The 53,877-nt window shown below is 62.2% G+C and carries 60 protein-coding genes and 1 riboswitch (2 of these 61 only partly in view); of the genes, 30 read left to right on the top strand and 30 right to left on the bottom strand.

The window, feature by feature from the left end:
- The 10 genes from GNP00_RS17710 to GNP00_RS17665 form a co-directional block, all read left to right on the top strand.
- Positions 1-820: the end of a primosomal protein N' gene (locus GNP00_RS17710; protein ID WP_011582526.1), read on the top strand. It extends 1,361 nt beyond the left edge of the window; the window shows 820 of its 2,181 coding nt (coding positions 1,362-2,181); the start codon falls outside the window, past its left edge; it ends in the stop codon at positions 818-820.
- A 90-nt stretch (positions 821-910) separates the two neighbouring features.
- A complete protein-coding gene (locus tag GNP00_RS17705) occupies positions 911-1,273 on the top strand; it encodes a hypothetical protein (RefSeq protein WP_011582527.1) in 363 nt (120 codons plus the stop codon).
- A 274-nt stretch (positions 1,274-1,547) separates the two neighbouring features.
- Positions 1,548-2,090 (top strand): F0F1 ATP synthase subunit delta, encoded by a 543-nt coding sequence (locus tag GNP00_RS17700; protein WP_011582528.1) that lies wholly within the window; start codon positions 1,548-1,550, stop codon positions 2,088-2,090.
- A complete protein-coding gene (atpA, locus tag GNP00_RS17695) occupies positions 2,090-3,619 on the top strand; it encodes a F0F1 ATP synthase subunit alpha (protein ID WP_011582529.1) in 1,530 nt (509 codons plus the stop codon). The genes GNP00_RS17700 and atpA overlap by 1 nt, the downstream gene beginning before the upstream one ends.
- A 12-nt stretch (positions 3,620-3,631) precedes the next feature.
- Positions 3,632-4,504 carry a F0F1 ATP synthase subunit gamma gene (locus GNP00_RS17690; RefSeq protein WP_011582530.1) on the top strand — a complete coding sequence of 291 codons (873 nt, stop codon included), beginning with the start codon at positions 3,632-3,634 and terminating at the stop codon, positions 4,502-4,504.
- Positions 4,505-4,525: 21 nt separating this feature from the next.
- Positions 4,526-6,085, top strand: coding sequence for a F0F1 ATP synthase subunit beta (gene atpD / locus GNP00_RS17685; RefSeq protein ID WP_011582531.1), 1,560 nt, complete (start codon positions 4,526-4,528; stop codon positions 6,083-6,085).
- A 98-nt stretch (positions 6,086-6,183) separates the two neighbouring features.
- The gene (locus GNP00_RS17680) at positions 6,184-6,591 is read left to right on the top strand and encodes a F0F1 ATP synthase subunit epsilon (RefSeq protein ID WP_011582532.1); all 408 of its coding nucleotides are present in this window, start codon (positions 6,184-6,186) and stop codon (positions 6,589-6,591) included.
- Positions 6,592-6,867: 276 nt separating this feature from the next.
- Positions 6,868-7,389, top strand: a complete 522-nt coding sequence (locus GNP00_RS17675) for a superoxide dismutase family protein (protein WP_011582533.1) — start codon at positions 6,868-6,870, stop codon at positions 7,387-7,389.
- Positions 7,390-7,526: 137 nt separating this feature from the next.
- Positions 7,527-7,988, top strand: a complete 462-nt coding sequence (locus tag GNP00_RS17670; protein ID WP_011582534.1) for a MarR family transcriptional regulator — start codon at positions 7,527-7,529, stop codon at positions 7,986-7,988.
- Complete coding sequence (locus GNP00_RS17665) at positions 7,989-9,242, top strand: multidrug effflux MFS transporter (protein WP_011582535.1); 1,254 nt, start codon at positions 7,989-7,991, stop codon at positions 9,240-9,242.
- Here the strand turns inward: GNP00_RS17665 and GNP00_RS17660 are convergent.
- Genes GNP00_RS17660 through GNP00_RS17650 form a run of 3 tightly spaced genes read right to left on the bottom strand, consistent with a single transcriptional unit; the run spans position 9,234 to position 11,073 of the window.
- Complete coding sequence (locus GNP00_RS17660) at positions 9,234-9,878, bottom strand: carbonic anhydrase (protein ID WP_011582536.1); 645 nt, start codon at positions 9,876-9,878, stop codon at positions 9,234-9,236. The genes GNP00_RS17665 and GNP00_RS17660 overlap by 9 nt on opposite strands.
- A gap of 44 nt (positions 9,879-9,922) precedes the next feature.
- On the bottom strand, positions 9,923-10,825 hold the full coding sequence (gene pdxY, locus GNP00_RS17655; RefSeq protein ID WP_011582537.1) for a pyridoxal kinase PdxY: 903 nt from the start codon (positions 10,823-10,825) through the stop codon (positions 9,923-9,925).
- Positions 10,822-11,073 carry a hypothetical protein gene (locus GNP00_RS17650; protein WP_041545623.1) on the bottom strand — a complete coding sequence of 84 codons (252 nt, stop codon included), beginning with the start codon at positions 11,071-11,073 and terminating at the stop codon, positions 10,822-10,824. Before GNP00_RS17650 ends, pdxY begins: the two co-directional genes overlap by 4 nt.
- A gap of 86 nt (positions 11,074-11,159) precedes the next feature.
- On the opposite strand from GNP00_RS17650, the gene GNP00_RS17645 reads away from it, so the two are divergent.
- The 5 genes from GNP00_RS17645 (at position 11,160) to ppa (ending at position 14,490) form a co-directional block, all read left to right on the top strand.
- Positions 11,160-11,786: a LemA family protein gene (locus tag GNP00_RS17645; RefSeq protein WP_011582539.1), complete on the top strand. Its 627-nt coding sequence runs from the start codon at positions 11,160-11,162 to the stop codon at positions 11,784-11,786.
- Positions 11,787-11,807: 21 nt separating this feature from the next.
- Entirely contained in the window at positions 11,808-12,626 is an 819-nt protein-coding gene (locus GNP00_RS17640; protein WP_041544842.1) for a TPM domain-containing protein, read from the top strand.
- A complete protein-coding gene (locus GNP00_RS17635; RefSeq protein ID WP_011582541.1) occupies positions 12,626-13,267 on the top strand; it encodes a TPM domain-containing protein in 642 nt (213 codons plus the stop codon). The genes GNP00_RS17640 and GNP00_RS17635 overlap by 1 nt, the downstream gene beginning before the upstream one ends.
- Positions 13,268-13,341: 74 nt before the next feature.
- Positions 13,342-13,848 carry a GNAT family N-acetyltransferase gene (locus GNP00_RS17630; protein WP_011582542.1) on the top strand — a complete coding sequence of 169 codons (507 nt, stop codon included), beginning with the start codon at positions 13,342-13,344 and terminating at the stop codon, positions 13,846-13,848.
- Between the two features lie 105 nt (positions 13,849-13,953).
- Positions 13,954-14,490 carry an inorganic diphosphatase gene (gene ppa, locus GNP00_RS17625; protein ID WP_011582543.1) on the top strand — a complete coding sequence of 179 codons (537 nt, stop codon included), beginning with the start codon at positions 13,954-13,956 and terminating at the stop codon, positions 14,488-14,490.
- An 86-nt stretch (positions 14,491-14,576) separates the two neighbouring features.
- On the opposite strand, the gene GNP00_RS17620 is transcribed toward ppa, so the two are convergent.
- The 8 genes from GNP00_RS17620 to tesB form a co-directional block, all read right to left on the bottom strand.
- Positions 14,577-15,194, bottom strand: a complete 618-nt coding sequence (locus GNP00_RS17620) for a hypothetical protein (RefSeq protein ID WP_011582544.1) — start codon at positions 15,192-15,194, stop codon at positions 14,577-14,579.
- 2 nt (positions 15,195-15,196) lie between these two features.
- Complete coding sequence (locus tag GNP00_RS17615) at positions 15,197-15,547, bottom strand: DUF167 family protein (RefSeq protein WP_011582545.1); 351 nt, start codon at positions 15,545-15,547, stop codon at positions 15,197-15,199.
- A gap of 8 nt (positions 15,548-15,555) precedes the next feature.
- Positions 15,556-16,356 (bottom strand): exodeoxyribonuclease III, encoded by an 801-nt coding sequence (locus tag GNP00_RS17610; RefSeq protein ID WP_041545624.1) that lies wholly within the window; start codon positions 16,354-16,356, stop codon positions 15,556-15,558.
- A 104-nt stretch (positions 16,357-16,460) separates the two neighbouring features.
- Positions 16,461-17,111 carry an outer membrane lipoprotein carrier protein LolA gene (locus GNP00_RS17605; RefSeq protein WP_011582547.1) on the bottom strand — a complete coding sequence of 217 codons (651 nt, stop codon included), beginning with the start codon at positions 17,109-17,111 and terminating at the stop codon, positions 16,461-16,463.
- A gap of 87 nt (positions 17,112-17,198) precedes the next feature.
- Positions 17,199-19,721: a DNA translocase FtsK gene (locus GNP00_RS17600; RefSeq protein ID WP_011582548.1), complete on the bottom strand. Its 2,523-nt coding sequence runs from the start codon at positions 19,719-19,721 to the stop codon at positions 17,199-17,201.
- Positions 19,722-19,960: 239 nt separating this feature from the next.
- Entirely contained in the window at positions 19,961-21,325 is a 1,365-nt protein-coding gene (locus tag GNP00_RS17595) for an ammonium transporter (protein WP_011582549.1), read from the bottom strand.
- Positions 21,326-21,356: 31 nt separating this feature from the next.
- Entirely contained in the window at positions 21,357-21,695 is a 339-nt protein-coding gene (locus tag GNP00_RS17590) for a P-II family nitrogen regulator (protein WP_011582550.1), read from the bottom strand.
- Positions 21,696-21,913: 218 nt separating this feature from the next.
- Complete coding sequence (gene tesB / locus GNP00_RS17585) at positions 21,914-22,780, bottom strand: acyl-CoA thioesterase II (protein WP_011582551.1); 867 nt, start codon at positions 22,778-22,780, stop codon at positions 21,914-21,916.
- 86 nt (positions 22,781-22,866) lie between these two features.
- Between tesB and GNP00_RS17580 the strand changes: the two genes are divergently transcribed.
- The 3 genes from GNP00_RS17580 to GNP00_RS17570 all read left to right on the top strand — a co-directional run bounded on the left by GNP00_RS17580 (position 22,867) and on the right by GNP00_RS17570 (position 25,831).
- Positions 22,867-24,114, top strand: coding sequence for a ubiquinone biosynthesis hydroxylase (locus GNP00_RS17580; protein ID WP_011582552.1), 1,248 nt, complete (start codon positions 22,867-22,869; stop codon positions 24,112-24,114).
- A 27-nt stretch (positions 24,115-24,141) separates the two neighbouring features.
- Positions 24,142-24,582, top strand: coding sequence for an OsmC family protein (locus tag GNP00_RS17575; protein ID WP_011582553.1), 441 nt, complete (start codon positions 24,142-24,144; stop codon positions 24,580-24,582).
- 136 nt (positions 24,583-24,718) lie between these two features.
- Positions 24,719-25,831 carry a Glu/Leu/Phe/Val family dehydrogenase gene (locus GNP00_RS17570; RefSeq protein WP_011582554.1) on the top strand — a complete coding sequence of 371 codons (1,113 nt, stop codon included), beginning with the start codon at positions 24,719-24,721 and terminating at the stop codon, positions 25,829-25,831.
- A gap of 6 nt (positions 25,832-25,837) precedes the next feature.
- On the opposite strand, the gene msrA is transcribed toward GNP00_RS17570, so the two are convergent.
- The 7 genes from msrA to GNP00_RS17535 all read right to left on the bottom strand — a co-directional run bounded on the left by msrA (position 25,838) and on the right by GNP00_RS17535 (position 31,177).
- On the bottom strand, positions 25,838-26,479 hold the full coding sequence (gene msrA / locus GNP00_RS17565) for a peptide-methionine (S)-S-oxide reductase MsrA (protein ID WP_011582555.1): 642 nt from the start codon (positions 26,477-26,479) through the stop codon (positions 25,838-25,840).
- Positions 26,480-26,611: 132 nt separating this feature from the next.
- A complete protein-coding gene (locus tag GNP00_RS17560; protein ID WP_011582556.1) occupies positions 26,612-27,391 on the bottom strand; it encodes a succinate dehydrogenase iron-sulfur subunit in 780 nt (259 codons plus the stop codon).
- 13 nt (positions 27,392-27,404) lie between these two features.
- The gene (gene sdhA, locus GNP00_RS17555) at positions 27,405-29,240 is read right to left on the bottom strand and encodes a succinate dehydrogenase flavoprotein subunit (protein WP_011582557.1); all 1,836 of its coding nucleotides are present in this window, start codon (positions 29,238-29,240) and stop codon (positions 27,405-27,407) included.
- 7 nt (positions 29,241-29,247) lie between these two features.
- Positions 29,248-29,631: a succinate dehydrogenase, hydrophobic membrane anchor protein gene (gene sdhD, locus GNP00_RS17550; RefSeq protein WP_011582558.1), complete on the bottom strand. Its 384-nt coding sequence runs from the start codon at positions 29,629-29,631 to the stop codon at positions 29,248-29,250.
- 1 nt (position 29,632) lies between these two features.
- On the bottom strand, positions 29,633-30,037 hold the full coding sequence (sdhC, locus tag GNP00_RS17545) for a succinate dehydrogenase, cytochrome b556 subunit (protein WP_011582559.1): 405 nt from the start codon (positions 30,035-30,037) through the stop codon (positions 29,633-29,635).
- Between the two features lie 169 nt (positions 30,038-30,206).
- Entirely contained in the window at positions 30,207-30,620 is a 414-nt protein-coding gene (locus GNP00_RS17540; RefSeq protein WP_011582560.1) for a DoxX family protein, read from the bottom strand.
- A gap of 95 nt (positions 30,621-30,715) precedes the next feature.
- Positions 30,716-31,177: a GNAT family N-acetyltransferase gene (locus tag GNP00_RS17535; RefSeq protein ID WP_011582561.1), complete on the bottom strand. Its 462-nt coding sequence runs from the start codon at positions 31,175-31,177 to the stop codon at positions 30,716-30,718.
- 194 nt (positions 31,178-31,371) lie between these two features.
- On the opposite strand from GNP00_RS17535, the gene GNP00_RS17530 reads away from it, so the two are divergent.
- From GNP00_RS17530 to GNP00_RS17515, 4 genes are all read left to right on the top strand, one after another.
- Positions 31,372-31,680, top strand: coding sequence for a hypothetical protein (locus GNP00_RS17530; RefSeq protein ID WP_246259117.1), 309 nt, complete (start codon positions 31,372-31,374; stop codon positions 31,678-31,680).
- 51 nt (positions 31,681-31,731) lie between these two features.
- Positions 31,732-33,027, top strand: coding sequence for a hypothetical protein (locus tag GNP00_RS17525; RefSeq protein WP_011582563.1), 1,296 nt, complete (start codon positions 31,732-31,734; stop codon positions 33,025-33,027).
- Complete coding sequence (locus GNP00_RS17520) at positions 33,024-33,860, top strand: COG3904 family protein (protein WP_011582564.1); 837 nt, start codon at positions 33,024-33,026, stop codon at positions 33,858-33,860. The genes GNP00_RS17525 and GNP00_RS17520 overlap by 4 nt, the downstream gene beginning before the upstream one ends.
- A 69-nt stretch (positions 33,861-33,929) precedes the next feature.
- Positions 33,930-34,235, top strand: a complete 306-nt coding sequence (locus GNP00_RS17515; protein ID WP_011582565.1) for a hypothetical protein — start codon at positions 33,930-33,932, stop codon at positions 34,233-34,235.
- A 20-nt stretch (positions 34,236-34,255) separates the two neighbouring features.
- Here GNP00_RS17515 and GNP00_RS17510 read toward each other — a convergent pair whose 3' ends face one another.
- Positions 34,256-34,540: a DUF1244 domain-containing protein gene (locus GNP00_RS17510; protein ID WP_011582566.1), complete on the bottom strand. Its 285-nt coding sequence runs from the start codon at positions 34,538-34,540 to the stop codon at positions 34,256-34,258.
- Between the two features lie 9 nt (positions 34,541-34,549).
- Entirely contained in the window at positions 34,550-35,347 is a 798-nt protein-coding gene (locus tag GNP00_RS17505) for an N-formylglutamate amidohydrolase (protein ID WP_011582567.1), read from the bottom strand.
- Positions 35,348-35,502: 155 nt separating this feature from the next.
- On the opposite strand from GNP00_RS17505, the gene GNP00_RS17500 reads away from it, so the two are divergent.
- Complete coding sequence (locus GNP00_RS17500) at positions 35,503-35,979, top strand: DUF1036 domain-containing protein (RefSeq protein WP_011582568.1); 477 nt, start codon at positions 35,503-35,505, stop codon at positions 35,977-35,979.
- On the top strand, positions 35,976-37,412 hold the full coding sequence (gene pyk / locus GNP00_RS17495; protein WP_011582569.1) for a pyruvate kinase: 1,437 nt from the start codon (positions 35,976-35,978) through the stop codon (positions 37,410-37,412). Before GNP00_RS17500 ends, pyk begins: the two co-directional genes overlap by 4 nt.
- Positions 37,413-37,509: 97 nt before the next feature.
- Here the strand turns inward: pyk and GNP00_RS17490 are convergent, their stop codons facing one another.
- Positions 37,510-38,094, bottom strand: coding sequence for a tetratricopeptide repeat protein (locus GNP00_RS17490; RefSeq protein WP_011582570.1), 585 nt, complete (start codon positions 38,092-38,094; stop codon positions 37,510-37,512).
- A gap of 74 nt (positions 38,095-38,168) precedes the next feature.
- On the bottom strand, positions 38,169-38,294 hold the full coding sequence (ykgO, locus tag GNP00_RS17485) for a type B 50S ribosomal protein L36 (RefSeq protein WP_011582571.1): 126 nt from the start codon (positions 38,292-38,294) through the stop codon (positions 38,169-38,171).
- A 235-nt stretch (positions 38,295-38,529) separates the two neighbouring features.
- A riboswitch (TPP riboswitch) is annotated at positions 38,530-38,632 on the top strand.
- A 34-nt stretch (positions 38,633-38,666) separates the two neighbouring features.
- Here ykgO and thiB point away from each other — a divergent pair.
- The 4 genes from thiB (at position 38,667) to GNP00_RS17465 (ending at position 43,681) form a co-directional block, all read left to right on the top strand.
- Positions 38,667-39,665, top strand: coding sequence for a thiamine ABC transporter substrate binding subunit (gene thiB / locus GNP00_RS17480; protein WP_011582572.1), 999 nt, complete (start codon positions 38,667-38,669; stop codon positions 39,663-39,665).
- Positions 39,641-41,278, top strand: a complete 1,638-nt coding sequence (gene thiP, locus GNP00_RS17475) for a thiamine/thiamine pyrophosphate ABC transporter permease (RefSeq protein ID WP_011582573.1) — start codon at positions 39,641-39,643, stop codon at positions 41,276-41,278. Before thiB ends, thiP begins: the two co-directional genes overlap by 25 nt.
- Positions 41,278-42,015, top strand: a complete 738-nt coding sequence (thiQ, locus tag GNP00_RS17470) for a thiamine ABC transporter ATP-binding protein (RefSeq protein WP_041544845.1) — start codon at positions 41,278-41,280, stop codon at positions 42,013-42,015. The genes thiP and thiQ overlap by 1 nt, the downstream gene beginning before the upstream one ends.
- A gap of 193 nt (positions 42,016-42,208) precedes the next feature.
- Positions 42,209-43,681, top strand: coding sequence for a M48 family metalloprotease (locus tag GNP00_RS17465; protein WP_425482918.1), 1,473 nt, complete (start codon positions 42,209-42,211; stop codon positions 43,679-43,681).
- Positions 43,682-43,745: 64 nt separating this feature from the next.
- Here GNP00_RS17465 and GNP00_RS17460 read toward each other — a convergent pair whose 3' ends face one another.
- The 3 genes from GNP00_RS17460 to GNP00_RS23435 are packed head-to-tail and all read right to left on the bottom strand — an operon-like array spanning position 43,746 to position 49,544.
- Positions 43,746-47,126: an error-prone DNA polymerase gene (locus GNP00_RS17460; protein ID WP_166016182.1), complete on the bottom strand. Its 3,381-nt coding sequence runs from the start codon at positions 47,124-47,126 to the stop codon at positions 43,746-43,748.
- Positions 47,123-48,556 carry a DUF6504 family protein gene (locus GNP00_RS17455; RefSeq protein ID WP_011582577.1) on the bottom strand — a complete coding sequence of 478 codons (1,434 nt, stop codon included), beginning with the start codon at positions 48,554-48,556 and terminating at the stop codon, positions 47,123-47,125. Before GNP00_RS17455 ends, GNP00_RS17460 begins: the two co-directional genes overlap by 4 nt.
- 13 nt (positions 48,557-48,569) lie before the next feature.
- The gene (locus GNP00_RS23435) at positions 48,570-49,544 is read right to left on the bottom strand and encodes an ImuA family protein (RefSeq protein WP_085953097.1); all 975 of its coding nucleotides are present in this window, start codon (positions 49,542-49,544) and stop codon (positions 48,570-48,572) included.
- A gap of 172 nt (positions 49,545-49,716) precedes the next feature.
- On the opposite strand from GNP00_RS23435, the gene GNP00_RS17445 reads away from it, so the two are divergent.
- Positions 49,717-50,160, top strand: a complete 444-nt coding sequence (locus GNP00_RS17445; protein ID WP_041545628.1) for a metallopeptidase family protein — start codon at positions 49,717-49,719, stop codon at positions 50,158-50,160.
- A gap of 20 nt (positions 50,161-50,180) precedes the next feature.
- On the opposite strand, the gene GNP00_RS17440 is transcribed toward GNP00_RS17445, so the two are convergent.
- A complete protein-coding gene (locus GNP00_RS17440) occupies positions 50,181-50,387 on the bottom strand; it encodes a DUF1737 domain-containing protein (RefSeq protein WP_011582580.1) in 207 nt (68 codons plus the stop codon).
- On the bottom strand, positions 50,384-51,265 hold the full coding sequence (locus tag GNP00_RS17435) for an HpcH/HpaI aldolase/citrate lyase family protein (RefSeq protein WP_041544846.1): 882 nt from the start codon (positions 51,263-51,265) through the stop codon (positions 50,384-50,386). Before GNP00_RS17435 ends, GNP00_RS17440 begins: the two co-directional genes overlap by 4 nt.
- Before the next feature lie 105 nt (positions 51,266-51,370).
- Here GNP00_RS17435 and leuD point away from each other — a divergent pair, with 105 nt between their 5' ends.
- Positions 51,371-51,976: a 3-isopropylmalate dehydratase small subunit gene (gene leuD / locus GNP00_RS17430; protein WP_041544847.1), complete on the top strand. Its 606-nt coding sequence runs from the start codon at positions 51,371-51,373 to the stop codon at positions 51,974-51,976.
- Positions 51,977-52,008: 32 nt separating this feature from the next.
- Here leuD and GNP00_RS17425 read toward each other — a convergent pair whose 3' ends face one another.
- The 3 genes from GNP00_RS17425 to trxA form a co-directional block, all read right to left on the bottom strand.
- Positions 52,009-52,224: a Trm112 family protein gene (locus GNP00_RS17425; protein WP_011582583.1), complete on the bottom strand. Its 216-nt coding sequence runs from the start codon at positions 52,222-52,224 to the stop codon at positions 52,009-52,011.
- A 35-nt stretch (positions 52,225-52,259) separates the two neighbouring features.
- A complete protein-coding gene (locus GNP00_RS17420) occupies positions 52,260-52,931 on the bottom strand; it encodes an LON peptidase substrate-binding domain-containing protein (protein WP_011582584.1) in 672 nt (223 codons plus the stop codon).
- A gap of 68 nt (positions 52,932-52,999) precedes the next feature.
- On the bottom strand, positions 53,000-53,877 hold the 3' portion of the coding sequence (gene trxA / locus GNP00_RS17415) for a thioredoxin (RefSeq protein ID WP_011582585.1). The gene runs 103 nt beyond the window's last position; 878 of the gene's 981 nt are visible here — the last part of the coding sequence; the start codon falls outside the window, past its right edge; it ends in the stop codon at positions 53,000-53,002.

Here is a 53,877-nt window from a genome sequence, read left to right as displayed (position 1 = left end):
CCGCTTCCGGCGCCAGCTCCTCTGCCACCACTGCGGCCATAACGAACCTTCGCCTGAGGCTTGCCCCGAATGCGGCACGCTCGACCACCTCGTGCCCTGCGGTCCTGGCGTGGAGCGCATAGCGGAAGAGGTCGACCGGCATTTCCCCGAAGCGCGCACGATCGTCCTCTCCTCGGATCTTATGGGCGTCAAGCGGTTGCGGCTGGAACTGGAGGCGATTGCGGCGGGGGAGGCTGACATCGTCGTCGGCACACAGCTTGTCGCCAAGGGACACAACTTCCCCTCGATGACGCTGGTCGGCGTGGTCGATGCCGATCTCGGCCTTGCCAATGGCGACCCGCGCGCCGCCGAGCGCACTTTCCAGCTCCTGTCCCAGGTGACCGGCCGGGCCGGGCGATCCGGCAAGAAGAGCACGGGCCTCCTGCAGACCTACCAACCGGAACACCCTGTCATGCGGGCGCTCATTTCCGGCGATGCGGAAACCTTTTACGAGCGGGAGATCGCGGAACGGGAGCGCGCGGGCCTGCCGCCATTTGGGCGGCTGGCCTCCATCATTGTCAGCGCGGCTACAAGGCAGGAAGCGGAGGGTTACGCCCGCGCGCTCCGCCGCGCCGCCCCCGCCGCAACTGAGATCGATATTTTCGGTCCGGCTGAAGCGCCGCTGGCGCTTGTCGCGGGCCGCCACAGGTTCCGCCTGCTCGTGCAGGGCACACGCCGCGCGGACATCCAGACCTATTTTAAGCGCCTCTTGGAAAGAGCCGAAAAGCCGCGCGGCTCCGTGCGCGTGCAGGTCGATATCGACCCGCAAAGCTTCCTCTGAGCGGGAGGTCAGCGATTTCCCCGGAACCTCCTGCACCGCGGTCTTCGAATCGGCTATAGCGCTGGACGACTCGTCGACAGGAGTGACGATATGGATTTCGTGTTTCCCTGGCCCTATAGCCTCGGCGAGTGGCTGGCCTGGACGGGCGCAGTGCTCACGGTGCTTTTGGGCCTCCTGCACCTGATTGCGCCGGGGATTGCCGGTGTCGCTCCTTCCGCGCACAGCGCTCGCGCCTTGGGAGGCTTTTATGCCGGGATCGGGCTTTCGGCCATAGTTTTCGCCCAGCCACTGATATACCTTGCAATGGGCATAGGCTGGGCGCTGGCGGCGCTGGGGCAACTTCTCTCACTGGTGTTCGACAAGGGCAGCGTCGCGGGCAAACTGATATGGCTTGCCGCAACACTTCTTATGGCCGCATTGCCGCTGGCCTTTGTGCTCGGTCTTGTCGACTGAGCGGGAACGGCGCGTTCGCAGGACAAGCGGGCCGGATCGGGCCCACATGCGACAAAAAGGGGCGTAAATCCTTGAGCCTCGCTGTGTTGCGAGTCCCGTAAGCCTGTGCTAGACGGCATTCCGGCTTTCGGCCGGGGGGATGGCTGCGCTCCTACTCCCCGCGTTGAACTTATCAACAAGGTCAGAGATTTAGCCCGAGTCATCGGCTTTTGCCAAATCTCGCGACCTCCAAGCTTGTGAGAAGAGACCTGATCCCGTGGCACAATCTGGCTCGATGATCTCCGGGGTAGCTGGGCGTTATGCACGCTCGCTGTTCGAATTGGCGCAGGAAACAGGCGCCGTCTCGGTTGTGGAAGGAGATCTCGTCCGATTCGAGGAGATGCTCGAAGGCAGCGAAGATCTCAAGCGCCTGATCAAAAGCCCGGTTTTTTCCGCCGATGAGCAGTTGAAGGCTCTCGGCGCGGTGCTCGACCGCGCTCGGATCAGCGGCCTTGTCGGTAATTTCCTGCGCTTGGTCGCGCGCAACCGCCGGCTCTTCGCGGTGCCGCAAATGATCCGGGCCTTCCGCGAAATTGCTGCGGAGGCACGCGGCGAAACCGCCGCTGAGGTCACCTCTGCTCACGCGCTTTCGGCAGAACAGGAGCGCGAGCTCAAGGCTGCACTGAAATCTGTTGTCGGGAAGGATGTGACGGTGAAGGTCACGGTCGATCCGTCCCTCCTCGCAGGCCTGATCGTCAAGGTCGGCTCGCGCCAGATCGATACGTCACTCAAGACTAAACTCAATTCGCTCAAGCTTGCACTGAAAGAGGTCGGCTGATGGACATCCGCGCTGCGGAAATTTCCGCAATTCTCAAGGACCAGATCAAGAATTTCGGCAAGGAAGCCGAAGTCTCAGAAGTCGGCCAGGTGCTTTCCGTCGGTGACGGTATCGCCCGCGTCTACGGTCTGGACAACGTCCAGGCCGGTGAGATGGTCGAGTTCCCCGGCGGCATCCGCGGTATGGCGCTGAATCTCGAGGTTGACAATGTCGGCGTCGTGATTTTCGGCGCTGACCGCGACATCAAGGAAGGCGACACGGTGAAGCGCACGGGCGCCATCGTGGAAGTGCCGGTCGGTCCCGGCCTTCTCGGCCGCGTGGTCGACGCGCTGGGCAATCCGATCGATGGGAAGGGCCCGATTCAGGCCACCGAGCGCCGCCGCGTCGACGTGAAGGCGCCGGGCATCATTCCGCGCAAATCGGTGCATGAGCCGATGTCGACCGGCCTCAAGGCGATCGATGCGCTGATCCCCATCGGCCGCGGCCAGCGCGAGCTGATCATCGGCGACCGCCAGACCGGCAAGACCGCCATCATTCTCGACACCTTCCTGAACCAGAAGCCGCTCAACGATGGCGACGACGAGAGCCAGAAGCTTTACTGCATCTATGTCGCCGTCGGTCAGAAGCGCTCCACGGTGGCGCAGTTCGTCAAGGTGCTGGAGGAGCGCGGCGCGCTTGAATATTCCATCGTGGTCGCCGCCACGGCATCCGACCCGGCGCCGATGCAGTTCCTGGCGCCGTTCGCCGGCTGCGCCATGGGCGAATATTTCCGCGACAACGGCAAGCATGCCGTGATCGCCTATGACGACCTGTCGAAGCAGGCTGTCGCCTACAGGCAGATGTCGCTGCTGCTGCGCCGTCCGCCCGGCCGCGAAGCCTATCCGGGTGACGTGTTCTACCTTCACTCGCGCCTTCTTGAGCGCGCGGCGAAGATGAACGACGACAACGGCTCCGGCTCGCTAACCGCGCTGCCCGTCATCGAGACACAGGCCAACGACGTGTCGGCCTACATCCCGACCAACGTGATCTCGATCACCGACGGCCAGATCTTCCTGGAGACCAACCTGTTCTTCCAAGGCGTTCGCCCGGCGGTGAACGTGGGCCTCTCGGTGTCGCGCGTTGGTTCGGCGGCCCAGGTCAAGGCCATGAAGCAGGTTGCCGGCTCGATCAAGGGCGAACTGGCCCAGTATCGCGAAATGGCGGCCTTCGCCCAGTTCGGCTCGGATCTCGACGCAGCCACGCAGCGCTTGCTTAACCGCGGTGCGCGCCTGACTGAACTGCTCAAGCAGCCGCAGTTCTCTCCGCTGAAGACGGAAGAGCAGGTTGTGGTGATCTTCGCCGGCGTGAACGGCTATCTCGACGCGCTGGCGCTCAGGGATGTGGGGCGCTTCGAGCAGGGCCTGCTGACCCATATGCGCAGCGAGGGCAAAGAGATTCTCGACGCGATCCGTGTGGAGAAGGCTCTGTCGGACGACCTTCGCGCCAAGCTCAAGGCCGAGATCGACGCTTACGCCAAGAACTTCAGCTAAGGTTGAGCGCTCATGCCTTCGCTGAAAGACCTTCGCAACCGGATCGCCTCCGTTAAGGCGACGCAGAAAATCACCAAGGCGATGCAGATGGTCGCCGCGGCGAAGCTGCGTCGCGCCCAGGAGGCAGCGGAAGCGGCGCGCCCCTATGCGGAACGCATGGACGCGGTGCTTGCCAATGTGTCTGCATCCATTTCCGGAGCCGACGCGCCGCCGCTGATGGCCGGCACCGGCAAGGATGACGTGCATCTGGTCGTTGTCTGCACAGCCGACCGTGGCCTGGCCGGAAGCTTCAACAGCCAGATCGCAAGGCTGGCGCGCGAGCATATCCGCAAGCTTCAGGCCAACGGCAGGCAGGTGAAGATCATTACCGTCGGTAAGAAGGGTTATGATCTGCTGCGGCGCGATTTCGGCAAGCTTGTGATCGACCGGATCGAGCTGCGCGAGGTCAAGCAGATCGGTTTCGCGAATGCCGACGCGATCGCAAAAAAGGTCATCGGGCTTTTCGAGGCCGGCGAGTTCGACGTCTGCACCCTGATCTATTCGCGCTTCAAGTCGGTCATCAGCCAGATTCCGACGGAGCAGCAGATCATTCCGGCTGCCGTTCCGCAGGCGGAGGGTGAGAGCACTGGCGCCATCTATGAATATGAGCCGGATGCCGGTGCAATTCTTGCAGATCTCATTCCGCGCAACATCGCGGTGCAGATCTTCCGGGCGCTGCTCGAAAATGCTGCGGGCGAAATGGGCGCCAAGATGACCGCCATGGACAACGCGACGCGCAATGCGGGCGAGATGATCAACAAGCTGACGATCACCTACAACCGCCAGCGCCAGGCGCAGATCACCAAAGAACTGATCGAAATCATTTCGGGCGCGGAAGCGCTCTAACGGACCGAAGAGGTAGTAACAATGGCTAAAGCAGCGACCCCCAAGAGGGCCCCGGCACGAGCGGCCGCCATCCCGGCGGCGGCCACGCCAGCCGCAAAACCCGCGAAGCGCGCCTCCACCCGTTCGGCCGCGGCGAGGTCGCCGATTGCCGCCGCCACCGCTTCCGGCAAGATCGGCAGCGTCCGCCAAGTGATCGGCGCCGTTGTCGACGTCCAGTTCCAGGAGAACCTGCCGGCGATCCTGAACGCACTGGAGACCGATAACCAGGGCAACCGCTTGGTCCTCGAGGTGGCTCAGCACCTCGGTGAAAATACCGTGCGCTGCATCGCCATGGATTCCACCGACGGCTTGGTCCGCGGACAGGAAGTGCGCGACACCGGCGCCCCCATCTCCGTGCCGGTGGGCCCGGAGATGCTCGGCCGCATCATCAATGTCATCGGCGAGCCGGTGGACGAGGCCGGCCCGATCACGGCCACCGAGTTCCGCGGCATTCACCAGCCCGCGCCCGAATATGTAGAGCAGTCGACCGAAGCGCAGATCCTGGTAACGGGCATCAAGGTTCTCGATCTTCTTGCTCCCTATGCAAGGGGCGGCAAGATCGGCCTCTTCGGCGGCGCCGGCGTGGGCAAGACCGTGCTCATCCAGGAGCTGATCAACAACGTCGCGAAAGCCCACGGCGGCTACTCCGTGTTCGCCGGCGTCGGTGAGCGCACGCGCGAGGGCAACGACCTCTATCACGAGTTCATCGAATCGGGCGTAAACAAGAAGGGCGGCGGCGAAGGCTCCAAGGCCGCGCTCGTCTACGGGCAGATGAACGAGCCGCCCGGAGCCCGCGCCCGCGTGGGCCTCACGGGCCTCACCGTCGCTGAATATTTCCGCGACCAGGGCCAGGACGTGCTCTTCTTCGTGGACAATATCTTCCGCTTCACCCAGGCGGGTTCCGAGGTGTCGGCGCTTCTCGGCCGCATCCCCTCCGCGGTGGGATATCAGCCGACGCTCGCCACCGACATGGGCGCGCTGCAGGAGCGCATCACCACTACGACGAAGGGTTCGATCACCTCGGTGCAGGCGATCTACGTGCCGGCCGACGACCTGACCGACCCGGCGCCGGCCACGTCCTTTGCCCACCTGGACGCCACGACCGTGCTGTCGCGTGCGATCTCGGAAAAGGGCATCTACCCGGCCGTGGACCCGCTCGACTCCACCTCACGCATGCTCGACCCGCAGATCGTCGGCGAGGAGCATTACCAGGTGGCGCGCGCCGTGCAGCAGACGCTGCAGCGCTACAAGTCGCTTCAGGACATCATCGCCATTCTCGGCATGGACGAGCTTTCCGAAGAGGACAAGCTGACGGTGGCCCGCGCCCGCAAGATCGAGCGCTTCCTGTCCCAGCCATTCTTCGTGGCCGAGGTCTTCACCGGCTCGCCGGGCAAGCTCGTCGATCTTCAGGACACGATCAAGGGCTTCAAGGGCCTGGTCGAAGGCGAATACGACCATTTGCCGGAGGCCGCATTCTACATGGTGGGAACCATCGAGGACGCGATCGAAAAGGCCGAACGGCTTGCTGCGGAAGCGGCGTAAGAAGCGAATAGCGAATAGGGAGTAGCGAATAGGGGATTGGCGAACCGCAGAGTAAGAAAACGACTCGCTGTTTGCTGTTCCCTACTCGCTGATGATCCATGGCAAAAACCTTCACATTCGAGCTCGTTTCTCCCGAGAGGCTTCTTCTTTCAGAGGAAGTGGAGCAGGTCGTCATCCCCGGAACGGAAGGGGAAATGACGGTCATGGCGGAACACGCGCCGGTCATGACCGGCATAAAGCCCGGCGTCATCACGGTCGTTAGGGCCGGGTCGGAGCGAGAGCAGTTCGTTGTCTTCGGCGGCTTCGCGGACATCACACCGGACGGTTGCCGGTTGCTTGCCGAATCCGCCACGCGGGTAAAGGAACTCGACCGCGCGGACCTTGCCCGACGCATCGAGGAGGTTCGGGCGGAGGTGCAGGGCGCGAGAGACCACGAGACCCGTACAAAGGCCGAGGAATTTCTGGGTCAGCTCACCACGCTGGAAGGCGCTCTTCTGCCTGCCTGATCAGCATCAGCGCATCAAACCAAATCCTGAAGCCGGCGGAAACGCCGGCTTTTTTGTCGCCCATATTCCAGTTCCGGATGAAACAAAATTTCCGTTTCCCTGTTCACCCATTGATCCGTGCCCCGGCAACAATCGGTTAAACAGGACTTCCACACAGAGTTGACGCTGATTGAGTAGCGTCCCGCATCAGGTGTGAAATGGTTCAAGAGGCATTTTCAATGCCGGGCGTCTCGGCAACGATGCTGGACTAGCGTCTTCATATTAGGAGAGATTGCAATGCGAGTAACTGCCACGGCGACACTCATAGCCATGCTGCCACTATCCTTTGCCTACGCCCAGGATAAGCAGGCTACGGCAAACATGATGGATGCAAATGGCAAGGAGGTCGGGACGGTAATCTTCACGCAACTGCCCTCCGGCGTCGTCAACATGCTGGTGGAAATGACCGACCTGCCCCCCGGCGAGCATGGCTTCCACATTCATGAAACGGGCGACTGCAACCCGCAGGATGGCTTCAGGTCCGCAGGCGGTCACCTCGCAGGCGATTCCCAGCACGGGATCAATAGCCCGGAGGGACCGCATCCGGGCGATCTGCCAAACGTCCATGTCGGCCAGAACGGCACGCTCAAGGTCGAGTTCTTTCTCCACGACGTTTCGCTCTCCGAGAGCGACGACAATCCTCTTCTCGACGGCGACGGTTCCGCAGTCGTGCTGCACGCCCAACCGGACGACTATGAGAGCCAACCCGCAGGGAATTCTGGCGACCGCATCGCCTGCGGCGTTGTCGAATCCAATTGATAAGGGGTGGATGCGAGAGAGCTCACATAGTATGAGGTGTGGTCGAATAGGCTCGCGACGGACGTGCCAGACTTGACTTCATCGCAATAACCGTTAAACCAAATAGTAAGTAAATCTTACAATTCCCTTGGGGCCGCGTGAGCATCACGATCGACACGAACACCTTTGGTTTTCTGCTCACCGATCTCGCGCGGCTGATAAGGGCCGATCTTGACCAGCGCATCGTCGATGAAGGTATAGGCCTGACCCCGGGGGAGGCACGTACCCTGCTCCATGCGGCGCGCGCCGGCGAGGTCCGCCAGAACGTGCTTGCCGATCGCATGGGGTTGGAGGCGATGACGCTGAGCACCTACGTGGACCGGCTCGAAGACAGAGGCTTGGTTCAGCGGGTGTCCGATCCGTCCGATCGCCGCGCGAAACTTGTCCGGCTCACGCCGGCGGCCGACGAAGCGCTTCAGGCGATCATGAGGGCAACGGCGGCGGTGCGCGGGCGCGCGCGGGAGGGACTGAGCGAGGAAGAATGGGAAACGCTCAGACAGCTTCTGCAGAAGGTGCGCTTGAATTTTTCGCCGGCTGCTGAAGAAAGCGGCCGTGAATAAATGCTGAAGTCGGTGGACCGCAATCAGCCCGCTCCCCTCATGAGCGAGCGGCGCGTAAGCGTGCTCGGCGCCATGCTGGTGGCCATCGGACCGACCTCGATGGCTCTCTATACGCCGGCCATGCCGGAGATCGTCTCGGCATTCGGCACGACAGAAGCGGCGGTCAAGATGACGCTGTCGCTCTATTTTGCCGGCTTTGCGTTCGCGCAGCTTTTCTGCGGGCCCCTGTCCGACGGTTTGGGGCGAAAGCCCGTGACCACTTGCTTCATTGCCATCTATGCCTTGGCAAGCCTGATCGCCTTGTCGGCGCCCAGCGTGGAAATGCTAATGGCGGCTCGTTTCCTGCAGGGGGTGGGAGCGGCCGCTGGCATTGCAATCTCGCGCGCTGTGGTGCGCGATCTGTTCACGCACGAGCAGTCGGCTCGGATCATGAACCTGATCGGTCTGATCCTCGCCGCGGCGCCGGCACTGGCCCCAACAATCGGCGGCCTCATCATGGAGTTTTTCGGCTGGCATGCCATATTCCTGGCAATGTTCGCGCTCGGCGCGGCAATCGTCGTCGTGGTGCATTTTTTTCTGCGGGAAACCGTCACGCGTGATCTCTCACGCATCAGCCCGCGGGGACTTGCAAGTGCCTATACGACTCTGCTGCGGAGCCCCTATTTCCTTTCCTCCAGCCTGATCATAGCCGGCAGTATCGGCGCCGTGTATTCACAGGCAACCATACTGCCGTTCGTACTCATGGGCCGGGTCGGCCTTACGCCTTCGCAGTTCGGGGTGGGCATGCTAATGCAATCCGGCATGTTTTTTGCCGGCTCGCTCTGCGTCCGCTTTCTCCTGGGCCGCTTCCGCGCGCCCCAGCTCGTGCCCGCCGGTCTCTGCTTTATCGCGATTGGAAGCACGCTGCTCGCGGTTTCCCTCAACGCCGCTTCACCAACCTTCCTGCGAGTGATGGTGCCTGTCGGCTTTTTTTCCTATGGCATTGCCTTCATTATGCCGGCCATGATGACGGCCTCCCTTGCCCCATTCCCGCATATTGCGGGTGCGGCCTCTTCGCTCGCCGGCTTCATGCAGATGGGCGCGGGACTTCTGGGCGGTTCCGTTGCCGCCCTCATCGGTGATCCGGTGCTCGCAATGGGCCTTGTGATCCCGTCGATGGGCGCCATTGCCATCCTGGCATGGCTCTTTTGGCGGCGGCTGCCGGAGCCGGCAATGGCATCGGTGATAATCGAGACCAGCGAGATCTCAGCCTAGATCAGGGCGGGCGAAGTCCCCGGTATTCGGATCCATCACCCAGAGTTCGCCGCTCGATATATCGAACCAGGCGCCATGGAGAGTCAGCTTCCCTTTCTGCTCCAGAATCCGCACACAGGGAAAGCTACGCAGATTCTCGACCTGAAACCGGATAGAAATGCGCTCAAGCGCAGTCTGCCGCTCGGCGGGCGTGAGCAGTTTGTTACCCGCGACGGCCTCAGCCGCGGGAGCAACAAGGCTCATCCATCTGCCAATAAAATCGCCGGGGGAAAGCGGCTCGGCGGAAGGGTTCAGCGCAGCCCCGATACCGCCGCAGCGCCCGTGGCCCATGACCACGATGTTTTTCACCTTGAGGCTCTGCACGGCAAATTCGAGTGCCGCGGAGGTGCCGTGGTGGTACTCATCCGGCGCATAGGGCGGCACGAGATTGGCAACGTTGCGGACGACGAAGAGCTCGCCGGGGCCGGAATCGAAGATGGTCTCGGGAGCGGCGCGGGAATCGCAGCAGGCGATCACCATAGTCTCCGGCGACTGCCCCTCACGGGCCAAGGATCGATAGCGAGCACTCTCGGCGCTATAGCGCCCGGCCATGAAGTTACGATATCCGGCCAAAAGCCGTTCAGGAAGATGCACCATGCCATTGCGAATAACCGGGATTAAACGGCTGGGCAAGCGTCAGGTTAAAGGCCTCGCTCCGGAAAATTATTCCCTGGCAGCGCCAGCTTGCGAAGTTCCACCGCGGCGGCCGGCTCCGAGAGGCTCGAAGCATCCGTCTCCAGCATCAATTCGTCGGCGCCGCGTCTGCCCGCCCGAGCCAATGCTTCGAGAACCGATGCCGTTGCTCGTTGCAAAGCCTCGCCAGGCGCCAGCCCTTTCAGGAGCCAAGCCGTGTAGAGCGCGGCCATGAGGTCACCCGGCCCTTTGGTCGGATTCTCGATGGCTTGGTGCTCCGCCAGATATGCATTTTGAGGCGTAAGCAGCAGGTTAGCGATGCGATCCGGAGCGGAAGCGGGGGAGGATGTGACCAGCATTTCCGAAGGACCCGCCCTTGCCGCCGCCGCCATGGCATCCTCGAGGGTATCGAGATCACGGCCCGCGATCCAGGCAAGCTCATAGAGATTCGGCGTCGCTACATCCGCAATCGGCAGCAGCACATCCCGGATGGCAGCGGCCGTCGCCTCCGGTACGTAAAGCCCTCCCTTATCTCCCATGATGGGATCGCAGACATAGAAGGCCTTTGGATTTCTCTTCTTTACCGCGCGCACCAGTGAAGCGACGGCATCAGCCTGTGATGCCTCTCCCAGATAACCGGTGAGCACCGCCGCAACCTCCCCGAGCCATGCGGCATTTTCCAGATCGCGCATCAGAGCCGCAAAATCCGCAGCAGGCGGCACAATGCGCGTCGCCCGCCCATGGCCGGGATGCCACGGCAGAATAACGGTCGGGACGGCCCAGACCGGATGCCCAAGAGCCTCCAGCGCAAAGACGGAAGCCCGGTTGCCGACGGACCCCCTTGCCACGTGGCTCGACACGACAATAACGGCGCGCGCGCCGCCGGCATTTCTCCCAATTTCGCCCGTCATGGCCCGTTGCCCCAGAGGAGAAGAATAAGCCAGCCGATCAAGATTATGACAGCCACGAGGGCGAGCACGCGCGCAATGCGCCGGCCCCAGATCTCGGTCCAGTCTTCGCCCGCGGCATCGCGAGCAACAAAGTAATCGCGAACGCGGACGCTAGAGCGAGAGAGCGGCGACTGGCTGTCACGCTCGACGCGCTCCAGTATATGGCGGGATTCCGCCTGCCGCTCCTCATCGCTCTGCCGTTCGCTCATCCCGCTCCGTGCCGCCCGGCCGGTCATTCCCTTGTCAGGCGAATAGCACTATTCTTCCGGCCGGTCGAACATCTCGGGAAATTTTCATGCGCCCCCTTTCAATGCCTTTTTCTCCAGTCAGCTTCCGTGCCCTTTTCTTCATCCTCATCGCACTTCCGCTCCTTTCCGGCTGCGGCTTCAATACAATTCCGACCCAGGAGGAGCAGGCAAAGGCCGCCTGGAGCGAAGTCTTGAACCAGTATCAGCGCCGCGCCGACCTGATCCCCAATCTGGTGGAGACGGTGAAAGGCTACGCGTCTCATGAGCGGGAGGTTCTTGAAGGCGTCGTGGAGGCGCGCGCCAAGGCAACGCAGGTGCAGATCTCACCGGAGATGCTGACGAATCCGGATGCCTTCCGCGCCTTTCAGGAAAGCCAGGCGCAGCTCACCGGGGCGCTATCGCGGCTGCTCGCCGTGGTCGAGAATTACCCCGACCTGAAAGCCAACCAGAACTTCCTCGCATTGCAGGCACAGCTCGAAGGCACGGAAAACCGCATTGCCGTCGCCCGGCGCGACTATATCGAGGCGGTGCGCCAGTATAACACCTCGCTCAGGATCTTTCCGACGATTCTCTGGGCAAGGTTCTGGTACACGGATGCCCAGCCCATGCAGACCTTCACCATAGCGGAAGAGAATATGCAGGCGCCGCAGGTGAATTTCGGCAACGGCGGTTGAGGCTCAGTGCGGATCCAAACCATGCCTGCCTTCCGGCACGGCCTTGTCATTTCCTTGTGCGCGCTGTTTCTCGGCGTGGCTTTCGCCGTTGCGGCAGAGATTCCCGCGCTCACGGGCCGGGTGGTCGACAATGCCGGACTGCTTGACGCCGCGGCGGAAACACAGCTCACCGAGAAGCTCGCCGCGTTCGAGAGGAAATCTTCCGACCAGATCGTGGTGGCCACGATCAGGAGCCTCGACGGCGAGGCTATCGAACCCTATGCCAACCGGCTCTTTCGCGCCTGGGGACTCGGGCAGGCGGGGGAGGACAATGGCGTCCTGCTTTTGGTGGCGCTCGATGACCGCAAGATGCGCATCGAGGTGGGCTACGGCCTTGAGGGCACACTGACCGACCTTCACTCCAAGCTCATCATCGAGAACACGATGGTCCCGGCCTTCCGCGACGGCGATTTCGCCGGAGGCATAAGCCGGGCCGTGGACGACATGATCGCGGTGCTTGAAGGCAATGCAGCCGAGCTCGAAGCCCGGGCACGCCGCAATCAGGAACAGGCCAGTGATGTGGACTGGTTCGGCGTTCTGTTCCTTGCCATTTGGGCGACGCTCTTCTTCGGCGGCTTCGCCTTCGCATTCCTGCCTCCCATATTCGGCCGCAAGATCGGTCCCAACCGCTATCGCTGGCTCGGAATGAACATAGACTACGGCAGGAAGGGCGGCCGCCGGCGCGGCAACAGCAGCTGGTCTCCAGGCGGATGGTCGTCCGGCGGCTGGTCCTCAGGCGGCGGTGGGTTTTCAGGCGGAGGTGGATCGTCGGGCGGCGGCGGCGCCTCGGGGGGATGGTGATGGCGAACGGCAATATCCTGACCGAAGAGGAGCGCGCCCGCGTCATCGGGGCGATCCGAACCGCGGAGGAAAAGACGGCCGGCGAAATCTATTGCGTGCTCGCGCGCGCCAGCGACAGCTATTTCTTTCCCGCCGCCTTCTTCGTGGCGCTCTCAATCCTTGTCGTCAGCCTGCCGGCAGCATTGTTCCTGCACTACCGGTGGATATCGGTGAACCCTCAATGGTTCGTGGCGGCCCAGCTCGCCGCGCTAGCCATGGCGCTGCTTGTGCTGAAATTCCTGCCGGAACTGCGCATATATCTGGTTCCCCGTGCGCTGCTTTATCGCCGCGCCCATGATCACGCGCTGCGACAGTTTCTCAGCCATAACATCCATCTGACCCGCGAGCGGACAGGCGCGCTGATTTTCGTATCGCTCTCGGAGCGCTATGCCGAGGTGGCGGCGGACGCCGGCATAAATGCCCGCGTGCCGCAGGAGCGGTGGAACACCGCCGTGGAAAAGCTCACGGCCCATGCGGCGGCGGGAAATCTGGCCGACGGGTTTGTCGAAGCCATCCAACTCGTCGGCGCTGAACTCGCCGCCCATTTTCCTCCAGACGCAGCAAATCCGGATGAGATCGACAACCATCTGGCGGAAATCTAAATCAGAATAGGGTTGTCTGTAGCGCGCGAGCCTGCTTGCCATAGACCGGGCGACGCAGTTATGGTTAACCCATTATGAAGACGCTATCGATCGACATCAGGCGGGCCGACCCACAGGACGCGGAGGCGATTGCCGCGGTGCATGACAGGTCGTGGCGCGGCGCTTATGCCGGGATCATCCCGCATCGTGCGCTCAATGCCATGATCAATCGGCGTGGACCGCGCTGGTGGGCAAACGCGATACGCCGTTCGGCCACCGTGCTCGTCCTGGAGATCGGCGGCGAGATCGCCGGCTATGCCACGCTTGGACGCAATCGCGCTCGCGAGCTCAAGCAGGCTGGCGAAATCTATGAGCTTTACCTGAGCCCCGAATACCAGGGCATCGGCCTTGGCCGGCGTCTTTTCCAGACAGCGCGGGAAATGCTATCCGCGCATGGGATGAAGGGCATGGTCGTCTGGGCGCTCGAGGAAAATCTCGGCGCCATCAACTTTTACAGAGGCGCGGGCGGCCGCGACATGGCTGAGGGCGTCGAGGTGTTCGACAGCAAGGCCTTGCGCAAAATCGCCTTCGTCTGGGATTGACCCTGCTTTAGAGCAGACGGCCGGATCGTGAGCCGATCCGCCGCATTGCCGCTACGCCCGAAAGACGCTAGGCCCCCGGCCGAAGCAATCCAAATCGGAGCGACCATGCGCATCGACGCCATTTCTATCGGTAACAACCCGCCTGAGGACGTGAACGTCATCATTGAAGTCCCCGTGGGCGGGCAGCCGATCAAATACGAGATGGACAAGGAAGCGGGCACTCTTTTCGTCGACCGCTTCCTCTATACGCCAATGACCTATCCCGGGAATTACGGCTTCGTCCCGCACACGCTTTCCGACGACGGCGATCCCATCGACGTGCTGGTCTGCAACACGCGCCAGCTCATCCCGGGCTGCGTCATCAATGTGCGGCCGATCGGCGTCCTCGTCATGGAAGACAACAGCGGCCAGGACGAAAAGGTCATCGCGGTGCCCTCTCCTCACCTCACGCGCCGCTATGAGGATGTTCACAGCCATACGGATCTTCCCGAGATCACGCTGCAGCAGATCCAGCACTTCTTCGAGCATTACAAGGATCTGGAGCCCGGCAAGTGGGTGAAGATCGGTGACTGGATGGATGCCGCCGCCGCCCGCCGCTTGATTTCCGAAGCCATAGAGCGCGCGAAGGCATCTGCCAAATAGGCCTGCGCATCGGCCGAAAGCCGGGACCGGCTTTCGGAAGCATGATTTTCTGATTTTGAAAGATTTACAGCGCCCCTTGCGCGTCCTCATGGACGCGGGGCGCTGTCGCCGCCGCGTGTTACTTCCGGCAACGGCACGCTGCCGGATTCGACGGCAGGCTGGTCGGTTCCACAGGTGAACGCGCGGGCGCGCTCGTCTGCGATGCGCCGCGCTTTTTCGTTCGCATCCGGATTGGACGTGGCGACGACATAGCCCACGACACATCCCTGCTGGCCGTCGTGCGTTCCAACCCTGCTCACGACGAGCACCTCTGTTTGCACATCAGGTTTTTCCGGATCGGCCGAGACGAAACGGCGATGGATCGTGGCGAAGGGCAATTCCCGGTCGCCGTTCGTCTCGATGCGCCATTCGACAGTCGGGCCTGCGCTGTTGAAGGCGGCGAAGGATTCCCAGTCCCGCTGCCCATTTTGCGGTGGAAAGCCATAAAAGAGCGATTCGCGAGCGTCATCATAGCTAAGGAAAACCGGAAAGCCCTTGTAGCCGGAACAGACGAGCTCGGCCCAGTCGCCGTCCCCCTTCTCGGCCCTGTCAAGCACGGCACAATGCTGGTCCGAATCGAGCTGCGTATAGGCGCTTGAAATCTCCTGGGCCCGGGAGGAGCCGGCGAGCAGAAGAAAAACCGCAACGGCAATGAAACAACGCATCCCTATGTCTCCGCGCTTGCGCCCCCGCCTTGTCTTTTTTCCGCGATAGTATCCAAACTTGCAATGAGGGGGGCTGCGTCTCCGGTAATGGAAACAGTCTTACGCCGCGATGCCGCCCCGGAGCTTACGGCGACATCTCGCCGGGGTACCCCAAGAGCGCTGGCCAGAAGCCTTTCCAACGCCTCGTTGGCTTTGCCCGCTTCAGGGATGGCGCGCACGCGCGCCTTCAGGAACGCCTGCCCGTCCGGCCCCTCCGTCACCCCTTCAATGGCGTCCGAGGAGGATTTCGGCGTGAGCCGCACGAAGATTTCGATACCGTTCTTGCTCCGGCGAGACCAGGAAGACGGCGGCATGGGCGGGATCAGCCGAATGCGGCGATCACGGGCACATGATCGGAAGGACGGTCCCAACCGCGCGCATCCCGCAGCACGTCTACCCGGCTGAGGGCCGGCGCAAGGTCATCGGACGACCAGACATGGTCGAGCCGACGGCCGCGATTGGAAAGGCTCCAATCCTTCGCTCGGTAGCTCCACCAGGTGAAGAGCTTTTCCTCGGGCGGGATGTGCCGGCGCATCAGATCCACCCATCCGCCTCCCTTGCGCACGGACTCCAGGCCTTCGGTCTCGACGGGCGTGTGGCTCACCACATTCAGCATCTGCTTATGCGACCAGACATCGGTCTCAAGCGGAGCCACATTAAGATCGCCGACGAGGATCGAGCCCGTATTCGCATCCAGGGTGGGTATGATGTCCCGCATTTCCTGCAGGAAGTCCAGCTTGTGGCGAAATTTCGGATTGATTTCGGGGTCGGGCTCGTCCCCGCCTGCCGGCACATAGAAATTGTGCAGCAGGACCCGCCGTCCGTCCACATTCGTCAGCGTCGAGAGGTGGCGGCAATCGGTAAGGCCGCAAAAGCTGCGGCGCTCCACCACCTCCAGCGGCAGGCGCGAGATCGTCGCCACGCCGTGATATCCCTTTTGGCCATGGATTTCGACGTGGCCATAGCCGACCTTGCGGAAGGCGGCCGTGGGGAACTGGTCGTCAGGGCACTTCGTCTCCTGCAGGCACAGCACGTCGGGCTGGTATTGCTCAAGAAAGCGCAGGACGAGCGGAAGGCGGAGGCGGACGGAGTTTATGTTCCAGGTGGCGACTTTGAAGGGCATCGAAAGTTCCGGTTTTTCAGGACCGGAATAAACCTTTGCGAGCGCTGATGACAAGCGCCCGCAAGGAAAGATTTGCCGTTAAGGGCGAAGCTGAAATTTCGGCCTTATCTTTCGCCGCGCGCCATCGCGTTCACGCGCCGATGATCGATGTAAAACACGCTGGGATCGAAGGTCACGCCCTGCTTCACATTGAAGATCATGACCGTGGTGTCCCGCCCTTGGGCGTCGGTAACAGTCCATTGGCGCAGGTCATAGGTCTTCGAATCGAACATCATGGTAATGGTGGCGTTGTTGCCCAGCTTTCGATCCGCAATCGTCACGGTCGTCAGGTCCGGGTCCTCTTTGACCTGCCGCACATTGTCGGCCGAAAGATCGATTCGCTCGCCAAGGAGCAGCCGCAGCGGCGTATCCGAAAGCCGATAGATATCGACCGTGTTCATCTTCTTGTTTTCAAGCACCACCGTGGAGCCGTCCGACATGACACGGAACTGGGCCGGAGGCTCGTAGTCGAAACGGATCTTGCCCGGTCGTTCGATATAAAATTTCCCGCCTGTTTGTTCGCCGCGCGGGCCGAACTGAACAAATTCGCCCGTCATCGTGCGCACATTCGAGAAGTGCTGGGCAATGCGCTGCGCGGCCTGCGAGGCGGCATTGGCACTACCGGCCGTCAGGCCGACGGCGAGTATTGCGGTTGCAAGAAGCGAGCGGCGCGCCAGGCGGAGAACCATGCGGGTGCGCTCGGCAAAGCTGTTCATGGTATCCTGTTCTCCGAAAGAGTTCCTAGTCCCATATAGATAGGGCTGCAAACAGCCCGAAGTTAGGCCAAGCCGCTTCGCCGCGTTTTAAACCTCCTCCTGTTCCGTGGGAACGAGGATTTCGCGCTTGCCCGCGTGGTTGGCAGGACCGACGATCCCTTCCTTTTCCATCCGTTCGATGATGGAGGCCGCGCGATTATAGCCGATCCCCAGGCGGCGCTGGATATAGCTGGTCGAGGCCTTGCCATCGCGCAGCACGACCGCGACCGCCTGGTCGTACGGATCATCCGAATCGCCCAGATTGCCGGTCCCACCGCCCCCGAAGGAGCTGCCTTCATCCTCCTCGCCGTTATCTTCGGTAACGGCCTCCAGGTAATCCGGCGCGCCCTGCATCTTCAGATGCGCCACGATCTGCTCCACCTCCTGATCGGAAACGAAGGGGCCGTGCACGCGCTGTATGCGGCCGCCGCCGGCCATATAGAGCATGTCTCCCATGCCGAGGAGCTGTTCGGCGCCTTGCTCGCCGAGGATCGTGCGGCTGTCGATCTTGGAAGTGACCTGGAAGGAGATGCGCGTCGGGAAATTGGCTTTGATCGTGCCGGTGATGACATCCACCGAGGGGCGCTGCGTGGCCATGATGACGTGAATGCCGGCGGCGCGGGCCATCTGCGCCAGCCGCTGCACCGCGCCCTCGATATCCTTGCCGGCCACCATCATAAGGTCCGCCATCTCGTCGATGATGACGACGATGCAGGGCATCGGCTCGAGATCGAGATCTTCCGATTCGTAAATGGCCTCTCCCGTCTCGCGATCGAAGCCCGTCTGCACCGTGCGGGTGATCGTCTCTCCCTTTTTCTTGGCGGCGATGACGCGCTGATTGAAGCCCTCGATGTTGCGAACGCCCACCTTGGACATCTTGCGGTAGCGCTCCTCCATCTCGCGCACCGTCCACTTGAGCGCGACGACCGCTTTCTTGGGATCGGTGACGACCGGGGTCAGCAGATGCGGGATGCCGTCATAGACTGAAAGCTCCAGCATTTTGGGATCGATCATAATGAGACGGCACTCCTCGGGCGTCATGCGATAGAGGAGCGACAGGATCATAGTGTTGATGGCAACGGATTTGCCGGAGCCGGTGGTGCCCGCCACCAGCAGGTGAGGCATCTTGGCCAGATCCGCTATAACGGCTTCGCCGTTGATCGTCTTGCCGAGGCCCAGTGCAAGCCGCGCCTTGGTCGCCTCGAATTCGCGGCTGGCCAGAAGCTCGCGCAGATAAACCGTCTCGCGGGTCGCGTTGGGCAGCTCGATGCCGATAGCGTTGCGGCCCGGCACAACCGCCACACGCGCCGCGATCGCGCTCATGGAACGGGCGATGTCGTCGGCAAGGCCGATTACGCGCGAGGATTTGATGCCCGGCGCAGGCTCCAATTCGTAGAGGGTGACCACCGGGCCAGGCCGCACATGGATGATCTCGCCCTTAACGCCGAAATCGTCGAGCACGCCTTCTAGAAGGCGGGCATTCTGCTCCAGCGCGTCCTTGGAGAGGCTTGGGTCCTTGCTGGTTGCCTTCGGTTCCGCGAGCAGGTGGAGCGATGGCAGCTTGAACTCGCCCGTATCGATAAGCGAGCCTTGCGCCTCACGCCGGACGCGGGCGCCGGGAACGGGCCGTGGCGCGGGATTGCCCACACGAGTCCCAAGCTGCGCATGATGGGCAGCAGAGGAAGCCTGATGGCGCGCCGAGGCAGCATCATCGAATGGCGATATGTCGAGGCTGCCGTCCTCGAAGCCAGGCTCGATCCGCATCCCCTCTTCCGCTGCGCGCGCCGCCGCAAGAACGGGAGCTATTCCTGGCACATCATATTCTTCCGGCAGGTCGGGACCGTGGACGGCAAAGCGCCGGCGCACGAAAGAGGTGACGTAGAGCCACCAGTGAGCAAGTATGCCGAATGCGACGGAGCCGCCCTCCCCTTCAGAATCGTCGGCATCGGCGTCTTCCTCTTCGCTGTCATCCTGCGAATCGGATTCAGGCAGAACGCTGCGGCCGAAGACGCCGGCACCGAAAAGCAGAAGCCAGGCGGCGGGGGCGATGAGTAGCGCCGCCACGATCACTCCTAGGAAACCCGTAGGATAATCACCGATGAAAAAGGCGGGAGCGGAAAGCACCATGTCGCCGAAGACGCCGCCGAGCCCTGTCGGCAGCGGCCATGTATCCGGCGGCGTCAGACAGCCGGCCACGCCCGCGCATAGCATGGCGCCGCCGAACCAGGCTGCCGACCGCCTCCACAAATGGTCGATGCCGCGGCCCAGAACGAGGAAGACGCCCCAGAAGACGGCCGGCACGAGCCCGGCCACCGAAGCAAGACCGAAGAACTGTATCGCGATATCGGAAAGAACCGCTCCCGGATAACCCATGGCATTGGTGACAGGGTTGTCGGTCGCATAGCTGAAGCTGGGATCCGCAACATTCCAGGTTGCAAGGCTTGCCAGGCAGAAGGCCACCAGCGCAAGCACCAGGAGACCCAATCCCCGCGCAGCCTGCCGCCGAAGAAAATTCTGCAGCCCGAAACCACCGCCATGCATGGCAAATGCCGCAGAAGAACCCGAACTCATACGCATTTCCCCGTCCACTCGTACCGACACTTACGCGCCCCGGATTGGGAACAGCTTAGGGAAGGATGGTTAAGGCTGCATTAACCATGGAAGCGAGCAGCGAATAGATGAGTGAGGACGATATCCTTCGTTGCTCTCCCGATTCCCTGCTCGCCATTCCCTATTCGCTTCCCCCCAAAAAAGGGGCCCAGCTTTCGCCGGGCCCAGTTTACGCGCCTAAGGAAGAGAGATGCCGCCGGTCAGGAGTAATGATAGGCCGCCTCGCCGTGCGAAGTGAGGTCCAGACCCTGGGTTTCGGCTTCCTTCTCCGGACGCAGGCCGACAATGGCATCAACCAGCTTGTAAAGGATCGCAGAAACCACCCCGCACCATGCGACGGTGACCAGCACGGCCACGAACTGCACCCAAAGCTGCGACGCAATGGAGAAATCATCGGCCCCCGTGCCGCCAAGCCAGGGCGCGGTGAAAATGCCCGTGCCAAGCGCGCCGACGATACCGCCCACGCCGTGGATCCCGAAAACATCGAGCGTGTCGTCATAGCCGAACTTGTTCTTCACCACTGCGACGAAGAAGTAGCAGACCGCGCTGGCTATGGCGCCGAGCACAATGGCACCCACCGGACCAACCGAGCCGCAGGCGGGGGTAACGGCCACGAGGCCGGCAACCAGGCCGGAGACGGCGCCCAGCATCGAGGCCTTGCCACGATGGAGAGCCTCGATGACGCTCCAGCCGATAATCGCACCGGCAGTCGCGGTGAAAGTGTTGATCATGGCAAGCGCAGCGCCGCCGGTGGCTTCTAGGTTCGACCCGGCATTGAAGCCGAACCAGCCGACCCACAGGATGGAGCCGCCGACCATGGTAAGCGTCATCGAATGCGGGGCGAGAATATCCTTGCCGTAGCCGCTGCGCTTGCCGACGATCATGCAGCCTACGAGAGCGGCGATGCCCGCATTGATGTGGACCACGGTTCCGCCGGCGAAATCGAGAGCGCCGAGATTGAACAGATAGCCGCTGCCGTCCCACACCATATGGGCCACCGGGAAATAGACGAAGGTGACCCAGAGAACCGTGAAGAGCACGACCGCCGAAAACTTGATGCGTTCGGCAAAGGCGCCGACGATCAGCGCCGGCGTGATCACCGCGAATGTCATCTGGAAGCAGATGAAGACATATTCGGGGATGACGACGCCGTCGGTGAAGGTTGCGGCGGTGGAATCCATCGTCACGCCCGATAGGAACAGCTTGCCGAAGCCGCCCCAGAAGGGGCTGGTGCCGCCACCGAAGGCAAAGGAATAGCCCCAGAGCACCCACACCACCATGACCACGGCGGCGATCATCGTACACTGCATGAGCACGGAAAGAGCATTTTTGGCGCGCACCAGCCCGCCATAGAAGAGCGCCAGCCCCGGCAGCGTCATGAACAGCACCAGAAGGGTCGATGTCATCATCCAGGCCACATCGCCCTTGTCCATCACCGGTGCGGCAGCCTCGGCAGCCGTTTCCGCAGCTTCCTGCGCGAAAGCTGGCACAGCGGCGAAAGCCGCCAACGCAAGCGCGCCCGCCCCGGCCATGCGCTTGGCAATTTCAATACTGGAAAGTCTCATTCTATTCTCCCTGGACAAATCCGCGTGGCGCTCACAGCGCATCGGCGTCGGTCTCGCCTGTGCGGATACGCACTGCCTTTTCGATGCTGTAGACGAAGATCTTGCCATCGCCGATCTGGCCGGTTTTGGCCGCCCCTGCGATCGCTTGCACCGCCTGGTCGGCGATGTCCGAATCCACGGCCACCTCGATCTTCACTTTGGGCAGGAAACTCACCGCATATTCAGCGCCACGATAGATTTCAGTGTGCCCCTTTTGCCGCCCATACCCCTTCACCTCGGTGACGGTCAGCCCCTGAATGCCGAGCTCCGTCAGCGCTTCGCGAACCGCCTCGAGCTTGAACGGCTTTATGATTGCCATCACGAATTTCATCAGGTCTCACCCTTGCTCTTGCGGACGAGCCGCGTTGGATGCCGCTGCCCTGCACCTGCAAAGGGCCAGCGATGGCAAAGGTGAATCAAGCGCCGTGCCAGATCGCCAAGCGAACGACAAGGCGCTGATTTACTTAGCTAAAATGATGCGCCTCCGCGCCCGCCCTCAATCTGGGCGAACAGCAAGTGAACAAAAAATGTGCAGTAATTTTATTCTGCCTATTTTGTGCGCAGTCGCAGAAGACCTTCCTGCGCAACGGAAGCGATCAGCGCGCCGTCACGGGAATAGATGCTGCCGCGGGCGAACCCACGCGCGCCGCCCGAAGACGGGCTGTCCTGGGTATAGAGAAGCCAGTCGTTCAGCGCGTCGGGCCTGTGGAACCATATCGCATGGTCGAGGCTCGCCATCTGAAGTTGCGAATCGAATACGGAGCGGCCGTGGGGATAGGTGGCGGTGTCGATCAGCGTCATGTCGGAAAAATAGGCAAGCGCTGCCGACTGCAGCGCGCGATCGTTCGGCACGGGGTCGGTCGCCCGCATCCAGACATGCTGAAACGGCGGCAGCTTTTCGTTTGTCGTGTAATGCTCGGAAGTCACCGGCCGGATCTCGACCGGGCGCTCGCGCTGCCAATACCGGCGAATATTTTCCGGCACATCGTCCCCCAGGGCAGCCAGCAACTCCCGCTGCGACCTAAGCGTCTCCGGCGCGGGAATGCCTTCCGGCATCGAAAGCTGGTGCTGCAGGCCAACCTCATCGACCTGAAAGGAAGCGGAAAGCGAAAAAATCGCGTGACCGTGCTGGATAGCGACCACGCGCCTTGTTGTGAAACTGCCGCCGTCGCGTATGCGGTCAACTTCGTAGATGATGGGAACGGCTGGGTCCCCCGGACGCATGAAGTAGCAATGCAGGGAGTGCACATGCCGGTCGACCACGACCGTCCTCTGCGCCGCGACCAGCGCCTGCCCGATGACCTGACCACCAAAAACACGCTGCCACCCCACCTGCGGGCTGTGGCCGCGATAGAGGTTGTGTTCAAGCTTTTCGAGGTTAAGTATGTCTAGAAGATCCTGCATTGCGGACGGCATTCGATTTCCTCCGGCAGCGTTCGGTTTGTTCGAGAAACCGGAGGCCGCGCATCAAGTCAAGGCTGCAGGAAAAGGAGAAGTCGAGTATGGGCGAGAAGACCGGGGACACACGGCTGAGCGGTCTCTTCGATGTATTGATCGCGGGCGCCGGCTACGTCGGTCTGGCAATCGCCGTTTCGCTTCGCCACGCCCGGCCGGGCCTGAAGGTGGCTGTGATTGACGCCGCGCCCGAGGGCGTATGGGAGCGGGACGGCCGCGCCTCGGCAATTGCCGCTGCGGCGGCCCGAATGCTCCGCCATCTTGATTGTTGGGACGAGATCGAGCCGGAAGCGCAGCCGATCACGGAAATGATCATCACTGATTCGCGCACGTCGGATCCGGTTCGGCCGGTTTTTCTCACCTTCGGCGGTGAGGCAGCTCCCGGCGAACCATTCGCCCATATGGTGATGAACCGCAACCTGACCGGTGCGCTCAGGCGCAGGGCAGGCGAACTCGGCATCGAAATCGTCCAGGGGATTGCCGTCGAGGATTTCGATGTAGAACCCGCGGCGGTAACGGTGCTTCTGGCGGATGGCGGTTCGTGCCGAACCCGGCTTCTGGTCGCGGCGGACGGCGTTCGCTCACGCCTGCGGAAAATGGCGGGCATTCGGGTTGTGCATTGGGAATATGGACAATCGGGCATCGTCTGCACGGTCGCGCATGAGCGGCCGCACAATGGCCGGGCCGAGGAGCATTTCCTGCCGGCCGGCCCCTTCGCAACGCTGCCGCTTAAGGGCAACCGGTCCTCCATCGTCTGGACCGAGCGCACGGAAGATGCCGAGCGCCTGGTGGCGGAGGACGAGTTCGTGTTCGAACAGGAATTGGAGACACGCTTCGGCCTCAAGCTCGGTGAAATTCGCGTTGAAGGACAGCGCCGCGCCTGGCCTCTGGGCCTGACGCTGGCGCGCGATTTCGTAAAGCCGCGCTTTGCTCTGGCCGGCGATGCGGCGCATGGCATTCATCCGATTGCGGGCCAGGGCCTCAATCTCGGTTTCAAGGATGCCGCGGCTCTTGCCCAGGTGGTGGTCGAGGCGGACCGGCTAGGCGAGGATATCGGTGCGCTCGACATACTCCAGCGTTATGAGCGCTGGCGGCGGTTCGATACCGTTCAGATGGGCGTCACCACGGATGTGCTCAACCGGCTCTTTTCCAACGATTTCGGTCCTCTCCGGGCTGCCCGGGACTTTGGCCTGGGACTTGTAGACCGTGTGCCCGGCATGAAGGATTTTTTCGTCCGGCAGGCTTCCGGCCTCACGGGCGGCACGCCGCGCCTGCTCCAGGGCGAGGCCATCTAGCAGCATCCGCAAAACAGGAGACCAGGGATGAAACGCTACGCCAATGTGAATTGGAAAGGTCCTCTCACCAGCGGTTCGGGCCGCATCGAAAGCACCCAGAGCGGTGCGCTCGGAGATATCCCGATTTCCTTCAAGGCTCGCTTCGAGGACGAGACGGGGCGGTCCGGCACGAATCCGGAAGAGCTGATCGCCGCTGCCCACGCTTCCTGCTTCTCCATGGCGCTGTCGCACGCGCTGGCCCAGAACGGCACGCCGGCCGAATCTCTTGAAGCCAAGGCAGAGGTAGAGCTGCAGCCCAAGCAGGGCGGAGGCTTCGAAATCCGCGGCAGCGCCCTGTCGGTGACAGCCAAGGTCCCAGGCCTTGAGGATGGGAAATTCCAGGAGATCGCGAAGGGCGCGAAGGAGAACTGCCCTGTTTCACGCGCGCTCGGCGCGATCAGCATCACGCTGAATGCAAAATTGGGCTGAGAGCCCGCCGCGAAAGTATCGCACGCAGGAGGCCCCGTGAACGCAAGGTGCGTTCGCGGGGCCTATTGTTTTCGCAACCAAAAATCCGCGCCGCAACCTAGATTCCTATTAGGAGACCAGACGACGGGAGGCTATCATGCTGCACGCTCGGGAACCGAGCATCCTCAAAAAACCAGTAGGAGACGATAGTCTCTCGATCTCCGATATCACGTCGGAAGCTGCGCGCCTTCCCTCCTTCGACGGCCATGAAAATATCTGGTGCGGGCGGGATGAAGATCGCGGCCTGACCGCCATCGTCGCGATCCACAACACAAAGCTTGGCCCGGCGCTGGGCGGCACCAGGCTGTGGCCGCATGAAAGCTTTGAGGCCGCGCTCACCGATGCCCTCCGGCTTTCAAGAGGTATGACCTATAAGTCCGCCGTGGCCGGCCTGCCGCTCGGCGGGGGGAAGGCAGTGATCATTGCCGATCCCAAAACGGGCAAGACGCCCGCCCTCCTCACCGCCTATGCGGAGATGCTGGTGAGGTTGGAAGGCCAGTTCATTACGGCCGAGGATGTGGGGATGACTCTTGAGGACGCTGATTTCCTTCGCGAGCATGCACCCAATGTGGTGGGCACCAGCGCGGGCGGCAGCGGCAATCCCTCTCCCTTCACCGCCGAAGGCGTTTTCCTAGGCATCAAGGCTGCGCTTAAGCATCGCAATGGAACGGAACGGCTCTCGGGAATCCGCGTGGCCGTACAGGGCCTTGGTTCCGTCGGCTGGTCTTTGTGCGAGAAGCTTTACAGGGAAGGCGCGGCGCTGATCGTGACGGATCTCGACCCCGGGCAGGTCGAGAAGGCGAAGCGCGCTTTCGAAGCCGAAACCGTCGCTCCCGGTGAGATTGTCACTGTCTCGGCGGATGTCTTCGCGCCCTGCGCCCTCGGCGGCGCCATTACGGCCAGAAATGTTCCCCACATCAAGTTCGGGATCATAGCCGGCTCCGCCAACAACCAGCTCGCAAAGCACGAGGACGCCCGGCTGCTGATGGAACGCGGGATTCTTTATGCTCCGGATTATGTCATCAACGCGGGCGGGCTTATCAATGTCGCGGCAGAGCTTTCGCCCGAAGGCTATGATCCAGAAGCCGTCATGGCGAAGCTCGCGAAAATTCCCCTCACGCTTACGGAAATATTTCAGCGCGCCGAACAGCAAAAGCGGCCGACAAACGACATCGCGGCCGAAATGGCCATGGAGCGCATCCGCCGATAGCCGAATTCAATGCGCGAGGCCGCGCAAGGCGTTTTCGCCCCAGACCTGCCTCAGCCGGGCATCCCGCCCGCAGCCCTCGCGGTACCCCTTATACGCGTCCGCCTTCGTCACATATCCGAACCGGGAGAGAATGCGATCCTGGCTCTGATAATAATTTTGATGATAGTCCTCGGCCGGCCAGAAGGTGGCTGCGCTCTCGATCGGAGTAACCACTGAGCGGCCTAACTCGGCTTCCGCCGCCTTCTTCGCGTTCTCCGCCGCCTGCCGCTGAGCGTCGTTCAGCACGTAGATCGCCGTTGAATAGGCATGGCCGCGATCGCAGAACTGCCCGCCGCCATCGGTGGGATCGACCGAATGAAAGAACACGTCGAGAAGCTGATCGTAGCTGACGCGGGTATCGTCATACTCGATTTTCACCACTTCCCGGTGCCCGCCCTCCATATAATCGTCATAGGTCGGATTCGGGGTGTTCCCGCCCGAATAGCCCGATATCGTGGAAGTGACGCCCGGCACCTGATCGAAATCGGACTCCACGCACCAGAAGCAGCCGCCGGCGAAGATCGCTGTGCCGGTCTCAGCTGCGGACTGTAAGGTGCCGATGAAGATTAAGACGAGGGACGAAACGGCGGCGGCGATCTGGCGGAACATGGTTACCTCCCTTTTGGGGCAATTCGTACCGCCGAAGAGTTCCCGCTGCAAACTCTCGCCCCTACACGGTTGCGTGAGTGGCGGGAAGGGATCACAGCGCCAAATAGATCGCCGCGCCTGAGGGCGCCGGTATCAAACCCGCCGCTCCACCATCATCTTCTTTATCTCGGCGATCGCCTTCGCCGGATTGAGCCCCTTCGGGCAGGTCTGCGTGCAGTTCATGATCGTGTGGCAGCGATAAAGCCGGAAGGGATCCTCCAGCTTGTCGAGCCGCTCGCCTGTAGCCTCGTCGCGCGAATCGATCAGCCAGCGATAGGCCTGGAGCAGCACGGCAGGCCCCAGATAGCGCTCGCCGTTCCACCAATAGCTGGGGCACGAGGTCTGGCAGCAGAAGCAGAGGATGCACTCGTAGAGTCCATCGAGCTTCGCCCGGTCCTCATGGCTTTGCTTCCACTCGATCGCGGGTTCCGGCGTGACCGTCTGAAGCCACGGCTCGATCGAGGAAAGCTGCGCATAGGGGATCGAGAGATCCGGCACCAAATCCTTCACCACTGGCATATGCGGCAGGGGATAGACCCGCACGGCACCACCGATGTCGTCCATGCCCTTGGTGCAGGCAAGCGTGTTCGCGCCGTCGATATTCATGGCGCATGAACCGCAGATGCCTTCCCGGCACGACCGGCGGAAGGTGAGCGTCGAATCGACCTTGTTCTTGATCCAGATGAGCCCGTCCAGCACCATCGGCCCGCAATCGTCGAGGTCGACATAATAGGTGTCGACGCGCGGATTTTCCGTATCGTCCGGCGACCAGCGATAGATGCGGTATTCGCGCAGGTTTGTGGCGCCTTCCGGCTTCGGCCAGACCTTGCCTTGCTTGACCTTCGAGTTCTTGGGAAGAGTAAGTTGGACCATGATGTCCTCTGCCTCAGTATACGCGCTTCTTCGGCGCGATCCTTGCCGGATCGATGCCGCCATTCTCGGGCTTCAGCATCGGCTCAGTATGCACCGGGCGATAGTCGAGGCGGACGGTGCCGTCCGGATCCACCCAGGAAAGCGTGTGCTTGCGCCAATTCGCGTCATCGCGCTCGGTGAAGTCCTCCCGCGCATGTGCGCCTCGGCTTTCCTTGCGCGCCTCCGCCGAAAAGACGGTGGCGATGGCATTCGCCATCAGGTTTTCGAGCTCCAGCGTTTCCATGAGATCGGAGTTCCAGATCATCGAGCGATCCTGAACCTTGATGTCGGAGAGCTCACCCCATGCTTGCGAAACGCGCCTGCAACCCTGCTCGAGCGATTCCTGGGTTCGGAAAACCGCTGCATCCTCCTGCATGGCCCGCTGCATTTTTTCGCGTAGGGCCGCCGTCGGCGTGGAGCCGCTTGCATGGCGGATGCGGTCGAAGCGGTCCATGATCTTCTCGCAGGCGGCTAGGTCGATCGGCGGCACCTTGGACTCGCGGTCCACCACCATGCCGGCGCGAATGGCGGCAGCGCGGCCGAACACCACCAGGTCCGTTAGCGAGTTTGAGCCGAGACGGTTCGCGCCATGGACGGAGGCACAGGCAGCCTCGCCCGCCGCCATCAGGCCGGGAACGATCGCGTCCGGATTGTCCAGCGTGGGATTGAGCACCTCGCCGTGATAATTGGTCGGGATGCCGCCCATATTGTAGTGCACCGTCGGCAGAACTGGGATCGGCTCGCGCGTCAGGTCGACGCCGGCGAAAATGCGGGCGCTTTCGGTAATGCCGGGCAGCCTTTCATGCAGCACTGCCGGGTCGAGATGATCGAGATGAAGGAAGATATGGTCCTTCTTCGGTCCGACCCCGCGGCCCTCGCGGATCTCCAACGTCATGCAGCGTGAAACCACATCGCGCGAGGCAAGATCCTTGGCGGAGGGCGCATAGCGCTCCATGAAGCGCTCGCCCTCGGCATTGACGAGATAGCCGCCCTCACCCCGCGCGCCCTCGGTGATAAGCACGCCCGCGCCGTAGACGCCGGTCGGGTGGAATTGAACGAATTCCATGTCCTGCAGCGGCAGCCCCGCGCGGGCAACCATACCGTTCCCGTCGCCGGTGCAGGTATGGGCGGAAGTGCAGGAGAAATAAGCGCGGCCATAGCCACCCGTGGCAAGCACCACCATCTTGGCCGCGAAGCGGTGGATGGTGCCGTCCTCCAGGTTCCACGCCACCACGCCGGTGCAGACGCCGTCCGGCGACATGATGAGGTCGAGCGCGAAATATTCCACGAAGAACTGCGCATGATGCTTGACGGACTGGCCGTAGAGCGTGTGCAGGATCGCGTGGCCCGTGCGGTCGGCGGCCGCGCAGGTGCGCTGCACGGGTGGGCCGTCGCCGAAGTTCTGCATATGGCCGCCGAAGGGGCGCTGGTAGATCCGGCCGTCGTCGGTGCGGGAAAAGGGCACCCCGTAATGCTCCAGCTCGTAGATGGCGGCCGGCGCCTCGCGCGCCAGATACTCCATGGCGTCCACATCGCCCAGCCAATCGGAGCCCTTCACCGTATCGTAAAGGTGCCACTGCCAATCGTCCGGCCCCATATTGCGCAGGGAGGCGGCAATGCCGCCCTGGGCCGCCACGGTATGTGAACGGGTAGGGAACACTTTCGTGATGCAGGCCGTCTTCAGCCCTTGTTCGGCCATGCCGAGCGTAGCGCGAAGGCCCGCGCCACCGGCCCCGACCACCACCACATCAAAGACATGATCGACGTAAGTATAGGCCGGGCCGGCCTTGTTCTGAACTGCAGCAGCCATTTAGACTTCAGCCTCCGAAGGCAATTCTGAGGAGGGAATAGAGCGCGATCGCGCCGACGATGACGGGAAAGAAAGTATTGAGGAGGATGAGTGCGATCTTCCAGCCCTCGCCATGCACGTAATCCTCGATGATCACCTGCATTCCCAAGCGCATGTGGTACAGCACCGAAACGAAGGCAAGGCCCATAAGGAGCGCGCTGACAGGCTGCGCAAGCGCTGCCCGGATCTCCTCGTAGGAGGATCCGGAATAAGCTGCCACAAAGCCGATGAAGAAGATGATGAGCGGGATATTGGAGACCGCCGTCAGCCGCTGGCGCCAAAAGTGCTCCGTGCCGCCGCGCGCCGAGCCCAGACCGCGGACCTTGTTGAGAGGTGTGCGCATATCCGCCATCTCAGAGACCTCCTCTGATTGCCCAGGCGCCACCCCAGATGATCAGCGTCACAAGAATGGAGCCGATCAGGTTCGCGATCGCGAGCCTGCGTGAGGTCTCCTTCTCAAGGCCGTGAATCGTATCCCAGATCAGGTGGCGGATGCCGCCCAGCATGTGGTGGATGAGCACCCAGGAATAACCGAATATAACGATGCGGCCAATGATCGAGCCGAACAGCCCGTTCACGAAATCGAACTGCTCTCTCGAGCTGGCGGCGGCAAGCAGCCAAAGCGCGAAAAGCAGGATGCCGAAATAAAGAGCGGTGCCGGTGATGCGATGGGCGATGGACATGGCCATCGTCGGCGTGAAACGGTAGATCTGCAGGTGAGGCGAGAGGGGCCTCGCCTGGGTGGTGGACTTGCTCATGGCTTCCCCAAATTCAACCGCCGGCGGGCAAGGTTCAACCTTGCGGGCTGATCTGCCCGCCGTGCCCCCAAGCCACCGGCAGGGGCTTTCTAATGCGGTTTTTGCGGTGCGTCAAAGCCCACGAGAAAAGTTCCGGACGACTGAATCGATTGAAGTTCGAGCCTTTGAGTTAAGCCGTCAGGCCATTGCGGATAAAACCGCGGTGCAGTGCCAGCCTTTCACCGGGTCCGTGGACGGCCGCGAACAGGAGACCGGCCATGAAGGTGAAATGATCGACAAAAAGGCCGAACTCGTACTGGTTGCCGCTCCAATGCGAAGGCCCATGAAACGCAAAGGCCAGAAAGATTACATAAACAGCCGCCAAGAGCGCAGCTTCCGAGAAGAAGGCGCCGGTTAGGAACGCGATCACCAGCGCGACCTCGAAGAAGGCGGCGAGCCAGGCGAGCAGGAGCGGAGCAGGGAAGCCAGCCGATGCGATATGGCCCGCGGTTTCAGCCATACCCATGAACTTGAATGTTGCCGCCATGGCAAACACACCGGCGAAAACCAGCCTGGCCAGAAGAATTGCAGCAGTCTTATACATTTCAATTACCCTCCGACATTGGTTCATCTGCACCAAGGACGGAGACGAAGCGCTGTTTCCGACAGTCTCATTAAGAACTGCTGCGGCTCCGGGAATCAGCGCGCGTCGAATCGGATGACGTGGGCGGTCCAATCCGCCGGAGCGGCGATCTGCTCGTAGAGCTTCCGGCCTTCGGCCGGCTGGCGCGGCGCTTGCAGCACGAGCCGGGTCCAGCCTCGTTCTTCCGCCTGGTCCGCGATGACATCGACCAGTGCTCGCGCGATGCCTTTCCCACGATGCTCGTGATGGACATAGATGTGCTCCACGAGCCCGTAGCGAAGCCCGGAAAGAGGGTCGGGCAGATCGTAAAAGATGGCAAAGCCTACAAGATCACCGTCGAGACGGGCGCCCACCACCTCCACCACCCGGTCCTGCAACAGGGTCTCCGCGTAAAAATCATCGGGCCTGCGCGGCGCGCCACGCTTCAGCGACTGGGTATAGTCAGCCAGAAGCGGCGCCAGCCAATGAGCGTCCTTGAGCCTCAACGGCGCAATGTCGATCAGATGGTTCTCGCTCATGATTCCTCCTTCGCGCGCAGAAGCATTCGGCCAAATCAACAGTGCCTGTCAATCCGGCTCACCTCTCGGCGCGGCGTGACAAAGATTGAGAAAGAGTTAATCTGCCGAAAGGGAGCGGCAAGGAGGGACGGCCCATCATGCCTTTTTGCAGACATTTTTACCGAACAGAAAGGATTGGAGCGCTGACCGCGATCTTGATCGCTTTCTCCTCCCCTGCCCTTGCCGGTGAACCCATCGGTGTGGGTTCCTACGCGGACAGCTACGGCAATTTGGTGATCCGCGATCCGGCCGGTTTCAAACGTATCCTGGTCGGCAAAGGACACCTCGCGGAGGAATATACCCGCCGAGAGGGAGTGAAGGTGGTCTATTTGGAAGAAAATCGCGGACGCCTCTACCTGCGCAAGCAGGGCAAATGCCGCTACGGCGCACTGCTGCGCGGACGCAGCCATATGTATGGCCTGCCGGACAATGTCGTGCCGGTGCCAACCGTGACCTGCCGCTGACGCGCGGCAAGCAGGCCGGAGACGAAGACGCAAAGCGCGAGGGGAGTTCCCATGAGCGAGGCTCGAGCCGCCAGGCAATTGCGAGATCATGTAGAGTCGGTGCAGTCCATGACGCGCTTCGTGCTTGCCACGCTCGCGCTGGCGAGCGGCGTCTACACCTATCTCGGTGTGCGCGATCTGCTCGATGGCTCCGCCACCATCGTCTTCTTTGCCGCCATCATCTATTCGGCAGCTGTTTCCGTGGGCATTTACGGCTTCTGGGCCTTTCTCATGCGGTTCCTGCCGGAAATGCGCGAGACCGCATCACGCATGGCCCTTTTCGGCGTCATGGCGATCGGCTCCCTGATGATCATCGCCATGTCGTCCTGGCTCAACGCCGCGGCTCTGGCCGGGTCGGCGGCCGTGGAGCAGCACCTCGCAACAACCCTCGAGGAATATACAAGCGACCTGGACCAGGCGCACTCCAATGCCCTGGGCGCGCTGTCACTTCTTCCCGATATTCAGCGAGCCTCCGAGCGCTTTGCCCGCCTCGCGGAGGATGAGCGTAATTCCGGCGCTCTCACCGGCACTTCGGGATCCGGCAGCGTCGTACAGCTTCTCACGCAAATGTCTGCGCAGATGCGTGAGCTGGAACAGACGATACAAGGCTCCCGCGAGACCGTGGCCGGCCTTTTCAAGCAGGGACAGGAACGGCTTGCCGCCATGCGCGGGCTGGTCTCCAGCCCCGGCTCGGTGCAGCCGCGCGCCGACCGCTTCGCCGAAGAGAGCGTCGCGCTGGCCGGTGTCATCGCCTCCCTTGAGCAGACCTCGATCGCACCGTCGGTCGCGCGTGCCGCCGCGGATCTTTCCGCTGGCTTCATCGCCCCGGTGGCGGACGGCAATTCCGCAGATCTTGCCGGCCGCCAGGATCAGGTGATGGCCACGGTGCGCGAATCGGTGGCCGCCCAGTCCAAGGCGCTTTCCGATGCTGCAGCCGAAATCATGGCGCAGCCGAAGGTGCCGGAGCGGCGTTTTGTGCCGCTTTCCTCGGCGGAGGCTGTGCTGCTCTACGCATCGGACTTCCTGCCCAGCTGGGCGGGAGCCATATCCATCGATCTCCTGCCAGCCGTGCTCGTGGGCATTCTCGCCGTGGTCTATTCCTCCATCCGGCGCAGCGAGGCGGCGTTGACAGACGCGGACCGCATGACCGCGTCCGAACTCCTGCGCGCGATCGAGCTTCGCGAGGAATTGTCCCGCCAAGCCGCCCGGGAGCCGGTGAAGGAGATGGAAACGGCAGGTCCTGAGCTTCCGGCAGACCGCCCGGAGAACGTCACGCCTATCTCGGAACGAAAGCGGCTCGAGCCATGACTGAGTCGGATACGCCTTCAGCCTCTTCCAATCCACCGCCAAGGCATTCCTCTTTTGCGGTTTACTTTGCGCGGTTCAACGATGGCGCATTGATGCGCGGCGCCTTTGTCGGCGTGCTGATCGCTGCCGCAACCCTGGTGGGACTGGACTTGCGGGAGATGGTGGACTCTAACGGCCTCTTGCCCGCTGAGCCTGCGACCCTGCAGCATACGTTCCCTGTCCTGCCGCCGGCGGTGGATGCTGGCCCCAACCGCAAGCAAACGAATGATCCGCGCCAGTTCGTAACGGCAAATCAGGAACAACTGCGCCAGCCGATCTCCTTCACCCTCGAAGCAGGCGGCACGCTTCGCGCGAGCGGCGCGATAGACCCCGGTTCAGCCGCGAGACTCCGGGCGGAGCTCGATGCGCGGGGTGAATATGTCGAGCGCGTCAGCCTCAATTCGCCCGGCGGCGCCTTGGATGACGCCATCGACATGGCGCGCATGCTCCGGGAGCGCGGCATTTCAACGCTGGTCGAGAATGGCGCGATCTGCGCCTCCTCTTGTCCGCTGATGCTGGCCGGCGGCACGACGAGGCAGGTGGAAGAGCAGGCCGCGGTGGGGTTGCACCAGTTCTACACGGCCCTCGATCCCGCGATACGACCAGCGCAGGCGCTGGCGAACGCGCAGATGACGACCGCCCGCATATCCCGCCACCTGCAGGAGATGGGGCTGGATCCGGCCATCTGGCTGCACGCTCTCGATACGCCTCCGCGCGCGCTCTATTACCTTACGGCCGAGGAAATGAAGCGCTATAAGCTGGTGACGCAGACGAAGGAGGTCGCTCAGCAATAGGACCGGCCTCGAAGCGGCCGGAACCTGACATCGGCTTTGGCGTTGAGAAGGCACCAGAAGGAGCTTTCTATGGCTGAGACCAGAGTGCTGACCGACCACGAGGAAATCCGCGATTGGGCCGCAGCGCGTACCGGCCAGCCGGTGCTGAGGACGCTCAGCACGTCGCAGGACGAACCGGTCCTCGCTTTTGCCTTCGGTCAGCAGGCCTATCAGGATACCGATCGGGGCTGGGACGAAATCGGCGAGGTCGAGATTATCGAGTGGGACGACTGGTTTCGCCTCTTCGATGAGCGCGAGCTGGCCCTGGTGGTGGCAGAGGACGTTCCCGGCCAGCGGGAAGAATTTCACCAGTTCATCCGCCGGCCGTCGGAATAACCTCAGGTGAACTTCCGATGTCAGTGACTTGGCTCGGCCTTCACCTTCGGCCCGGCCTGGTATTTCTCCCGCCACTCGTCATACGGCATGCCATAGACGATCTCGCGCGAATCCTCCTTTGACAGCGGGATGCCGGACGACTGCGCTGCCTCCAGGTACCAGTTGGAAAGGCAGTTCCGGCAGAAGCCTGCGAGATTCATCAGATCGATGTTCTGCACGTCCGACCGCTCTCGAAGATGCTCCACAAGCCGGCGGAACGCCGCCGCCTCGAGATCGCGCTTCTGTTCGTCTGAAAGTTCGATCATGTCCGGCCCCTAAATCGGTCCTGTCCGCGACCCGAAGAATTTCACCTCATGCATATCGGGCCGTTCGTTCAGATCGTCAAGGATTGGCGCAAGGCGTTCTGCCCATTCCGCCGCGCCCGATTCAGCAACCACGAGATCCTGCCTGATTTCGATCAGCGCATGGGCGAAACCGTTGGCCGTGCAGTGGCGGAACATCGTATCGCCGCGCAAGGCTCCGTCATAGGGCTCGTTGTCGCCAACCACGATGCCGGGCGCCTCCGAAAGCGCCTCTATCAGCGGCTTTACTGCGCGCGAATCGCGATCCCACAGGATGCCGATATGCCAGGGCCTTTCCCGCCCCTGCATGAATGGGGTGAATGAGTGGATGGAAATCACCAGCGGAGCTCTCCCGGAGGCGGAAGCCACGGAAGCGACCATGGCCGCGACCGCATCGTGATAAGGCTCGTAGAAGCTTTCCACCCGTCTGCGCCGCTCCTGCGCGCTCATCGGATAGTTTCCTGGAATTACCGTGCCGTCGTAAAGCTGCCGGATAAGCGTGGGATCATCCGGGCCGCGATTGGGGTCGATCAGAAGGCGGGAGAACCGCGCCATTACACCAGGGGCACGAGTTGATGCCGAGAGTTGGCGCATTACCATTTCCACGCCGATGTCGTAAGCGATGTGCCGCTGAAACTCGGCGGGATCCAACCCGAGATCGCCATATTCATCAGGCAGGTCGTTAAAGGCATGGTCGGCGACGAGCACCAGCCCCTTGGTGCGGTCCCCGTCAAGGATCTCGAATGGAGAAAAAAGAGAGCTTCGTGTCATCTGGAACAGGAGAGCGATTGCGGGCTCGCCCGTCTTCCCATGAAGAGGCGGCGCATGCAATGCCGCGATTTGACGGTGTTCAACCCCGCGGGGCGCGTTGACAGGGCCATGCAGTTTGCGGAAAAGGGTGCGACAGTCCTTCACTGAGCGTGATCATGCGATTCGTGGACTATCTGACGCTGCAAAGAAGCATTCTTGTGCTTGCCGCCGCCGCCGGCTGCCTGCTTATGGGCGGCAAGCCGGCTTCGGCTGATTTTCGCGTCTGCAACACCACCCAGAACCTCGTGGGCGTGGCGATTGGCTATCGCGCCCGTACGGGCTGGATAAGCGAAGGCTGGTGGCACATAAAGCCATCGAGCTGCGAGACGCTTATAGATGCCCCGTTGGAATCCCGCTATTACTATCTCTACGCGGAGGATGCCACGCGCGGGGGCCGCTGGCAGGGACCGATACAGATGTGCGTATCGGATACCGAGTTTAAAATCACCGGCGCGAACGATTGCTTCAAGCGCGGTTTCCAGCGCGCTGGCTTCGAGGAATATGACACGGGCGACCAGGAGAATTGGATGGTGCAACTCACCGATGGCCCCGTGCCGGCCAACCCGGCCGTAACAGGGGCCGCCAATCCATGAAGCGGAGCCGCAAGGTCAAGATCCTCGCCACGCTCGGGCCCGCATCTTCGGATGAGGAAATCATCGTCCGCCTTCATGAGGCCGGTGCTGACGCGTTCCGCATCAATATGAGCCACACGGACCACCCGACGATGCGTGAGCTGGTGGCACGCATCCGCAGCGTTGAAACGCAGGTGAGCCGTCCCATCGGCATTCTGGCCGATCTGCAGGGCCCGAAGCTGCGTGTCGGCACTTTCGCCGATAAGAGCGCCACATTAAGCATCGGCCAGGAATTCACTTTGGACGATAATCCGGCGCCGGGCGACGCCACGCGCGTGCATCTGCCGCACCCGGAAATTCTGCAAGCCGTCCAACCGGGTCACCGCCTCCTGATCGATGACGGCCGCCTGCAACTCGCAGCACTCAAGACCGACGGCCGATCGATAGTCGCCCGGGTCATCGCGGGAAACAAGATCTCCGACCGCAAGGGCGTCAGCCTTCCCGACACGGAATTGCCGCTCGGCGCCCTTACGGAAAAGGACCGGCGCGACCTGGACGCGGTGCTGCAAACGGGCGTCGATTGGATCGCCCTGTCTTTTATCCAGAGGCCGCAAGACCTGGCGGAGGTCCGCAAAATCGCGCGTGGCCGCGCCGCCCTGATGGCGAAAATCGAAAAGCCTCAGGCGGTGAAACGCCTGCCGGAGATCATCGAGCTTTCCGACGGGTTGATGGTGGCACGCGGCGATCTTGGCGTGGAAATGCCGCTTGAGGCGGTGCCGGGCATCCAGAAGCAGATCACGCGCGCCTGCCGCCGCGCCGGCAAGCCGGTTGTGGTGGCGACGCAGATGCTGGAATCCATGATCACGGCGCCCGTGCCGACCCGCGCCGAGGTGTCAGATGTGGCGACGGCCGTGTTCGAGGGCGCGGATGCGGTAATGCTCTCCGCCGAATCGGCTGCCGGCCAGTACCCGGTCGAGGCGGTGGCCATGATGAATGCGATCGCGATCCAGGTCGAGCGCGATCCCGTATTCAACGATGTCATCAATGCGCAGCGCACGGAGCCGGAAGCGACGGGCGCCGACGCCATCTCGCTCGCCTCGCGAGAGATCGCGGAAACGCTGAAACTCGCGGCCATCATCACATATACGGCGTCGGGCACCACAGGGCTTCGCGCCGCCCGCGAGCGGCCGAAGGTGCCGATCATCGCGCTTTCGCCGGTGGTCGAGACGACGCGCCGCCTCAGTCTGGTCTGGGGTACCCATTGCGTTGTCTCGGAAGATGCAACCGACCTCGATGATATGGTGGATCGGGCGTGCCGCATTGCCTATGAGGAGCAGTTCGCCAAGCCGGGCGACCGCGTGATCATCACCGCCGGCGTGCCGCTCAGGACGCCGGGCGTCACCAATATGCTGCGCATCGCCTATATCGGCTCGGATGGGCTGAGCGGATTGTAAGGAAGCGCTCCCGGCAGGCGGGAAGCCTGAACAAGCGTAAGCAGGGCGGGGATCGGCCTCTACACCAATCGCCAACGTCCAGAATTACAAAACGAAGCTATAGGCGCTCATCGGTCGTCTTGTCGGTGAGGTCCAGCAAGGCTCGTTGCGCGCTACGCTGCATGGGGTAGATTTCAAGCATCCGGCGATAGATTTCGAGCGCCCGATCCTCGCGCCCCGTGACACGCAGAATACCCGCCAAACCGCTCATTGCTCCGAAATGCCGTGGTTCGATCGAAAGCACATGTGAGAGATCGGACATGGCCCGGTCGAAATCGTTCATCATCAGATAAACGAGCGCACGGTTGTTCCAGCTCTCCACATATTGGGGATAGAGCGTGACCGCCTGGTCGAGCAGGTCGAGGGCCACATGGAATTTCTTCTCTCCAGCCGCTTTATGCGCCCATTCGATGAGCACGTCAGCCGTGGCGCCGCCGGAACGCTGCCACTCTTCACGGATGCGGTTGGCGATGCGGCGCGCTGAAGCCTCGTTGCGCTCTTGCCTGAGATCGGAAAAGAGCTCATCGAGGCGTCCCTGCCGGTTCGGCTGCTCAGCCGAAGATTCCTGTGAGGCAGGAGCTTCCGCATAGGCTGGCGAGAGCAACAGCGCAGCAATGGGTACGAACAGGACGAGAAAACGCATGGGGGCAGAATACCTGCCTTCACGCCTGGATAAAAGCAAAAACCGCGTGAGGCCTCTTGCCTCACCCAGAGGGATCAGCCCTGACGGGCCTTATAGCGCGGGTTCGACTTGTTGATGATGTAGATGCGGCCCTTGCGGCGAACCATGCGGTTCTCGCGGTGACGGCCCTTCAACGCTTTGAGCGAGTTTCTGATCTTCATTGTCTTGCCCGTTGCGGCCCGACGGCCGAAAAGAGTTGTGGCCATTCGGCCGAAACGAAAGACGCGCCCTCTTGGCGCGCCAAAATCCGATGGGGCACATAGACGAGGAAGACCTTGCATGTCAACCCTGGAGCACCGGGCCGGATGCCTTGTGCATGCGGTATTTGCGCAAAGGCGGTGGCGTTCACAGCGAAACCTTCGCTTGAACCGATCCCGTCGCTGCCCTATTTTTTGCCTCGCTCTAACGGGGTGCCGTCGATTGACGGCTGAGAGGCAAAGGCCAACCCGCGGAACCTGATCCGGCTCATACCGGCGGAGGGATTAGACGCTGAGATAAAGCGCCTTCCCTGCAAGAAAGAATGGAGGCGCCGAATGCACAGAACAGCTCTCCTTGCGGCCCTGGCTTTGGGCATGGCGGCAGTTCCCGCCTCGGCCCAGGAAAAGCTCACCGTCTACACCTATGAAAGCTTCACCGCCGAATGGGGGCCTGGCCCCGTGGTGGAAACGGCCTTTGAAGCCGAATGCGGCTGCGATCTCGAATTCGTCTCGGTTGCCGATGGCGTTGCCCTGCTCAACCGCCTGAGACTTGAGGGCGAAGGCACCGAAGCGGACATCGTCCTCGGGCTGGATACGAACCTTACCCATGAGGCGAAGGAAACCGGCCTTTTCGCGCCGCATGGGATCGAACTCGGCAATGTCGATGTGCCCGGCGGATTCCAGGACGACGTGTTCGTGCCCTATGACTACGGCTATTTTGCCTTCGTCTACGACACGCAAGCACTGGAAAACCCGCCGACGAGCCTGCGCGATTTGGTGGAGAGCGGCAGCGATCTCAAGATTGCGATCCAGGACCCGCGTACCTCCACGCCGGGTCTTGGCCTGCTTCTCTGGATCAAGGCGGTCTATAAGGACGATGCGGCGGATGCCTGGGGCAAACTCAAGAACAATGTGCTGACCGTGACCCCCGGCTGGAGCGAATCCTACGGGCTTTTCACCAGCGGGGAAGTGCCGATGGTGCTGTCCTACACGACATCGCCTGCCTATCATGAGATCGCTGAGGGAACCCAGCGTTACAAGGCCGCGGCTTTTTCCGAGGGCCACTACCTTCAAATCGAGGTGGCCGCGCGCACGGCGAGAGCCAAGGACAACCCGCTGGCGGCGCAATTCCTTTCCTTTATGACCGGCCCCGGCTTCCAGGATGCCATACCGGAGAAGAACTGGATGTTTCCCGCCGGCAAGACCTCCGAGCCGCTTGACCCGGTGTTCCGGCAACTGGTCCAGCCAGCAACAACGCTTCTGTTCTCGCCCGAGGAAGTCGCTGAGAACCGCAAGGCCTGGGTTGACGAGTGGCTGGCCGTGATGAGCCGGTGACAGCCTCCTTTCCCGAGCGCGGGCGCATCACCGCGGGCGTGCTCGCCCTGGCCGCTTTGGGCATTCTGGTCGGCGGCGCCTTTGCGGGCCTCGGCCAGGAGGCGATACAGTCTTGGCGGGGGGCGTTCTCCGCCTTCGACAGCTACCTGTTGCGCGTGGCGCGGTTCACCCTACTCCAGGCGGGGCTCTCCACCATCCTTTCGGTGCTCCCGGCAATCTTCGTGGCCAGGGCACTGGCGCGCCACCCGCGCTTCTTCGGTCGGGGGTTCATCCTCCAACTGTTTGCCGTTCCACTCGCGCTTCCAGGCATTGTGGCCGCCCTCGGGGTCCTGGCCCTTCTGGGGAGGGCGGGCTTCCTGGCTCCGCTCCTTTCTTCCCTCTCGGGGGACACATGGCAGGGCATCTACGGCCTGTCGGGCATCCTTGTGGCCCATGTCTTCTTCAATCTGCCGCTTGCGGCGCGCCTTTTACTTGCATCGCTGGAAGCCGTGCCGGCGGACCAATGGAAACTCGCCGCTCAGCTCGGAATGGGCGCAGGCGCCACCTTCAGGCTGATCGAGTGGCCGGCACTGAGAGATGCACTGCCGGGCGTCGCGGCCCTCGTCTTCATGGTCTGCGCCGTTTCCTTCACGATTGTGCTTACTCTCGGCGGCGGCCCGCGCGCTACCACGCTCGAAGTTGCCATCTACCAGGCGCTTCGCTTCGATTTCGACCTTGCAAGGGCGATCGCGCTCACCTTGGTGCAGGTGGCTTTGACGGCGGCGATCGTACTTGTGCTTTCCCGCCTCGGAGCCTCGATCAATGCCGATGCCAGCCTACCGGCAGCGCCCCGCCGCTCGGTGTTTCCGCGTCCGGGCGAAACCGCCTTCAACGTTTCGGTGATCCTGCTCGCGCTCGTCTTTGTCGGCGGGCCCATTGCCGCCACCGTGATCGCCGGCCTCGGCGCCGATCTTGCTCGGCTTGCAGGCGAGAGGGCGGTGCACGGCGCGACAATGACCAGCCTTCTGCTCGCGAGCCTTTCGGCATTCTTGTGCCTGCTCCTTTCGTTTCCGCTGGTGGCGGCAAGGCGGGCGCTGGAAATGGCGCGAGGAGGCGGTAGGGCTGGCGGCTTGGAACGCCTCACGGACACCGGCGCCAGCATGGTGCTGATCGTGCCGCCGATCGTCATCGGTGCGGGGTGGTTCATCCTTCTTCGCCGCTTTGGCGACGTATTCGCCTTCGCGCCATTGATGGTGGTAACGGTCAACGCCGCCATGGCCCTGCCCTTCACCATGCGTGCTATCCGCCCCGCCTATGACGCGGCGAGCGCGCGGCATGAAAAGCTCTGCCTTGCGCTCGGTATTTCCGGCTGGAGCCGCTTGCGGCTTGTCGACTGGCCTGCGCTCAGGCGGCCTGCTGCCACCGGGCTGGCCTTCGCCATGGCGCTCTCTCTCGGCGATCTCGGCGTGATCGCCCTTTTCGGCAGCGACCGGGTAAAGACCTTGCCTTATCTCCTTTTCGAGCGCATGGGCAGCTATCGCACCGCCGATGCCGCGGGGCTCGCGCTCTTTCTTGGCGTCCTCTGCCTCGGCTTGATGTTCCTTGCCACCCACTGGGGAAAAGAGAAGTCGTGATGGTTCCGCAACAGGGCGCGGTCGTGAAGCTCGATGCGCTTGCCTTCGCCTATCCGGGCGGGCAGGCGATGCGCTTCGATCTGTTGGTGCCCGCTTCGGAAATCGTCGCGCTGATGGGGCCGAGCGGCTCGGGAAAATCCACATTGCTCAACCTGATTGCAGGTTTCGAGCGGCCGGATTCGGGACAGGTGCTGATCGGGAGCGGCGATGTCACGCGCCTGCCGCCTTTCAAGCGGCCTGTTTCCATGATCTTCCAGGAAAATAATCTCTTCAGCCACCTGACAGTGGAACAGAATGTCGGGCTTGGCCGCTCCCCCACGCTGCGGCTTTCCGATGGCGATCGCGCTGCGGTCAGCGAGGCGATCGCCAGAACGGGCCTGGCAGGAAAGGAACAGCGGCTGCCACGGCAACTTTCCGGCGGCGAACGCCAGAGAGTGGCGCTCGCGCGCGTGCTGGTCCGGCGGCAGCCGGTACTCCTTCTCGACGAGCCATTCGCCTCGCTTGGGCCAGCACTGAGGGACGAGATGCTGGACCTGGTTGCCGAGCTTCATCGCGATCAGCAAATGACGGTCATCATGGCGACTCATGATCCGCGTGACGCGGAACGCCTGTCAAACAGGCTTTTGTTCATAGAGAACGGGACAATTGCGGCAGACGGTGCCACTTCAAGCTTCCTGGCCGGGCAAGGGCCGCCCGCTTTCGCGCGCTACCTTGGCGAGAGGAAACGATTGCGATAACAACCGGGCTATTGTTCGGCCAGATTCGGTCATTATTTATCGCCACAAGACCGGTCGATTGAAACAGCCCGGTAACTGTGGCGCGCAGATCATTGTCTTGATCAAAAGACTATGGCTAGGTCGTCGCCAGCCAAGCGGGACGGAACCCGTCGAAAGGATGTTCGCTCTGCCTCGATTCAGTGCCTCAGGATTTATGGGCGCCGCCCGGGAGCGCCGCTACCGTATGGCCCTGCTTGCCGGCGTATTTGCGCTTTCCGGATGCCAGGCGCTCGACATGTCGTCGGATGCGGATTTCAAGCCGTCGCCCAACCCGATGACGGTAGACACCGTCATGCGCAGCGATTCGCTGGCCAATCTTGCACGCCGTCAACATCCTAAGATTCTGCAGACCTATGGCGGCGAATATTCGGACCCCAAGCTGGAACGGATGCTGGCGCGGGTTGTCGGCAAGCTTTCGCAGGACCCGCAAAACCCCTCGCAGACCTATCGGATTACGATCCTCGATTCGCCCAACATCAATGCCTTCGCGCTGCCGGGCGGCTATCTCTACATCACGCGGGGCATCTTGGCGCTGGCGAGTGATTCGGCGGAGATTGCCGCCGTGCTGGCGCATGAGATGGCGCATGTGACCGCCAATCACGGCATCGAGCGGCAGCGCAGGGAAGCCGAGGCAACGCTTGCGTCGCGTGTCGTGGACGAGGTTTTGAGCTCCGACAGGAACGCGCAGGCCGCCGTCTGGCGCGGCAAGCTCCAGCTGGCGCAGTTCTCGCGCAATCAGGAGCTGGAGGCGGATGCCATCGGCATCGCCACCATCGGACGCGTTGGCTATGACCCCTATGCGGCGGCGCGTTTTCTTCAGTCGATGGACGCCTACCAGAAGTTCTACAGCGTCCAGGGCGAAAACGACGCGAGCCTGGACTTCCTGGCGAGCCACCCCAACGCGCCGCGGCGGATCGAGCTTGCACAGCGCCATGCCCGGCAGTTTGGCATGCCTGGCACGGGCGAACGGGACCGTGCACCCTTCCTTGAAGGGATTGACGGCCTGCTTTTCGGGGACAAGCCGGACCAGGGCTATGTGCGGGGACGCGATTTTCTGCACCCGACGCTTGGCGTGGCCTTTTCCGTGCCCGAGGGCTTTGTGATTGACAATTCGGCCGGAGAGGTCGTTGCGGCGGGGCCGGGCGACCTGGCTTTCCGCTTCGACGGCGCAACGGTGCCCCGTTCTCTCTCGCTCACCGATTATCTTCAGGACGGATGGCTCGCCGGACTGGACACCGGCACTGTGCGGGCCACCACGATCAACGGCCATGAAGCTGCGAGCGCCCGCGCCTATGCCGGCGAATGGCAGTTCGATGTGACGGTGGTGCGCGTGGGCGATCAGGTTTACCGGCTGCTCACCGGCGCGCCGCGCAACAGCAATCAGCTCGAGCCGGTAGCCCGAGCCATCAGCAGCAGCTTTCATGTGCTGAGCCAGGCGGAGCGTGCAGAACTCAAGCCGCTGCGCATTCGCGTCCTAACGGTGCGGCCGGGCGACACGGTGGCGACCTTCGCCAATCAGATGGCGGGCGTCGACCGCAAGCTGGACCTCTTCCGCCTGCTCAACGGGCTCGGTCCCGGCGCCAATCTTTCGGCGGGCGACAAGGTCAAGATCGTCACGGATCGTTAAGCCCACATGCCGGATGAGCCATCCGCAAAGACGGCCGCTCGCCCCGAATGAGGGCCAAGCTGGATTAATGGAAATTACGCCCCTTCGGCATGACCTGCGCCACGGCGGCCGATTGCGCAATTTCTGCTTCTTTCCGCACGGTTGTTTCGAGCTGCGGTGACGCGCTCGCCGGGGACATTGCCCGTTCAGGGAGAACCGCCGTCTTTTCCCGCGTCAGGTTCCTGCGCTCGTGCCCTTCCTTCACCAGGGCGCCGAGCCTGGCGCTCAGATCGATGATCTTCTCGGCGACCACATGGATGACGCCGGATGCGCTCTGAAGCTTGCCGTCGATCCGCACGAATCGGGCGCCCATCACCTGCGGACGAAAGCGCTGGAACATCTTGTCCCAGACAACGATATTGGCGATGCCTGTCTCATCCTCGATCGTCATGAAGATGACATTCTTGGCCGTGCCCGGCCGCTGGCGGATGAGCACGAGGCCCGCAACGGATACGCGACGCCCATTGTCCAAATCCTGCAGGCGCTCATTGGGGACCACCTTTTCAGCGGCAAGCTGGTCACGCAGGAAGGAAACGGGATGCGCTTTAAGTGACAGGCTGAGTGACTGATAATCATGCACCACATGCATGCTGAGCGGCATGGAGGGCAGCCGCACCTCCGGCTCATCCTCGCCAAGGTTGATCTCGGGCCTGTCGAGCAGAGGCAGGCGGTCTGCAGCCCTCGTTTCATCCAGCGCCTGCACGGCCCAGAGGGCGGTGCGCCGGTCGAGCCCCAGGGAACGGAAAGCATCCGCTTCCGCAAGCCGGGCGATCACGCTTTTGCTTAAACCCGAACGGAGCCACAGATCGCGTACCGAGCGGTACCCGACGCCGCGATTGCGCACGAGCTGCTCCATATCGGCCTCAGCCAGGCCTTTTACCTGGCGGAAGCCGAGACGCACGGCATCCTCTGTCCTGATGATGGAGCGCATCCCGGCATGCCGGTCCGCTACACGAGCAGGATCAAAAGAGGCTTCTTCAAGCGTGCAATCCCATTTTGAAGAGTTGATATCCACCTCGCGGATTTCGACGCCATGCTCGCGCGCATCGCGCACAAGCTGCGCCGGCGCATAGAAGCCCATGGGCTGGGAATTCAGGATCGCCGCGCAGAAGACATCCGGGTAATAGGCCTTGAACCATGCGGAGGCATAAACAAGAAGGGCGAAGGAGGCCGCATGGCTCTCTGGAAAGCCGTATTCGCCAAAGCCTTCGATCTGCCTGAAGCAACGCTCGGCGAACGCGCGCGGGTAGCCCCTGGCCTCCATGCCATTGATCAGCTTGTGCTTGTAATCGGTAACCGTGCCAGTGCGTTTGAACGTCGCCATCGCGCGGCGGAGCCGATCCGCTTCCCATGGTTCGAAACCGCCCGCCACGATCGCGATCTTCATCGCCTGTTCCTGAAACAGTGGAACGCCGAGTGTCTTTTTCAGTATCGCTTCAAGCTCCGGCCGCACATATTCGGGCTTTTCCTGTCTCTCGCGCCGCTTCAGATAGGGATGCACCATGTCGCCCTGTATGGGACCCGGCCGGACAATGGCCACCTCGATGACCAAGTCATAGAATGTCCGCGGCTGAAGACGCGGCAGCATCGACATCTGCGCGCGGGATTCCACTTGGAAGACGCCAATCGTATCGGCGCGGCTGATCATATCGTAGACAGGCTCCAGTTCCGGCTGAATGGTCGCCAGTTGGAGAGGCCGGCCGTAATCGTCCCTGACATCGTACTTCTCTTTTAGAAGACCGAAAGCGCGTTGCAGGCAGGACAGCATGCCGAGCGCGAGCACATCGACTTTGAGAAGGCCGACATTGTCGAGATCATCCTTGTCCCACTCCACCATCTTGCGCTCTTCCATCGCCGTCTTGACGATGGGGACGATCTCATCGAGCCGGTCCTTGGTGATGACGAAACCACCCACATGCTGGGAAAGATGGCGCGGGAAACCCATGATCCCGTTGGCCAGATTGACCATTTGCTTCGTCCTGGGATCAGCCTTGTTTAGGCCTGCGGCTTTGATTGCCGTATCGCCCACCTCTTCGCTCGACCACCCCCAGATCGAGCCGGAGAGCGCCGAAGTGACATCTTCGGAAAGCCCAAGCACCTTGGCCACTTCGCGAAGCGCCAGGCGGCCACGATAGGAAATGACCGAGCAGGCGAGGGCCGTGTGCTTTTCGCTGTATTTCTCATAGATATAGGCGATGACCTCTTCGCGGCGCTGATGCTCGAAATCGACGTCGATATCCGGCGGCTCGCCACGCTCCTCGGAAATGAAGCGCTCAAGCAGGTGGTCCATGATATCGGGTCCGACATCGGTGATGCGCAGGCAATAGCAGATGAGGGAATTGGCCGCCGAGCCCCGCCCCTGGCATAGGATTCCCTGCGATCGCGCGTATCTCATGATATCGTAGACGGTGAGGAAGTAGCGCGCGTAGTTCTTCCGCTTGACCAGGTCCAGTTCCTTGCGGATAAGCTCCTTCTGCGCCTCGGGAATGCCCCGCGGGAAACGCTCCTTCGCACCTTCCCAGGTCAGCCGTTCCAGTTCCTCCTGCGCCGGAAGCCCGGACTCGGACACCTCATCGGGATAATTGTGCTCCAACTCGCTCAGCGAGAAGCTGAGGCTTTCGGCAAAACGAAGCGTCTCGGCCAGCGCCTCCGGATATGAACGAAAGAGGCGCGCCATCTCCTCCGGCGGCTTCATATGGCGCTCGGCATTCGCTTCGAGAGCAAAGCCCGCTTCGGAAATCGTCGTGTTGAGGCGGATAGCGGTGAGGACATCCTGGAGGGAACGCTGCTCTGCCGCATGATAGAGCACGTCATTGGTGGCCATCAGCGGGACGCCCACCGCTTCCGCCATGCCCGCCGCCTGGGCAAGCCGCCAGCGGTCATCGCCGCCATAGGATGGAGCGACGGCGAGCCAGACACTCTCCTTAAACCGGGCTTTAACTGCTTTCAGGAAAGCGAGCGTTTTGTCCCCTGGTGCTTGCAGGTCCGGCAGGATGGCGAGGGAGATTTGATCGCCCCACTCCCAGAAATCCTCCGCCAGGAGGACTGGCGCGCCCTTCTCGCTTTCCTCACGCATATTCGCCTTGGTCAGCATGCGGCAGAGATGCGCCCAGCCCTGCCGGTCCTGCGGATAGGCCAAGATGTCCGGCGTGCCGTCGGAAAAGACGAGCCGGCAGCCGGGGTGATAAGGCAGTCGGGCCGGCTCGGACTCCTCCGTCAGCTTGATATATTTGGACTGCACCCAGGCCCGAACCACGCCCGCCACAGTGTTGCGGTCGGCAAGGCCCATGGCCGAGAACCCCAATAATTTTGCAGCAACCACCAGCTCTTCCGGCCGCGAGGCTCCACGCAGGAAGGAAAAATTCGACTGAACGCCGAATTCCGCATAGGCGGGAGCGGCCGTCATGGGAAAATCCCGTGCAGGAACCAGCGCGGCGCGGTCTTCTCGCCATAAAGCCCTTCCCGATAAAGCCAGTAGCGTCGGCCCTCCATATCCTCGACGCGGAAGTAATCGCGCGTGGGCCCCGGCTCATCTTCGCGCCACCACTCGGAGGCGATGCGCTCCGGCCCCTCGGCCCGCGCCACACGATAGAGCGCCCGCCGCCAGCGGAAGGAAAGAGGCGGACCTTCGGGGACTTCCGCCGAAGCCTCCACCGGTTCGGGCTTTTCCAGGAGGCGGATGGGGCGGATCTTCTCCGCGGGATCTATCGCTTCTTTGGCGCCGACCTCTTTTCCGAAGGGAACAAAACGCGCCCTGCGCTCGGGCAAATGGCTTTCGGCCAGGACGGGGACGAGTACGGCGCCCTCGCCGAGACGGGCGCGAATGCGGTCGGCAAGAAGCGAAAACTCCTCTTCCTCGCAGGCAGTCCCTTCCGCAAGATCCGTCTGCTCCACCTCGAAAGGCGCGGTGACGGTAACCGAAAGCCGCACCAGATCGAACCCATATTCCGGATCGAGGCTGCCTTCGAGAGCTGAAAACCGCTCATGGAACAGTTTGGCGACCGTCAGCGGCTCACGCTGGGGCCGCGAGGTGCCCACCATGATGCGGCTCACCGCGCCATCGACCCGGAAAAGGGAAAGCAGCAAGCGCCTGGCGCCTTCGCCCCGCCGCTCCAGATCCTGCCTCAAGGTGCGGGCAAGGATGAGGACCAGCTGCTCGATTTCTTCCCGCGTGCCGATCGGCTCGGCAAGCTGGCGCTCGGCCGAGAGCGGAGCCACAGGCAGGCGCGGCGTGATGGCTTCTTCGACCATACCCAAAGCCTGATCCAGGCGGGTGACGAGCTTGCGCCCGAAACGCCGCGCGAGCGGCGCGCGCGGCGCACCGATGAGAGCGCCGACATGGCGAAGGCCCACGCTTTCCAGCCCGACCCGGGTCTTCTCTTCCAGGCGCAGGGCGGCAAGCGGCATGGGCGCCAGGGCCGTTTCCTCCTGTCCCGGGGACACGTTGCAATCACCTTTCGCATAACGCGCCGCTGCCCAGGCCATTCCGGGAGTCGAGGCAAGGGCGGCACGGACATCGAAGCCCTGATGCGTGAGACGGCAGAGGATTTCGGCCAGCATCGCATTCTCGCCGCCGAAAAGATGGGCACAGCCGCTGATATCGAGAAAAAGCCCGTCGCGGCCATCGAGCGCCACCAGGGGCGTGAACCGGTCACACCAGTCGGCCAGGCTTTCGAGCAGCAGTTGATCCCGGTCTGGGTCCGCCTCGACGACCTCTAAATCCGGGTACATGGCGCGTGCGTCAGCAATGCCCATGCCGGGTTTGAGGCCGAAGTCCTCGGCCCGTTCGTCAAGCGCCACGATGCGCTGCGCGTTGTTCTGCCGGCAGCTTACCACCAGCGGCGGAAGATCAGCCCGCGCGCCTTCGTTCTGGCCTGAGCGCCAGCCGGGCCCGTGCCGCCGGCGCAGAATCCGGTCCGTTGAAAGATGCGGCAGCCAGATGGCCAGGATTCTGCGCTTCTCGGCCGCTCTCGCGAACAATTCGCCGCTCTCCGGCGGGCCATCTTTCCTGAAAGGCAAAGTCATGGGAGTTCCAGTCCAGCACGAATGTTCCATCTTTCCCCGTCCTGCTCTTGGACAAGGTGGCGGCGAAGGCCGGCGGGCCGATGGAGCGGGGAAGCGGCCCGGCAAGCGCCTCCCGCAGGGGGGAAGGCGCGGGCGAGACAAGCAGGCGCGTGGGGGCCGCCGTCGGCTCCGGCTCCGCCGAGTGGCGGATGAGCAAAACAGGCTGTGCCGCTTCCCTGGCGCGAAGATGGAGGCGGCGCGTGGCCGTCAGGTCGAGCTTTGCCGGATTGCCTCGCAGTTCCAGAATGGTGGCGGAAAAACTGCCCAGGCGAGCCGCCTCTTCCGCGGCCCAAAGCGCATCCTCCAGCCGTCCGGCGCGCGCCAGGAGAAGCTTGTCCGGCGCGAGGCCGAAAAATGATCCCAGCCCCGGCGCATAGGGAAAGCCGGCCTCTGAAAGCATATCCCCTAGGCAGATCCAAAGGATCGGCCTGGCGGATTGTGCGCCCGCGCCGGTACGCGAGACAATAGCAGCAAGGGCCAGCGCAAAGCCACAAACAGCCCCGCTGTCACGGGTCGCGCGTCCCGATACTTCCGTCAGGGCCGCGCGTGGGATGCCGCCGCCGAGTGCGGAATCGAGACGCGGCGCTCCGGTGACGGAAAACCCCGCGCCCGAAGCAAGGCGGCCGTAATGGCGCAGCACAGCTTCGCTGCCAGCCCCCGCTTCCGGCGCGGCAAAACGCTCGGGCAGGTTGCCCTCGATTTTCGCGATTTCCCGGCGCAGGGCAAAAAGCTTTTCCTGCGCCATGGCCATGCGTGCCATGCCGCTCACTCCAGCGCATAGATCGTTCCTGTTATGTTCTTATGGATTCCAGAGCCGCCCCACGGAGTCAAGAAGGATTTTATTCCTTCTTCTCCAACCCTCCGCAACGAGCCCTGCCAGACCTCTCGAATCGCGAGCGGGAACGCGCTATATGCGCGTCAAAGGATATAAAATGGCACGCATCTACCAGACACGCGCCTGGCATGACCAGCTCTCACCATCACTTGCGGAATTCGAACTCCTGGCAATGGAAACCTATGCCAACCTGCCGGAGGAGTTCCGCAAGCTCACGGGCGATATCATCATTCAGGTTGCCGATTTTCCCAGCGAGGAAATCATGGACGACCTGGCATTGGAAACGCCTTTTGATCTGCTGGGCTTGTTCGAGGGGCGGGGGATTGCCGAACGCTGGAACCCCGCCACGGGCGACGGTCCCAACCGCATAACGCTCTACCGCCGCGCGATCCTCGATTATTGGGCCGAGAACGAGGAAACACTGGGGGACATCGTGGCGCATGTGCTGATCCACGAGATCGGCCATCATTTCGGCCTGTCGGATGAAGACATGGCGCGGATCGAAGAGACGGTGGACGAATGGCCGAGCCCGGGCTCGTGACGCAGATAAGAAATCGCGCCTCAGTATTCTCCGAGCTTCATTTCGGGAGAGTAGTCCAGCCCGTCCACTTCCTTGTAAACCGCCTGGCCGCAGCGCATCGCCTTGGCTTCGGGGTCATAGGCATAGGTGGGTGATCCGTGGAGCAGCCAGCCTTTGTTCAGCGCGGCCGTGACCTTGTGGCAGAAGCTTGAGTCGTCCGGACCGGACAGAAAGCGGTAGAGCCTCATTCACCTCTCTCCTTGATTTCCTGCGCCTTCTTGAGCAGCGCTTCCGATTGTTCGAGATGGAGACGCTCCACCATGCGGCCCTGGATGGAGACGACGCCCCGAAAGCGGTTTTCCGGCTTCGAGAACTCTTCGACGACAGCTTCCGCTTCCGCGATTTCCGCGGCTGTGGGCGAGAAGGCCGCGTTGGCGGGATCGATCTGCGCGGGATGGATCAGCGTCTTGCCGTCGAATCCCATGGCGCGGGCTTCCGCGCATTCCCGCGCGAAGGCTTCCAGATCGCGAAAATCGTTGGACACCCCGTCCAGCGCTGTCAGGTTTCCGGCACGGGCGGCAAGAACGATCTGCATCAGCCAGGGCGCCATATTGATCCGGCTGGTGACGCGCGTTTCCTTGGCAATGTCGTTCGTACCGGCAACGAGGCAGGAAAGCCGCGCGGCGGGATCGCGCCCCAACTCCGCGATTGCGCCTATATTGAGCACGCTGCGGGCGGTTTCGACCATGGCCCAAAGGCGGATCGAGCGCGGCGCATCCGTCTCGTCGAGCACCGCATCGACATCGAGAATATCGCGTGGGCCATCTATTTTGGGCAGCAGGATTGCGTCGGGCCGGCAGGCTCCTGCGACCTGCAGGTCCCCGGTCCCCCATTCGCTCGACAGTGCATTGACGCGGATGACGGTCTCGCATTTCGGCCGCCCGGATCCGGCAAGAAAGCCGCGCAGGCGCTCGCGCGCATCTTCTTTCTCCTCGGGCCCGACCGCGTCTTCCAGGTCATAGATGACGGCATCGCAGGGGAGCGCAGCGCTTTTGCGCAGCGCCTTTTCGTTGCTGGCGGGCACATAAAGGACGGAGCGGCGCAGGCGAGGCAGGGGCTCATGCATGCGCACTTTCATGGCGCAGCGCGCAGAAGGGCGCAAGGGCTTTGCGTATCCGCATGGTTGTTGTAAAGGGATGTCACCCAAGTGTTGCAGCTAGGCAAAAAGTTCATGGAAAAGTTCACCACGCTCACCGGCGTCGCCGCGCCTCTGCCGATCGTCAATATCGATACAGATATGATCATCCCGAAGGATTATCTGAAGACGATCAAGCGCACCGGGCTCGGCTCGGGCCTTTTCGCCGAGATGCGTTACAACGAGGACGGGTCGGAGAACCCGGATTTCGTTCTGAACAAGCCAGCTTACCGCAGCGCCAAGATCCTCGTCGCGGGCGATAATTTCGGCTGCGGTTCGAGCCGCGAGCATGCGCCGTGGGCCCTGCTCGATTTCGGCATCCGCTGCGTGATTTCCACAAGCTTTGCCGACATCTTCTACAACAACTGCTTCAAGAACGGCATTCTGCCCATCACGGTCTCGCCCGAGGAACTCGAAAAACTGATGGAAGACGCCGAGCGCGGCGCCAATGCCACGCTGACGGTCAATCTGGAGACGCAAGAGATCCATGGGCCGGACGGCGGTGTCATCAAGTTCGAGATCGACGCCTTCAAGCGCCATTGCCTCCTGAACGGCCTTGATGATATCGGGCTCACGCTGGAAAAGGCGCCCGCCATCCAGTCCTTCGAGAACAAATACGCCGAAAGCCGCCCCTGGGCCTGAGCGGGCGGCATTTCAAACCGCTCCGCAGTTCTTCACCGCCGGGGCTTATCCGGTTCAAGCGGCCGGGCTTCCCCTGGTAGCATCACGGGAACGCCGTCGCGAACCGGATATGCAAGCCCGGCCTTGGCGGAGATGAGTTCGTTTTTCGCAGGGTCCCACTTCAGCGGACCCTTGGTGACCGGGCACGCCAGAAGTTCCAGAAGCTTCGGGTCGATCGACGTCCTCTCGATTCGCCTGCCATCCGTCATGGGGGTACTCTCCTTAAACCTTGCCGGCCGACGCCCTATTGCAGCGTCCGATGGGCATGGCCCTCCTTGCGCGCGAGGATGCGTTCCGTGATGGCGATCAGGGTTTCGGCCCTCGCCCTCAGGTCCGGCGCGTCCAGAAGGGCCTGCTTCTCCGCAGCTCCGAACGGGGCCATCATGGCAAGCCCATTCACCAGTGTTCCGTTGTCTGCGCGCAGGAAGCTCTGCCAATCTGCATCGAAATCATTCGCCTCCAGATAGGCGCGAAGCGTGCGCATGAGCTTTACCCGGTCAACATTCTCAGCGGAGCTGTCGTCCTGGAGGTCGGTGGGGAAAGGCTGGATACGGCACTGCCTGAAAGGCGTTTCGACAGCAATCTCCTCCCGAAGGTGAAAGCGGCAAATCCCGTGCAGGGTGATGAGATAACGACCATCACCTGTTTCCCTCATTGAAACGATCCGGCCGACGCAGCCAAGATCGCAGAGAGCGGAATCCGCGACTGCCCCCTCCGGGCGATCGAAGCCCGGCTGAATCATGCCGATAAGCCTGCCGCCGGCCAGAGCATGATCGACCATGCTGAGATAGCGCGGCTCGAAAATATTGAGTGGCAGCAGCCCACCGGGAAGAAGAAGCGCTCCGGCCAGAGGAAAGACAGGGATAATCTCAGGCAGGTCAGCGATATCGTGGTAAACGGCGTTACCGGCTTTCACATCTCATCTCCTGGCGGGAGCCAAGGATATCGCCGAAGTCCCGCGATTCCCTGCCCCCCCAAAAATGGCTACGAGAACAGGAGCGAAGAGAGCCTGCGCCGCGCGGAGAGCGTTGCAGGATCCGTCATCCCCCAGGCATCGAAAAGCTCAAGCAGCTTGCCCCGCGCTGCATCGTCGTTCCAGCTGCGATCCGCCTTGATGATGGCGAGAAGATTGTCGGCCGCTTCCGCGCGCTTTCCCTGAGCATTGAGGATCAGCGCCAGGTCGAAACGAGCCTGATGATCATCAGGATTCGAGGCAAGGCGTTGCTGAAGCTCGGCCGGATTGCCCAGGCCGGCCACCTGCTCGGCAAGGGCCATCTTCGCGCGCACCGTGGCCACAGCCGCCGCGTTCTTCTTGGCGTCCGGCACCTGGTCGAGCAGCGAGCGCGCCTCGTCTGTCTGTCCCGCTTCGAAGAGAAGATCTGCAAGTCCCGCAAGTGCGTCCACCTGCTCGGGTTCCTGCTGGAGGACGGCCGAGTAGATTTGCGCCGCCATCTGCGAATCGCCGGCTTCGCGCGCCTCGGCGGCGGCTGCCAGCGCCTCCTCCACTTTGCTGCCGCCAGCGGAAATCCGCTTTATGAAATCGCGGATCTGGCTCTCCGGAACGGCACCCATGAAGCCATCGACGGGCTGGCCTTCCTTGAAGGCAATGATGGCCGGAATGGACTGGATGCCCAATTGGCCTGGAATGGCCGGATGGTCATCGATATTGAGCTTCACCAGCTTCACGCGGCCGCCCGCCTCGCGCACCGCTTTTTCGAGCAGGGGCGTAAGCTGCTTGCAAGGCCCGCACCAGGGCGCCCAGAAATCCACAAGCACGGGCTGATTGCGGGATTCCTGAATCACATCCGCGGCAAAGGAAGCGGTGCTTGTGTCTTTTATGAGATCCCCGGAGGAAGGCGCAA

Source organism: Chelativorans multitrophicus (assembly GCF_011317445.1).
Classification (GTDB): Bacteria; Pseudomonadota; Alphaproteobacteria; order Rhizobiales; family Rhizobiaceae; genus Chelativorans; species Chelativorans multitrophicus.
This window is presented reverse-complemented; position numbering and strand designations above follow the sequence as displayed.

Excerpts from the sequence above, each read along its gene's own strand:
- GNP00_RS17705 (WP_011582527.1), top strand. The coding sequence starts at position 911 with ATGGATTTCGTGTTTCCCTGGCCCTATAGCCTCGGCGAGTGGCTGGCC.
- GNP00_RS17700 (WP_011582528.1), top strand. The coding sequence starts at position 1,548 with ATGATCTCCGGGGTAGCTGGGCGTTATGCACGCTCGCTGTTCGAATTG.
- atpA (WP_011582529.1), top strand. The coding sequence starts at position 2,090 with ATGGACATCCGCGCTGCGGAAATTTCCGCAATTCTCAAGGACCAGATC.
- GNP00_RS17690 (WP_011582530.1), top strand. The coding sequence starts at position 3,632 with ATGCCTTCGCTGAAAGACCTTCGCAACCGGATCGCCTCCGTTAAGGCG.
- atpD (WP_011582531.1), top strand. The coding sequence starts at position 4,526 with ATGGCTAAAGCAGCGACCCCCAAGAGGGCCCCGGCACGAGCGGCCGCC.
- GNP00_RS17680 (WP_011582532.1), top strand. The coding sequence starts at position 6,184 with ATGGCAAAAACCTTCACATTCGAGCTCGTTTCTCCCGAGAGGCTTCTT.
- GNP00_RS17675 (WP_011582533.1), top strand. The coding sequence starts at position 6,868 with ATGCGAGTAACTGCCACGGCGACACTCATAGCCATGCTGCCACTATCC.
- GNP00_RS17665 (WP_011582535.1), top strand. The coding sequence starts at position 7,989 with ATGCTGAAGTCGGTGGACCGCAATCAGCCCGCTCCCCTCATGAGCGAG.
- GNP00_RS17660 (WP_011582536.1), bottom strand. The coding sequence starts at position 9,878 with ATGGTGCATCTTCCTGAACGGCTTTTGGCCGGATATCGTAACTTCATG.
- pdxY (WP_011582537.1), bottom strand. The coding sequence starts at position 10,825 with ATGACGGGCGAAATTGGGAGAAATGCCGGCGGCGCGCGCGCCGTTATT.
- GNP00_RS17650 (WP_041545623.1), bottom strand. The coding sequence starts at position 11,073 with ATGAGCGAACGGCAGAGCGATGAGGAGCGGCAGGCGGAATCCCGCCAT.
- GNP00_RS17645 (WP_011582539.1), top strand. The coding sequence starts at position 11,160 with ATGCGCCCCCTTTCAATGCCTTTTTCTCCAGTCAGCTTCCGTGCCCTT.
- GNP00_RS17640 (WP_041544842.1), top strand. The coding sequence starts at position 11,808 with ATGCCTGCCTTCCGGCACGGCCTTGTCATTTCCTTGTGCGCGCTGTTT.
- GNP00_RS17635 (WP_011582541.1), top strand. The coding sequence starts at position 12,626 with ATGGCGAACGGCAATATCCTGACCGAAGAGGAGCGCGCCCGCGTCATC.
- GNP00_RS17630 (WP_011582542.1), top strand. The coding sequence starts at position 13,342 with ATGAAGACGCTATCGATCGACATCAGGCGGGCCGACCCACAGGACGCG.
- ppa (WP_011582543.1), top strand. The coding sequence starts at position 13,954 with ATGCGCATCGACGCCATTTCTATCGGTAACAACCCGCCTGAGGACGTG.
- GNP00_RS17620 (WP_011582544.1), bottom strand. The coding sequence starts at position 15,194 with ATGCGTTGTTTCATTGCCGTTGCGGTTTTTCTTCTGCTCGCCGGCTCC.
- GNP00_RS17615 (WP_011582545.1), bottom strand. The coding sequence starts at position 15,547 with ATGCCGCCGTCTTCCTGGTCTCGCCGGAGCAAGAACGGTATCGAAATC.
- GNP00_RS17610 (WP_041545624.1), bottom strand. The coding sequence starts at position 16,356 with ATGCCCTTCAAAGTCGCCACCTGGAACATAAACTCCGTCCGCCTCCGC.
- GNP00_RS17605 (WP_011582547.1), bottom strand. The coding sequence starts at position 17,111 with ATGAACAGCTTTGCCGAGCGCACCCGCATGGTTCTCCGCCTGGCGCGC.
- GNP00_RS17600 (WP_011582548.1), bottom strand. The coding sequence starts at position 19,721 with ATGAGTTCGGGTTCTTCTGCGGCATTTGCCATGCATGGCGGTGGTTTC.
- GNP00_RS17595 (WP_011582549.1), bottom strand. The coding sequence starts at position 21,325 with ATGAGACTTTCCAGTATTGAAATTGCCAAGCGCATGGCCGGGGCGGGC.
- GNP00_RS17590 (WP_011582550.1), bottom strand. The coding sequence starts at position 21,695 with ATGAAATTCGTGATGGCAATCATAAAGCCGTTCAAGCTCGAGGCGGTT.
- tesB (WP_011582551.1), bottom strand. The coding sequence starts at position 22,780 with ATGCCGTCCGCAATGCAGGATCTTCTAGACATACTTAACCTCGAAAAG.
- GNP00_RS17580 (WP_011582552.1), top strand. The coding sequence starts at position 22,867 with ATGGGCGAGAAGACCGGGGACACACGGCTGAGCGGTCTCTTCGATGTA.
- GNP00_RS17575 (WP_011582553.1), top strand. The coding sequence starts at position 24,142 with ATGAAACGCTACGCCAATGTGAATTGGAAAGGTCCTCTCACCAGCGGT.
- GNP00_RS17570 (WP_011582554.1), top strand. The coding sequence starts at position 24,719 with ATGCTGCACGCTCGGGAACCGAGCATCCTCAAAAAACCAGTAGGAGAC.
- msrA (WP_011582555.1), bottom strand. The coding sequence starts at position 26,479 with ATGTTCCGCCAGATCGCCGCCGCCGTTTCGTCCCTCGTCTTAATCTTC.
- GNP00_RS17560 (WP_011582556.1), bottom strand. The coding sequence starts at position 27,391 with ATGGTCCAACTTACTCTTCCCAAGAACTCGAAGGTCAAGCAAGGCAAG.
- sdhA (WP_011582557.1), bottom strand. The coding sequence starts at position 29,240 with ATGGCTGCTGCAGTTCAGAACAAGGCCGGCCCGGCCTATACTTACGTC.
- sdhD (WP_011582558.1), bottom strand. The coding sequence starts at position 29,631 with ATGGCGGATATGCGCACACCTCTCAACAAGGTCCGCGGTCTGGGCTCG.
- sdhC (WP_011582559.1), bottom strand. The coding sequence starts at position 30,037 with ATGAGCAAGTCCACCACCCAGGCGAGGCCCCTCTCGCCTCACCTGCAG.
- GNP00_RS17540 (WP_011582560.1), bottom strand. The coding sequence starts at position 30,620 with ATGTATAAGACTGCTGCAATTCTTCTGGCCAGGCTGGTTTTCGCCGGT.
- GNP00_RS17535 (WP_011582561.1), bottom strand. The coding sequence starts at position 31,177 with ATGAGCGAGAACCATCTGATCGACATTGCGCCGTTGAGGCTCAAGGAC.
- GNP00_RS17525 (WP_011582563.1), top strand. The coding sequence starts at position 31,732 with ATGAGCGAGGCTCGAGCCGCCAGGCAATTGCGAGATCATGTAGAGTCG.
- GNP00_RS17520 (WP_011582564.1), top strand. The coding sequence starts at position 33,024 with ATGACTGAGTCGGATACGCCTTCAGCCTCTTCCAATCCACCGCCAAGG.
- GNP00_RS17515 (WP_011582565.1), top strand. The coding sequence starts at position 33,930 with ATGGCTGAGACCAGAGTGCTGACCGACCACGAGGAAATCCGCGATTGG.
- GNP00_RS17510 (WP_011582566.1), bottom strand. The coding sequence starts at position 34,540 with ATGATCGAACTTTCAGACGAACAGAAGCGCGATCTCGAGGCGGCGGCG.
- GNP00_RS17505 (WP_011582567.1), bottom strand. The coding sequence starts at position 35,347 with ATGACACGAAGCTCTCTTTTTTCTCCATTCGAGATCCTTGACGGGGAC.
- GNP00_RS17500 (WP_011582568.1), top strand. The coding sequence starts at position 35,503 with ATGCGATTCGTGGACTATCTGACGCTGCAAAGAAGCATTCTTGTGCTT.
- pyk (WP_011582569.1), top strand. The coding sequence starts at position 35,976 with ATGAAGCGGAGCCGCAAGGTCAAGATCCTCGCCACGCTCGGGCCCGCA.
- GNP00_RS17490 (WP_011582570.1), bottom strand. The coding sequence starts at position 38,094 with ATGCGTTTTCTCGTCCTGTTCGTACCCATTGCTGCGCTGTTGCTCTCG.
- ykgO (WP_011582571.1), bottom strand. The coding sequence starts at position 38,294 with ATGAAGATCAGAAACTCGCTCAAAGCGTTGAAGGGCCGTCACCGCGAG.
- thiB (WP_011582572.1), top strand. The coding sequence starts at position 38,667 with ATGCACAGAACAGCTCTCCTTGCGGCCCTGGCTTTGGGCATGGCGGCA.
- thiQ (WP_041544845.1), top strand. The coding sequence starts at position 41,278 with ATGGTTCCGCAACAGGGCGCGGTCGTGAAGCTCGATGCGCTTGCCTTC.
- GNP00_RS17465 (WP_425482918.1), top strand. The coding sequence starts at position 42,209 with ATGGGCGCCGCCCGGGAGCGCCGCTACCGTATGGCCCTGCTTGCCGGC.
- GNP00_RS17460 (WP_166016182.1), bottom strand. The coding sequence starts at position 47,126 with ATGACGGCCGCTCCCGCCTATGCGGAATTCGGCGTTCAGTCGAATTTT.
- GNP00_RS23435 (WP_085953097.1), bottom strand. The coding sequence starts at position 49,544 with ATGGCACGCATGGCCATGGCGCAGGAAAAGCTTTTTGCCCTGCGCCGG.
- GNP00_RS17445 (WP_041545628.1), top strand. The coding sequence starts at position 49,717 with ATGGCACGCATCTACCAGACACGCGCCTGGCATGACCAGCTCTCACCA.
- GNP00_RS17440 (WP_011582580.1), bottom strand. The coding sequence starts at position 50,387 with ATGAGGCTCTACCGCTTTCTGTCCGGTCCGGACGACTCAAGCTTCTGC.
- GNP00_RS17435 (WP_041544846.1), bottom strand. The coding sequence starts at position 51,265 with ATGCATGAGCCCCTGCCTCGCCTGCGCCGCTCCGTCCTTTATGTGCCC.
- leuD (WP_041544847.1), top strand. The coding sequence starts at position 51,371 with ATGGAAAAGTTCACCACGCTCACCGGCGTCGCCGCGCCTCTGCCGATC.
- GNP00_RS17425 (WP_011582583.1), bottom strand. The coding sequence starts at position 52,224 with ATGACGGATGGCAGGCGAATCGAGAGGACGTCGATCGACCCGAAGCTT.